Genomic DNA, 57671 nt, shown 5'->3' with positions numbered 1-57671 from the left:
AGTTCCTCAAGGTGCCTGGCGACCATTTCGACCTGATCGACCCCAGGGCGGTTGCGTACAAGAAGTGCCGGGAGTTGGTGCAGCGGCTGCTGGTGTGACGGTTTGCCGGGAAAGTCACCGGCTGTCATCGAGAGACGCACACCACGTCCGCGTGGCAGAGTTGTCCCATGCTGACAGTCATAGGTGAAGCGCTGGTTGATGTCGTCCAGCGTTCCTCGGGAATCGACGCCCACGTGGGCGGAAGTCCGCTCAACGTTGCCGTGGGCCTGGCCAGGCTGGACCATGCAGTCCAGTTCATCGGCCGCTTCGGCAAGGACGCCTATGGCGACTCGATCGCGGCCCATCTGCGCTCCAGTTCCGTCATGGTTCCGCTGCCGCCGGACGAGAGTCCCACGAGCGTAGCCACCGCTTTGATCGACGACGACGGCGCTGCCAGCTACACGTTCGACCTCGCCTGGGAGCTTCCCGGCCTCGCCGCGCGCTTGCCTTTCATGCTTCAGGGGACATCGCTCCTGCACACGGGCTCGATTGCCACCATGTTGGCGCCGGGAGCAGCGGAAGTCCTTGCCGCCGTCGAGCATGCCCATCCGAACGCGACCATCAGCTTCGATCCCAACTGCAGGCCCAGCATCATCAAGGATCGCGACTATGCGCGGGCCCAGGTGGAGCGTTTCGTGGCGCTTGCCGACGTGGTCAAGGCCTCCGACGAGGACCTTGAGTGGCTCTATCCCGGTGTCGATGTCTTGGAATCGGCCCGGCGCTGGTTGAGCCTGGGCGGCAGTGGCGGACCCGCCGTCGTGGTGGTCACGCGAGGCGCGGCTGGACCCTGGGGCGTTACCGCAGCGGGCGAGGCCCACGTGGCTGCCCCGAAGGTGGAGGTGGCGGATACCGTGGGCGCGGGCGATTCCTTCATGGCCGCGCTCCTCTCGGGCATCGTTGACCGCGGGCTGGCCGGGGCCCAAAACCGGGAAGAGCTGCACGCCATGCCAGCCGAAGTGCTCGACGGGATCCTCAACCATGCAGCGCGCGCCGCGGCAATCACGGTCTCCCGGCCGGGCGCGAATCCGCCCACCAGGGCCGAGCTCAACGCCTCGGGCGTCCCGGAGGCCGAACCAAGCATCGAAAGGCAGCCATGAGTTACGCCGACCTTCCCCGCGTCCCATCCTTCAACCTCACCAGCGGCTCGCTGAGGGACGGCGACTCACTCGGCAGCGCCCAGACCAGCAAGCGATTCGGCGTGGCGGGCGGCAAGGACGAATCCCCGCAACTGAGCTGGAACGGAGCCCCTCAGGGAACCAAGGGTTACGTCGTCACCGTCTTCGATCCCGATGCGCCGAGGGCCGGCGGTTACTGGCACTGGGCCGTCGTCGACGTCCCCGTCAGTACCGGCTCCTTGCCTGCAGGCGCCGGCGGTGAGGACGGTTCGCACTTGCCGGGCGGTGCGCTGCAGCTGAAGAACGACGCCGGGTTCCCCGGATACCTGGGTGCCGCGCCTCCGCCCGTGCACGGACCGCACCGGTACATCGTGGCCGTGCACGCGGTGGACGTCGATGAACTGGGGCTCGACGCCGGTGCCTCCACGGAAGCGCTCGTCCGCGCGCTGGCCGCACACACCTTGGGACGGGCCGTCATTACGGGCCACTTCGAGCGGCACTAGCTTTGGGTCGAGATCGACGGCGGCGGCCCCCACGTAGACTGACATAATGCGGCTCGTAGCAAGTGACATTGACGGCACCATCCTGGGACATGACGGCAAGATCAGCAGCCGCACCATCCGCGCGTTCCATGCCTGCCGTGACGCGGGCATCGAGGTGGTGTTCGTGACCGGGCGTCCGCCCCGCTGGCTCTACCCCCTCCGCGAACAGATCGGCCACAGCGGCATCGTTATTTGCTCCAACGGCGCCGTGGTGTGGGACCTTGAAGCGGAAAAGCTGATTTCGGCCAATGCCTTGGGCATCGAGTCCGTGCTCGAAGCCCGCCGGATCATCAAGCAGCTCCGGCCCGACGCCCTGTTCGCGGCCGAAACACTCACGGGATTCCACCTCGAGCCCGGGTTCATCGAGAACGAGACCAGCGAGCTCCTGGCCGAGTTCACCCCCGCTTGGCTCGACGAAACGCTGACCGCGGACGACGCCGTCGTGAAGTTCCTTGCCGTGACGCGCAGCGGCACTCCGGATGATTTCCTCGCAAAGGTTCAGCCCGCCGTCGCGCATCTCGTGGAGACCACCCACTCGGCGCCGCGGACTGCTCTCCTGGAAATGTCGGCACCCGGCATCAACAAAGCCGTCACGCTCGCTGCATATGCGGCGTCCAGGGGCATCGACGCCGCGGATGTGGTGGCTTTCGGCGACATGCCCAACGACGTCGAGATGCTGCGCTGGGCGGGAAACGGTTACGCGATGGCCAGCGGCCACCCTGAGGCGATCAGCGCCGCGGGCCAGCAAGCCCCGCATTTCGACGACGACGGCGTGGCCCAGATCCTTGAGACGAAGCTCGCTTCCCTGCGGGTCTAGCTAACTTCCATTACACAGATTCAGTCCAACTGCCGTTCAACTACCCCCCATAGGCTTTTGCCGTATTCGATGCCGATCACAGGGGACATGATGGCCAAGAGAAAGACGACGGGGTGGCCGGAAGCCCCGGTTCGCCGCGCAGTGCCGGCTGAACATTGGAAGCAGTTGCGCCGTGGGGATCGCGTGAGCGTCAAGCTCGCTCCGGGGTTTGAGAACCCGGGCCAAGTGGATGCCGTGTCGAGCGACCACAGCGTGGTCTGGGTGAACCTCGACGGCGGCCGCGGCCGCACGCTGGTGCACTGCGGCGACGGCGTGGAGATCGTCCCGCAGGAATCCTGACGGCGTCGCGGGCGGCAACGCCGGGTTACGCTACCCGTGTGAGCCTGAACCTGCCCTTCTTCAGTCGCCCGGACGGACAATCCGCTCCGCTTGCCTTCGCGCACCGCGGATTTTCCCCTGACGGATTGGAGAACTCGGCCGCCGCGTTCAGGGCGGCGCTCGAGCTCGGCTTCACGCATCTCGAAACCGATGCCCGCACCACTACCGACGGCGTGGTGCTCCTTTTCCACGACGACACCTTGGACCGCGTCACGGATGCCCATGGCCCCATCTCGAGCCTCAGCGCTGCCGAGATTGCCAAGGCCCGGGTCGGCGGCCGCGAAGCAATTCCCCTCTTGGCAGAGGTCCTGACGGAATTCCCCGAGGCGCGGCTGAACGTCGACGTGAAGGATTGGCATACCGTCAAGGCCCTCGCTGGAGTCATTGACCAACTCGACGCCCACGACCGCGTGCTGATCGCGAGTTTCTCCGACCGACGTCGTAGGGCGGTCCTGCGCCTGCTCCGGCGCCGCACCGCGTCTTCGGCTGGAATTGTTTGCAATGCCGTCTTTACTCTCTTGGGACCGCTTCTTCCCGAGCGCTGGCTCCGGAAGATCCTGCACGACGTCGATGCCCTCCAGGTGCCGGTCCGCTACGGACCCCTGACCGTAGTGACGCCCGGTTTCCTGCGGCGCGCGCACCGGCTTGGGCTCCAGGTCCACGTCTGGACGGTCAACGATTCCGCCGAGATGGCCAGGCTGCTGGAGATGGGCGTGGACGGCCTGGTCACCGACCGTGCGGATCGTCTGAAGTCGGTGCTGCAGAGCCGGGGCCAGTGGTGGTGAGGGTCCGGACCCGCCCTTCGAGGAAGTCCCGCTCGGCGTCGTTATCGGTGCGCTCCTGGGCGGCGCGGTAGGCGGCGACAGCGTCGTCGTCGCGACCCAAGCGCCGGAGCAGATCCGCCCGCACGGCATGGAACAGGTAGTAGTTGCCCAGTTCCAGAACGTCGACGGCGGCAAGCCCCTCGGCAGGTCCTTCCACCTCCGCGAGGGCAACGGCCCTGTTCAAAGCGACCACCGGCGTCGGTTCCATGGCCAGGAGTTGCCCGTACAGGGCCAGGATTTGGCGCCAATCGGTGTCCGTGGGTTGTGCGGCATCACTGTGGACCGCGTTGATGGCCGCTTGCAATTGGTACGGTCCGGGCTGGTTCCTCTTCAAGCATTGCCGCACCAGCAGTTGCCCCTCCGCAGTTTGGTCCGTGTCCCAGAGGCTGCGGTCCTGGTCCGCGAGGAGCACCATGCCGCCGTCGGAAGCTGTCCGGGCGGCGCGGCGGGCGTCGAGGAGGAGCATGAGTGCCAGGAGCCCTTTGGCTTCGGGTTCATCAGGCATGAGGTCCACGATGAGCCTGCCCAGGCGCAAGGCCTCTCGGCAGAGGTCTTCGCGCACCAGCCCCGTGCCCGAGCTTGCCGCGTAGCCTTCGTTGAAGACCAGGTAGACCACGGCCAGCACGGATTTCAAGCGCTCAGGCAACTCGGCCCCGCTCGGTACCCGGTAGGGGATATGGGCGTCGCGGATCTTGCCTTTCGCCCGCACGATGCGCTGGGCCATCGTTGGCTCTGGGACGAGGAAAGCGTGGGCGATCTCGGCGGTGCCGAGCCCGCCCAGGAGCTTGAGGGTAAGGGCCACTTGCGCAGCGCGGCTGAGGGCGGGATGGCAGCAGGTAAATATCAGCCGGAGCTGGTCGTCTTCCACGGTGTCCACCTCTTCGGGTTCATCGCCGCGTTCATCCCCGTGCAGGAGGGCTGCCTGGGCGAGTTTTTCCCTGCCCGATGCCTCGCGGCGGAGCCGGTCGATGGCGCGGTTGCGGGCGGTGGTGATGATCCAGCCCGCTGGGCTTGGCGGCAGCCCGGCATCAGGCCAGCGCGCTACGGCTTCGGTGAAGGCATCCTGGACCGCGTCTTCGGCGGCATCGATGCTGCCCAGAACGCGAACCAGGACCGCGACGGATCGTCCATACTCTTCACGGAATATCTGTCCGATCTCCGAAATATGGACCATGGGGAAACTATTCCCGGTAGCCTGCGAACGGCCGGACCTCGATAGGCAGCGTGGTGGCTTGCGCGGCTTTGCGTCCCCAGCCAAGGGCCACGTCCATGTCCGGGGCTTCGACCACCCACAGGCCGCCCACGTGTTCCTTGGCCTCTGCGAAGGGACCATCCGTGGTGAGTATTTCGCCGTCGTTCACGCGCACCACCGTGGAGGTGCTGGCGGGATGCAGGCCACCCGTGAAAACCCACGCACCGGCGTCGCGCATTTCCTCGTTCAGGACGTCAAGATCGGCCATGATTTTGTTGAGGACTTCGGGTTCCGGGACGGGGCCGTCGGGCTGGTAGATGCTGAGCAGATAGCGTGACATGACTGTTCCTCCTTGGGATGTGGCGCCGGCACCTTGCCCGCGTCTCACCCTCTATACGAACGACGCAGGCTGTTTTCGACATCTCCGCGCACGGATCTGCGAAAAGCTTAGCCCCGCTGGCAGGATGGGGGCATGCGCATCCTGATTGCCCCGGACAAGTTCAAAGGTTCCCTCACTGCCGCCGAAGCAGCCTCCGCGATGGCCGAAGGGGCATTGCGTGTCTATCCCGATGCCGTGGTGACACAGTTTCCCATCGCCGACGGGGGCGAAGGAACACTGGAAGCAGCCGTGGCGGCAGGCTACGAAGAGCGGATCAACGCCGTCGTCGGCCCCATTCTCAAGCCGGTAGGCGCCGCGTGGGCCATCCGGAAGAATGCCTTCGGCGGAGCCACGGCGGTGATCGAAACTGCCCAAGCGTCCGGGCTGGCACACATGGAGCCGACGCCGGACAACGCCCTGCGCGCCCACAGCTACGGTTGCGGCCAGCTTATCGCCGCGGCCCTCGACGCCGGAGCCACCGAGATTGTGCTCGGCGTGGGCGGTTCCGCGATGTCCGACGGCGGCAGCGGCGCCCTGCGCGCGCTCGGACTGAAGCCGCTGGATGCGGCCGGAAATGTGGTTCCCCTCGGTGGCGGCTCGCTCGCCGACGTCGTCTCCCTCGACGTCTCCGGGCTGGATCCGCGCCTGACCGCGGTGAGGTTCCGGATCGCCGTCGACGTCCAGAACCCGCTCTTCGGCAGCGACGGCGCTGCGCATGTTTTCGGCCCGCAGAAGGGCGCGGACGAAGACGCGGTGGAACTGCTCGACGCCGGCCTGCGCAATTGGGCATCGCTGCTACGGGAAGCGGCCGGACAGGACGTCAACGTTCCCGGCGCCGGAGCGGCTGGCGGATTCCCGGCGTCGTTCCTGGCCTTCACCCAAGCGACACTGGAAGGCGGGTTCGCCCTCGTGGCCGGACTCACCGGTCTTCCCGAACAGCTCGGCGGCGCGGACTTGGTGATCACCGGCGAAGGATCGATGGACTCGCAATCCCTGACCGGCAAGGCACCCATCGCATTGGCAGATTCCGCTCACGGGCAGGGCATTCCGGTTATTGTGGTAGCCGGCAGGATCCTGGTGACCCCGGAAGAGCTGGCGGGCCACGGAGTGGTTGCCGCGGCGCAGCTGCTCGACGTCGCGCAGCGTCGCGATGGCGTGCCGGACGTCGCCGACGCCGTGGCCAACGCAGCCAAGTACCTCGCGTGGGTCACGAGCCAGGTGCTGGAAGGCGCCTAGCTCCCTGCCCACCACGGGACATGCCCCCTGTTGGCCACGAGGAATGGACATAGTGCGAATATGCCCATTACTCGATGCCAAGAGGGGGCATGCTCAGCGGGGCTGCTCGGCGTCGTCGGGCAGGCACCGATCCACCTGGATGACGCCCAGATCACCACAATGCTGCAGAAGGAGGCTTCCCAGTATCACGAAGTCGCCCGGCTTTACGAGGAGGCCGGAGAGTCCGAGCGTGCTGCCACGGAGATCGCGGATGCGGAGGTCATTGAGGCCTATCTGCCGGCACCCCTGACCGCCGCCGACGTCGAGTCAGAACCCTCCCGGGAGCATGCTCCCTGTTCATCACGAGCAATGGACATAGTGCCAATATGTCCATTGCTTGCCGCTGGAAGGGGGCATGCTCAGGGCTTCTTCTTCCCACCCTTGGCCGCCGGCGGAAGTCCCGCCGTCTCCATCTCCGGCTCGGCAACCGTCCCGCGCCAGCGGGCCAGGCCCTTCATGCCGTGGTAGACCGCCAACGCAGCGGCCGAGCCCAGGGCGATGCCCGTGAACTTCAGTTCGCCGATGGTCCACGTGTAATCCGCGATCCCGATAATCAGTGCGACGGCGGCCGTGGTCAGGTTGATCGGGTTGGAGAAGTTGACCTTGTTCTGCACCCAGATCTTCACGCCCAGGACGCCGATCATCCCGTAGAGCATGGTCGCGGCACCGCCCAGCACGCCGGCGGGAACGGTGGCAATGAGTTCGCCGAACTTGGGCGAGAAACTCAGGAGGATGGCGAAGGCGCCGGCAACCCAATAGGCCGCGGTCGAGTAGACCTTCGTGGCTGCCATGACGCCGATGTTCTCGGCATAGGTTGTGGTGCCCGAGCCGCCGCCGAATCCGGCGAGGACCGTCGCGACGCCGTCGGCCATCAACGCGCGGCCTGAGACGTCGTCGAGGTTGCGTCCAGTCATCGCAGCCACGGACTTCACGTGCCCCACGTTCTCGGCCACCAGCACCAAGACAACCGGCACGAACAAGCCCACGACGCCGAGGTGGAACTCCGGAGTCTGGAAGTGCGGCAGGCCGATCCACGACGCCGCGTCCATCTTGGAGTAGTCCACTTCGCCGCGCGTCATGGCGGTGAGGTAGCCCACCACCACGCCCACCAGGATGCTCAGGCGGCCCAGAATGCCGCGGAACAGGACGCTCACCAGGATGATCGTCACCAGTGTCACGAGGGCAGTGACGGGGGCCTTGTCGAAGTTGGCTTTTGCTGCCGGCGCCAAGTTGAGGCCGATCAGGGCGACGATTGCGCCCGTGACGATAGGCGGCATGGTCCGGTTGATCCACTCAGCGCCGAACTTCTGCACCACCGCGCCGACAAGAGCCAGTACGACGCCGGCAAGCACCACTCCGCCGAGCGCGCCGGGAACGCCGAACTGCTGCTGCGACGCCAGGATGGGGGCGATGAAGGCAAAGCTCGAGCCGAGGTAGCTCGGCACGCGGCCCTTCGTGATGACCAGGAACAACAGGGTGCCGATGCCGGAAAAAAGCAGAGTGGTGGCCGGCGGCATGCCCGTGATGATGGGCACCAGGAAGGTGGCTCCGAACATCGCGACGACGTGCTGCATGCCGACGCCGATCGTCAACGGCCACGCCAGCCGTTCCTCGGGTGCTACCACGTGGCCCGGCCGGATCGTCTTGCCGTCGCCGTGCAGCTTCCATTTGGTTCCGAGCATGCTCATCTACGGGAGCCTTCCCTGAAAGTTGTGATTGTCCGGGTGCAACCTTACCGCCCGGACGGCCTGCCGATTCCGCTGTGTGGAACGTCACGTGGCTTCTTGGGAAGAGGCGGGGGGTAGTTGAAGTTGCAACGATGGAAAGCATAAGCGCCCGGCCGTCGATGGCTGCGGGCACAGCGAAAGGTACGCGAATGACGATCGCCCACGAAGAAGCAGTGATTGACGCCGCAGCAGTCGACGCCATCTTTGCCGAAGCCCGCACTGCCAACTCCTTTGCAGGCGAGGTTTCCGAGGAGCAAGCACAGGCCATCTACGAACTGACCAAGTTCGGCCCGACGGCTTTCAACTCCCAGCCGCTGCGCGTCACCTACGTCCGTTCGGACGAGGCCCGTACCAAGCTCGTCGAGACCCTCTCTCCGGGCAACAAGGCCAAGACCGCCTCTGCTCCGCTCGTCGCAGTGCTCTCCTACGACACCGCCTGGCACGAGCAGTGGGACAAGTTCCTGCCCGTCTACTCCGCCCCGAAGGCCATGTACGACGCCAACCCCGAGTTCACCGCCACCACGGGCAACAACAACGCCCACCTGCAGGCCGGCTACTTCATCCTCGCGGTCCGCTCCCTCGGTTTCGCCGCCGGCCCCATGACCGGTGCCGACTTCGCTGCGATCGACGCCGAGTTCTTCCCCGCCGGTGACCAGAAGAGCTTCCTCGTGGTCAACATCGGCCAGCCGGGTCCCGACGCCTTCGGCGAAGCCAAGCCGAAGTTCGCCTACGAGGACGTCGTCCGCACCGTCTAACCCCCGCTCACCTTTAGCGCCTTTTTCGCCAACGCCCGCTCACCACTGTGAGCGGGCGTTCGCGCTTAGGGCGGTATATCTGAGCGGGCGTTGGGGTTTATGGCGGCATATGTGATGGAGGGTTTACGGTTTTGTGCCGATATGTGAGCGAGGGTTTTCCCCGACCGACGCTCGCTCACGTATCGCGTCATTTTCGCGAACGCCCGCTCACCACTGTGAGCGGGCGTCGGTGTTTGGGCGCACATATGTGAGCGGGGGTCCTGTGGGAGGGAGGACGCTGCGGTGGCAAAATTTCCTTATGCGGAACCTGATTCTGGTGGCGTTCGTCGAAGCCGTGGCTGACGACATGGTTTTCCCGCGCAGCGACTGGCCGCTGCACATCACCCTGTTGAGGTTCGACGTCGAGCCCTCCGAAGATGACGACGTCGCCGGGCGCCTCAGCGAGCTTGTCGCCGCACCCGCGAGGGGCGCCCTAGGGGCGGAGCTCACCGTGGGACCCGACGCCGGATTCGGTCACCAGGGGTCCATTCCGGTCAGCCTCCTGGAGCACCATCCCCTTTTGCAGGGCCTCCACGAGGAATTGTTCGACGCCGTGGCAAGCGTCGGAGGGCGCGTGGCGACCCCGCGTTACGTCATGGAGCACTACCGCCCGCACATCTCGCATCACGATGGCAAGCGCCCCATGCCGGGTGACGCCGTCGTGCTCGACCGGATCGCGCTGGTGGACATGGCGCCGGAAGGCAACCACACCATTCGCCGAATCCTCAAGCTGTGGCGCCTGCCGGCGGAGCCAAACTAGCGCGTGCTAGGAAATCACGCCGTCCACGAGCGCCTTGGCCTCTTCCTGGACCTGCTTGAGGTGGTCGGCACCCTTGAAGGACTCGGCGTAGATCTTGTAGACATCCTCGGTGCCCGACGGGCGGGCCGCGAACCAGGCGTTCTCGGTGACCACCTTGAGGCCGCCGATTGATGCGCCGTTGCCGGGAGCCTCGGTCAGCTTGGCGGTGATTTCCTCGCCGGCCAGCGTGGTGGCGGTGACGTCCGACGACGAGAGCTTGCCGAGTGCGGCCTTCTGCTCCCGCGTGGCGGCAGCGTCGATCCGCGCGTAGACGGGCGCGCCGAACTGGTCCGTGAGGCCCTTGTACAGCTGGGACGGGGACTTGCCGGTGACTGCCGTGATCTCCGATGCCAGGAGCGCCAACAGGATGCCGTCCTTGTCGGTGGTCCAGACGCTTCCATCGCGCTTGTTGAAGGAGGCGCCCGCGGATTCTTCGCCACCGAAGGCACCCTCGCCGGAGAGCAGGCCGGGGACGAACCATTTGAAGCCCACGGGCACTTCCACGAGCTTGCGGCCCAGTCCAGCAGCCACGCGGTCAATGATGGAGGAGGAGACGAGGGTCTTGCCGACCACGGACTCCGGATTCCAGCCTGTGCGGTTGCGGTAGAGGTAGTCGATCGCGACGGCGAGATAGTGGTTCGGGTTCATCAAGCCGCCGTCCGGCGTCACGATTCCGTGGCGGTCGGCGTCGGCGTCGTTTCCGGTGGCGACGTCGAAGGTGCCCGTGCCGGCCGAGGCGCTGTCCGACATCCGCTTGATGAGCGAGGCCATGGCCGACGGCGAGGAGCAGTCCATGCGGATCTTCTCGTCCCAGTCGAGGGTCATGAAGGCCCACTGCGGGTCGACGGTGGGGTTGACCACGGTCAGGTCGAGCTGGTGACGCTCCCCGATTTCACCCCAGTAGTCCACCGAGGCGCCGCCCATGGGGTCCGCGCCGATGCGCACGCCGGCGGTGCGGATGGCATCAAGGTCCAGGACGGACGGGAGGTCGTCCACGTAGCTGCTCAGGAAATCGAACTTGCCCGTGCCATCCGCTTTGAGCGCGTCGTTCAACGGAATCCGCTTGACGCCGGGCAACCCGTTTTCCAGGAGCTCGTTGGCGCGGTTGGCGATCCAGCCTGTGGCATCCGTATCGGCGGGGCCGCCGTGCGGGGGGTTGTACTTGAATCCGCCGTCAGCCGGAGGGTTGTGGCTCGGAGTGACCACGATGCCGTCGGCCTGGGGCTGCCCGGGCCCTGCCTCGTTGTTGTACTTCAGGATCGCGTGGCTCAGGGCCGGCGTGGGCGTGTAGCCGTGGCGGGCGTCGATCAGGACGTTGACGCCGTTGGCGGCGAGAACCTCAAGGGCGGAATTCTGCGCTGGTTCGCTGAGCCCGTGGGTGTCCTTGGCCAGGAAGAGTGGGCCGGTGATGCCCTGCCCGGCGCGGTATTCCACAATCGCCTGGGTGATGGCGAGGATATGCCCTTCATTGAAGGAGGCCTTGAGGCTCGACCCTCGATGCCCGGAGGTGCCGAAGGCGACGCGTTGCGCGGGATCACCAAGATCCGGCGTCACGTCGTAGTACGCGTCAAGAAGAGCGGTGATGTCTACAAGGTCCTGGGGAAGGGCAACAGTGCCCGCACGGCTAGCCATTGACCCAGCATGCCAGACCGTCCGGTGAGCTTGAAGAGAAAACCCACTATTGCGGTGCCTGTGACTTCGTATTTCCGCTTGGCCGACGAAGATTCACCGCCCGTTCACCGGAGTGCGGCATGGGCCTGGGCAGCCCGGACTCCCTCAGCTTATGCGCGCGTTCGCTCGGCGGTAGGCTGGGCACAAATACTCGCAAGGGGGATATTCCATGACCGACCAGCCAGCTAAACCCGAGAACGCTCCCGAGGGCGATGAACCGCCCAAGGGATACGAACCGCCGTCGTACATTCCGCCTGCGCCCCAACCGGGCGAGAATCCGTATGGTGAAAACCAGCGAGGCGCGCAGCCGTTCGCTTCGCCGGCGGCTTCCGGCCCCTACGGCCAGCCGCAGCCGCAGCCGCAGGAACCGTACGGCCAGCCGCAGCAACCGTACGGCCAGCCGCAGGGCGGCCCGGCCCAATACGGCCAGCCCGCCTACGGACAGCAGCCTGCCAGCCCCTACGGACAGCCTGCCTCGCCCTATGCACAGGCTCCGCAGGGCCAGCCACCGTACGGGCAGCCAGCCAGCCCCTACGGCCAGCCCGCTTACTATGGCATGCCCGCCGAGCCCAAGGGCCTGAGTATTGCGAGCATGTGCTGCGGGATCGCGGTCTTCGTGGGCTTTGGCTTCTTTGTCCTGCCGCAGATTGCCGCCGTGATTCTCGGCCACATGGCCCTCAAGAAGGAACCAGCCGGCAAGGGCATGGCTATTGCGGGCCTTGTGATGGGGTATCTGGGCATTGTCCTAGTGACCATATTCTGGGTCTTCATCGGGATTTTTGCCGCCACGGCTTCGCGCTACAACTACAACTACTAGCAACGACGACGGCGGCCGGTGCGCTTGGCGGGAAACCCACCGAACGCACCGGCCGCCGTCGCGGTCTAGCTCGATTACATGACTAGTACGTGACTAGCGGACGCCGCCCATCAATTTCTTGATGGCAGGCGCGCCGGCAGCCAAGGCCACAGCGATGACCACGGCCGTGCCGCCGACGCCCAAGAAGTACGGCAGTTCGTTGTCAGGGTTGTACAGCCCGGCGAGGATGCCGGCCAGCGCGGTGCCGAGGGACACCGAGAGGAAGAACAAGGCCACCATCTGGGTGTGGAAGGCCTTGGGAGCCAGCTTGGTGCTCACGGACAGGCCGATCGGGGACAGGAACAACTCTGCCAAGGTGAAAAGGAACAGGATTCCCACGAGCGCAAGCAGGGGGGTCTTCCCGGCGCCGGACAACGGGATGAATGCCAGGAATGCCAGGCCCATGACGAAGAGTCCGGCAGCGAACTTGATAGGGGATCCCGGCTGCTTCGGACCGAGTTTTGTCCAGAGGGCAGCCATGACGCCTGCAAAGACGATGATGAATACAGGGTTGATGGACTGTACCCAGGCTGCCGGCATTTCCCAGCCGAAGAGGTTGCGGTCCAGTTTCTCCTCCGAGTACACAGCAATGAACGTGAACTGCTGCTGGAAGAGGGCCCAGAACGCTGCCGACGCGATGTAGAGCGGAATGAACGCGACAACACGCTTGCGCTCGAACGGCGTGACCTTCTTGCTTCGGAAGATCAGCGTGAAATAGATCACCGAGGCGACGATGGCCGCGTAGGCCATGCTCTTGGCCAGGTTGCCGGGGTTCACCACGCCGGTCATCAGCAGCACGGCGATCACGATGGCGATGCCGAAGAAGATGAGCCCGTAACGGCTCCGCTGTGCGGAGGGGAGGGGGTTCGGGACGCGGTGGGCGCCTTCCGGGAGCTTGTTTCGGCCGAGCGCGTAAATGACCAGGCCGATCGCCATGCCGACTGCGGCTGCGCCGAAGCCCCAGTGGAAGCCGCTGCTTTCCTGCAGCCAGCCGGTAACGAGCGGTCCAATGAGGGCGCCCGCGTTGATGCCCATGTAGAAGATGGAGAAGCCGGCGTCACGGCGTTCGTCCTTCTCGCCGTAAAGGGTGCCCACCAGCGCTGTTGCGTTGGCTTTGAGGCCACCGGATCCGATGCCAACCAGCACCAGGCCTGCCACCAGGCCCGGGATACCGGGGAGGAGGGCAAGTGCGATGTGGCCGGCCATGATCATGATGGCGGAACCGAAAAGTACCCGTTCCGAGCCGAAAAGCCGGTCCGCCAACCATGCGCCCAGGATCGTGGAGAGGTATACGCCTCCGCCGTACGCGCCAACCAGTCCGGCGGCGAGCGATTTGTCGATCGAGAGTCCGCCGTGGTCCGCGGTGAAGTACATGTAGTAAAGCAGGATTCCCTGCATGCCGTAGAAGGAGAAACGCTCCCACATTTCTACGGAGAAGAGGCTGGCCAGCATCTTTGGGTGGCCGAAAAATGACGTATCGCCCGCGTTTTTGGCGGGCGTCCGCGTGTCAAGAGTTGTGCTCATCTGATCCATGGTGACATTGACTGAGCGCATTGTCACATTTTTTAGATGCCTCAGGCAACTATCCGCCGGCGATAGGTGCCGGTTTTTGCTGCAGTTCAAGCTGTCTTGCGAGCCGCAGGAGCAGTAGCTCGGAGCCCGGTTTCCCGATGAGCTGGATCCCCATCGGAAGCCCCGTTCCAGGGGTTGGGCCGGTCCAATGAACGGGCACCGTGACCGCCGGCAGGCCGCACACGTTCACCATGGAGGACCACGGCGCAAACTCGCATTGCTTGCGGTAGTCGTCGTCTGCGTCGCCCGGCCAGTCGGGAGCCGGCCATTGCTCGCCTCCGGGCATGGAGCCGGTGAACCAGCCCACGGGGCGTGGAGTCTGTGCCAGTGACGGTGTCAGAACGATGTCCCATTGTGCATACTGGACCACCGTGTCGTGGGTGAACTGCCGCAGGAAACCGAGGGCTTCGTTGACCTTGGCGGCGCTCCGTTGTTGTGCCCGACGCCGGAAGGTCCGGGTCAGCGGGGTCAGCAGGGCTTCGCGCTGCGGCAGGATCCGGGCGCTCCCGACGCCGGCAGTCCAGGCGGTGGTGAATGCTTCCGGATAGCGGTTGTCGTACCGGATCCCGGCGTCGAGTACCGAGTGGCCCGCTCCAGTGAGTAGTTCGACGCCCTTGGCGAGGGCATCCAGGGCCTCCTGCTCCGGGGCAAAGGGAAATGCGGTGGACCAGGGGCTGTCCAGGCTCGCGCCGATGCGCAAGGGGGCCGGCGTTTCCTCGAGCCCGGCAAGGTAGCCCCCTTCCGGCCGGATTCCGTGCGGTACCAAGGCATCCATCATGAGCGCGGCATCGGGGGCGGAGCGCGCCAACGGTCCAGCCACCACCAAGCGTGCCGCGTCCCCCACGCTTTCGCCGGCTGGCACCAGGCCCCGGCCCGGCTTGAACCCCAACAGTCCGCATGCCGCAGCGGGAATACGTATGGACCCGCCGCCGTCGCTCCCGGGCGCAAAGGGAACCAAACCCGCCGCAACTGCGGCGGCGCTGCCCCCCGATGAGCCGCCGGAGCTGCGGCTCAATGCGTATGGGTTGCGCGACGGCGGTGCGATGCGGTTCTCGCTGTAGGCCGTGAGTCCGAATTCCGGAACCTGGGTCTTGCCCAGTGAGATGGCACCGGCGCCTCTGAGTGCCGCGGCAAGGGCGCCGTCTTCGGGGGCAGGCTTGCGGTCAAGAGCTCCGCTGCCGTGGGTGGTCACGATTCCCGCAACATCGGCGAGGTCTTTGAAGGCCAGCGGCACGCCGTGAAGAAGGGGGAGACCGGGGCCTCCGCTGTGCCTGCGAACGTACGCTTCGTCGGCGGCCCGGGCGTCCAACATGGCCCGGTCCGCGGTCACAGTGACGAAGGCGCCCAGCGTATGGTTCTGTTGTTCGATCCGCGCAAGGAAGTGTTCCGCAACCTGAGCGGCCGAGAGTTGACCGGTGTCCAGGGCTTGGCGCAACTGGACCGCGCCGAGTTCGTGGATGTCAGCCAAGGAAGCGGGACTCCAGGCGCTCCTCGACGGCAACGGCCCCGCCGTCGGGCGCTTCGCCGGGTGCCGCCGTGACACGATAGGCGGCCTTGCCCTTGACCTCGGCAACCACGTCCACGAGTTCCGTGCCCCTGTAAACCAGCCCGACGCCGTCGTCGGTGCAGTGTGTTTCCCCCAGCACGCCCTCTGCCACAAGCTGGTGGATCAGCGGGCGGCGGCCAGGTTCGGAGTCATAGTGGACACCGTTGGCGTAGGGGAGGAAGCCCAGTCCGTTGGTCACGGCACGCAATTCAGGGCCGTAGGAGTCGGTTGTGCCGCCCTGGAACCAACAAATCGAGCCCGCGGACACTCCGGCCAGCACCACACCCTGTTCCCAGACGCGCCGCAAAATGCCGTCCAGCCCGTGGGCGCGCCAGACGGCCAGAAGATTGACCACGGAACCACCATTGACCCACACGACGTCCTGTTCCAAGAGGTACGCCTCCGGATCGCCGTAATTGGGCATTGTGAAGAGGTTCAGGTGGCTGAAATCGAAGCCCGAAACCCGGGCGGCCTGGTCCAGTTCAGCGGCGAACCAACGCTGGTCTCCGGACGCCGTGCCAAGGTGCGCCACCCGCGGCGCGCGTCCGCTCACCCCGGAAAGTTCGACGGCGTGGTGAACCAGGAGGTCGAACTCCATCCTGGTGCGATGACCGGACTTATACCCGCCGGAGGTTGCCAGGATGGTGGGCTCGCCAGCCGCCATGTGGCCTCCTTCTTGCCTCGAGCGTTCCCGGTCGCCGCAACGGCGAACATTTAGCGACAACACTAGTGCCGCGATGACGCAGTGAGGAAGTACCGTAACCTGCCGCGCCGCACAGGTCCCGGCGATGATAGCGACGGGCTCCGGTATTAGGGTTGATTTGGAGATCTGAATCAACTGGAAGGAACTCACGTGAGCGATTTCGAGACGGTGCCTGTCGGCGATGTTCCGGCCGACGCGAAAATCTTGGATGTCCGGGAGGACTACGAATGGGTGGCGGGCCACGCCGAGGGCGCGCTGCACATCCCGCTTGACCAGATCCCGGCCCGCCTTGACGAACTTGACCCTGACGATGACCTCTATGTCATCTGCCGTACGGGCGGACGGTCCTTCCGGGCGGTTCAGTGGCTGGTGGGGCAGGGCTACACCGCCACCAACATCGCCGGAGGCATGGACATGTGGTTTGAGACCGGCCGCCCGATGGTTTCGGAGAACGGCCTCAAGCCGGTCGTCCTGTAGTCACAACGCATAACATCTAAGGAATATATACATGTCGGCATCCGCGCTCACCTATACCTTCCTCGGCCCGGAAGGCACCTTCACCGAGGCTGCGCTCCTGCAAGTCCCCGGCGCGGCCGATGCCAACAGGGTGCCTTGCACCAATGTGAACACGGCATTGGAGAGGGTTCGCCAGGGTGAAGCGGACGCAGCCATGGTGCCGATCGAGAACTCGGTGGAAGGCGGCGTGACCGCCACCTTGGATGCCATTGCCACCGGAACCGAGCTGAGGATCATCCGTGAAGCCCTCGTTCCCATCACGTTCGTGTTGGTTGCCCGCCCCGGCGTGAAGATCTCGGATATCCGCCGGATCTCCACGCACGGCCATGCCTGGGCCCAGTGCCGGCTGTGGGTCGACGAAAATATCCCGAACGCGGAATATGTGCCGGGATCCTCCACCGCGGCAGCCGCCGTCGGGCTCCTCGAAGGCGATGCGCACTATGACGCCGCCATCTGCGCCCCCCTCGTCGCGGCCGAACGCCCGGGCCTGAACATCCTTGCGGAGAACATCGGTGACAACCCCGGCGCAGTGACCCGCTTCGTCCTGGTCAGCCGTCCTGGTGCATTGACTGAGCGCACCGGCGCGGACAAGACCACCGTCGTCGTGCCCCTGCCCGAGGACCGCCCCGGCGCCCTGATGGAAATCCTTGACCAGTTTGCCACCCGCGGAGTCAACCTCAGCCGCATCGAGTCCAGGCCCACCGGCCAGTACCTGGGCCATTACTTCTTCAGCATCGACGCCGACGGCCACGCCTCGGACGCGCGGGTGGCCGATGCCCTGGCGGGCCTCCACCGGATCAGCCCGGCCACGCGCTTCCTGGGGTCCTATGCGCGGGCGGACGAGCAGAAGGCCTTGGTCGCTCCGCATACCTCCGACGCTGCGTTCGCCTCCGCACATGACTGGGTTCGCCGTATTCTGAGTGGCGAACCGGGCGCTTGACCGGCCTGAATCCGCTCCCGCAAAGCGTTGGATAATTGACTCTTCAACCCCTATCGCGTGGATAAAACTGTGCGTATGCTTGCTTGATCCACAATTGATGGACGCATGCCCCTAACGGAGGGAGCGGGCCATGTCAGGAAATAGCAATGACACCAGCGGCCAGGGAATGATCGTCAACCCCAAGCCCAAGGCGGACAACCAGGACTGGGACGGCGACGACGCCGACCGGGCCGATCGGCTGCGCTTTGAGGAAGAACAGGCCATGATTCGCGAGCAATCGGAAGCGCGCGCGGCTGCCAAGGCCTTGGCAGAACACAAATTGGCAGAACACAAGCTGGCCGAAGACACAGCAAAGGAAGCAGCGAAGAACGCCAAATAGCGCGACGCGCTATTGCGCGGGCATGAATTACTGCACGCGCACGAGGAGGGAACGCGGCTCCACCTTGACGGTGACTTTCGTGGCCTCGCCCGAGGGATCGCCGTCAAGTTGTGTGGCCATCGGCTCGTTGCTGCTGATGACCACTTTGCCTGAACGGTAGTAATTCATGACCGGCAGGTTCCGGTTGTGCTTGAACAAGATCTTGGCGTACACCGCAATCCAGCCGATGGCGCTGCGGGGGCTCATGACAACAACGTCCAGGACCCCGTCGTCGATCATGGCACCGGGGATGAAGTCGATGCCCCCCGGGATCAGGCCGCAGTTGGCAAACAAGACGCTTCGGATTTTCCGGGACTGCTCGGGCTCGTCGTCCATGGCAATGGAGACCCTTTTGCGCCGGCCGGGAAGGTGGCGGACGCCCGCCTCGGTGTAGGCCAGCCAGCCGACTGCCTTTTTGAGACCGTCGTTGGTATCGCCCACAACCTCGGCATCCAGCCCCATGCCGGCGATCACCAGGAACGCATGCTCGGAAGAGGCGCCTGTCCGCTCGTTGTGGATAGCCATTCGGGCGGTGTCGATGTAGCGCTGGTGTCCGAAGAGTGCCGTGTGGACGTTGCCGCGCAGGTCGTTGACATCCAGATTCACGTTGCGTGCCAAGAGATTTCCGGTTCCCAGGGGGATCAAGCCCATCGCCACGTTGGTGTGCGCGAGGGCCTCAGCCACGACGCGCACGGTACCGTCGCCGCCGCCGACAAGTACGACGTCGGGCCTGTACGCCAGAGCCGCCTTGGCTTGCGAATGGCCAGGATCGTCCGCGGTGGTGTCGAAGAAACGGGGCTCGTCCCAGCCCGCAAGATGGCAGGCATCCCGGATGATCCGCCGCGCATCCTCGGCTTTCGTCTTCACCGGGTTGAGGATCACGGCAACCCTTTGCAAACCGGCGTCGGGCTTGTGCACGGCTTCGTGCACGGCGCTGCGGGTATGCCTGGCCCTGAGCCGGCGCACGCCCCACCAACTGGAGACGGCAAAGACCACGCCCCCAGCCAGAATCACGTACAGGATCCAGTTGCTCATGGTGCTTCAACCCTATCCCGCGGAAGGTGCGGCGGCGCACGGCGGCAGGGGGTGCCTGCCGCCGTCGGACGCTGGCCGCGGAGCTCCGTGCTGATTCGATACTCTTGTCTGGTGATCGACGTAAAAGACCTCAGCGAAAACCCGGACAAGTTCCGTGCCAGCCAGCGCGCCCGCGGCGCCGACGAGTCCGTGGTGGACGCGATCATTTCCGCCGATGCAGACCGCCGAGCGGCACTGATCCGCTACGAAAACCTCCGTGCGGAGCAGAACGTCTTCGGCAAGAAGGTGGCACAGGCCAAGGGCGAGGAAAAGCAGGCGCTGCTCGCCGAGGTCAAGGAACTGGCCAACTCGGTCAAGGCTGCTTCTGCCGAAGCCGATGCCGCCCAGGCCAAGCAGGAAGAACTGCTCCGCGTCATCCCCAACCTGATTGTGGATGGCGTGCCCGAGGGTGGCGAGGACGACTTCGTGGTGGTCAAGACGGTCGGCACACCGCGCGAATTCCCTGACTTCGAACCACGGGACCACCTTGAAATCGGCGAACTCATCGGCGCGATCGACATGGAACGCGGCGCCAAGGTGTCCGGCGCGCGCTTCTACTTCCTCCGCGGCGTCGGCGCCCGCCTGGAGATGGCACTGCTGCAGATGGCCATGGACCAAGCAATAGAGGCCGGCTTCGTGCCGATGATCACCCCCACTTTGGTGCGTCCGGAGACCATGCAGGGGACCGGTTTCGATGTAAAGCACGACGCCGAGATCTACCGTCTCGCTGAAGACGACCTCTACCTCGTGGGAACCTCGGAAGTGGCCCTCGCCGGCTACCACGCGGACGAAATCCTCGACTTGTCCGCCGGTCCCATCCGTTACGCCGGGCAGAGTTCCTGCTACCGCCGCGAGGCAGGCTCGCACGGCAAGGACACCCGCGGCATCATCCGCGTCCACCAGTTCAACAAGGTGGAGATGTTCATCTACACCACGGTTGAAGAAGCCGCTGCCGAGCACGAGCGCCTCCTGGCATGGGAAGAGGAAATGCTTGCGAAGGTGGAACTCCCGTACCGCGTGATCGACACCGCCGCAGGCGATCTCGGCATGTCCGCGGCCCGGAAGTTCGACTGCGAAGCCTGGGTCCCCACCCAGAACGCGTATCGCGAGCTCACCTCGACGTCCAACTGCACCACCTTCCAGGCCCGTCGCCTCAACATCCGTGAGCGTGCGATCAATGAGGACGGCGTTGCGAAGGGCACCCGCGCCGTCGCCACGCTGAACGGCACGCTGGCCACCACCCGCTGGATCGTGGCCATCCTGGAGCACCACCAGAACCCGGATGGCTCCGTGAACGTCCCCAAGGCACTCCAGAAGTACATCGGAGGGCTCGAGGTGCTGCCGGTCCTGTAGCCCGCGGAATGCCGTAGCCCCCGGTCGGCAGGGGCGGGCCGGTCGGCGGGAGCGGGCCTCCCTTGGCGATTCCCGGGCTTGTTTCCCAGCGGGGTGCTTGTAGCGCCGCCACGGGAAACAAGCTCCGGAATGCCGGGGCGGACCGGTCCTCCACAGCCTGGCTTGTCCACATAGGGGTAGAGGACGGCTGACGCCGCGCGACGATCCATGGATAGTTATTCCATGGACATCCCTCCGCAGCTCATTGTCTCGGCCGAGCGGCTTGCTCTCACCGGCTCCACAGCCGTGATTCACCGTCCGTTCAGGGCAGGCCGCCTCGTCCGGCTGAGGCGCGGGTATTACGTGAAAACCTCCAGCTGGGTGGAAGCGACGCCTGCCCAGAGGTTCGAGTGGTCTGCAGCGGCGGTGGGCCTGGCGTTCGAGGAGCCCGTCTTTTGCGGTGAGTCCGCAGCTGTCGTGCTCGGCGTCCCTACACTGCGCCCGCCGGAGTTCGTCGATCTGGCCAGTTCCTCCGAGCGCATCACCGGACGGCGGCCAGCGACTTTCGTAGTTCACGGAAACAGCGTGCTTGCCGAAAAGGCCCGGAATGCAGGCAACCATCCCATGCGCTATGTCCTTCGACGCAATGTGCAGGCCGTGGTTTCCGGCCATTTCTCGTGCACAAGTCCGGTGCAGACGGTCATGGACGTCATGTGCACCTCGTCCTTCAGCAGCGCGCTGGTTGTGGCTGACGGCATCGCACGAATGCTGTGGCAGCAGGGTTTGCTCGAGCAGGATGCCCGCTTGATCGAACACCCTGGGATCGCCTCGGCACTGGACGGGATCGTGGCTGATGCCACCAAGCACCGGGCACTCCGCATCGCGAGCTTGGCCCACCCGAAGGCCGAATCCGCAGGGGAGTCGTTCAGCAGGGCTGTCATCGAGCTGCTGGGCTTTGAGCAACCGCTCCAACAGCACACGATTGTTGACTCTGGCCGGTTCGTCGCCAGAACCGATTTCTGGTGGCCGGAGCACTCGATCGCGGGCGAATTCGATGGCAAGCAAAAGTACGCTGACGAAGACATGCGGGGGGATTGGACCGCGGAGGAGATCGTCTATCGGGAGAAGCTGCGTGAGGACAGTATCCGTGCACTCGGGTTCACCGTCGTCAGGTGGAGTTGGGCGGATTTGGAGCAGCCAGGCCGTCTTCGGCAGAAGCTCCTGCGCGCCGGACTGCGGCCTCAGGCTCGACCCCGCCTCTAGTTTCGGATACCGTGCCCACAAGCGCCGGAATGCGAAACAAGCCGCGGGATGAGGCTGCGGTACGAGTATTCACCGCGTGTTAATCCCCTGCTGTGGCGTTCGTCCTAGCTGGTGTCGGTGGTGTCTGCTTCACTGGAGGCATGACTATTTTGACTGATACCTCAGTCGCTGGCATCGATGACCAGCGGAATTCGAATCACAAACTCATGGTCGCGTTGGACGTCGACGGAACCCTCGTCGACCACGATGGCCACATGACACCGGGTGTCCGCGACGCCGCAAGGGCTGTCGTCGCCCACGGACATGATGTCCTGATCGCCACCGGCCGCTCGTTGAATGCCACCCTCCCCATCATTGAGCAGATCGGACTGGAACGCGGCTATGCCGTGTGCTGCAATGGCGGAGTCACGTTGCGCCTCGATCCCCAGTTGGACGCAGGATACGAGATCATTCACAAGGCAACTTTCGATCCCGCTCCGGCGTTGATGGCACTTCGCGAGCAGCTTCCGTCCGCAAAGTACGCGCTCGAGGACGAGGACGGAAACTTCCTCTCCACCGAGCGGTTCCAGGACGCCAGCTTCGGCGTTGAGGCAATCGGCGTCGATTTCCAGACCATGCTGGACGCCACTGCGGTGCGTGTCGTGGTCTTCAGCAGCGAGAACACGGCCGAAGAATTTTCCACGGCCATTCGCAAGATCGGGCTCTCCGGAGTCACGTACTCAGTGGGTTGGACGGCATGGTTGGATATCGCGGCCGCAGGGGTTACCAAGGCCAGTGCCTTGGAGCAATTGCGCCAGCGGCTCGGCACGCACCCCCGCCACACCGTGGCGGTGGGGGACGGTCGCAATGACATCGAGATGCTCAGCTGGGCGGGGCGCGGTGTCGCCATGGGCCAGGCACCCGAGGAAGTCATCGCCGTCGCGGATGAGGTCACCGCGTCGGTCTACGACGACGGCGCGGCCCTCATCCTGCGTCGCCTGCTGTAGCCAGAGTCCCGGCGCAGCCCAAGCGCAGCGGGGCTGAGCGGCGGACGCTCACCGCAACTCACATGGCGTCGGAGACCACCGTGATGATTCGCCGCAGGCTCATCGCGACCGAGGCTGTGGCGTTCACGGACGCCTGGTCGGCCGCGGCTTCTGTAAGGGAATCACTCAGCGCGGACACACTGTCCCGGGCCTCTTCGAGGGAGCTCTTGAAGTCTTCGGCATCTCCATGCCTCCATTGCCGAATCGCCGCCGCAACATCCACCAGGGCCTCGGCCAAATTCGGCGGGACACCCTCCGGAATGACCGTTCCCGCGTCCTCTTCCCAGATGACGCTTGCCAGGACATCCGTGATGTCCTGGACGTGAAAGGTCAGCCGTTCCATCGCGCGCAATCCGGCCAGGTCGCCGGGCAGGCGCCCGGCCCGACGTCGGGACCTCGGGTTCGCTTTGGCGCTCAGCTTCGCCGCCTGGACGGCTGTCCGCACGGCGGTCGCGGTGTGGGCGAGTTCCCCGCTGCGGCTCGCCCATTCCTCATGGTCCGGTGGCCAGGATTCCGTCATGGCGCTGGCCATGTCCCTGAGTTGCTTGGACAGCGCCTGTTGATGTCCGTCGATGGCAGGATCTATGCCTTCAAGGTGCAGGGGAGGGAAGACCAGCCAGTTCACTGCGAAACCGACTGCCACTCCCATACCCATTTGCAGGACATAGGCGAAAGAAAAGCCCTGCGTATTCGAATATCCCAGCACCAGCACGAACAGCGCCGCCATGGGGACCCATTCGGAGGCGCTGCCGAGCCTTGGCAGGCCGCCGATGACCACGCCGAGACCGACGACGACGGCAACCGCCAGTGCGTTCGGGGTGGTGATCGTGGTCACCGCGAAGGCCATCGCTATGCCCAACCCGAGTCCGAGCAGGCTTTGCAGCCCATGCTTGGCGGACGCCGCAACGGTGGGGTGCATGCTGACCAAGACACCCAGGGGCGCGTAATACGGGTACGCGGCGGCAGACCCGGGCATCAGCGGCGCGAGGTACCAAGCCAGTCCGGCCGCGACAGCCGTTTTGGCAGCAAACAGGAGACGGTGCCCAGTGACAGCCTGCCTGAGCGCTGGAAGTAGCCGCCCAAGCTTTGGCTCGGTGATCATGGACCCAAGGTAGGCGGCGATTGCTCGATGTGTCGAGGGCTGGTTCGGCTGAAGGCAGCCGAAGCAATCAGTAAACCTCGAGGATCAACTGCAGCAAGCGGGCTGCGGCCGGCCTGGCGGCGTGCTCTTCCATCCATTGGGCCCGGGCAAGCGCCTTGCTCACGGCTTGGGTGCTGATGCCCAATTCCTGGGCCACGGCCTTCTGTTGTCCACGCACGCCGGGCGTCAGCAGGTCCAGGACGCGCCACTCGGCAACGCTCCGATGCTGCACGATGTGCCCCAGGAGCCGCAGCACAGCTTCCGATTCGGCAGCGAGTGCGGCGATGGGCCCCTCGACGGCCACGGGGACCCGCTCCTTGCCATTCCGCAAGCGGTCCACGGCGCGGCGTGCGTAGACCAGTCCGTGCCCGGAGGCGTCTTTGATTTGGTTGGGCAGGGGTTCGTTGACCGGTCCGACGCCGATACCCACGTACCACTGTCCGCTCCGCAACGCGATGAGTGCTGAATCCACGGCCTGGTGCGGGAACTCCACGATGCCTTGGACTTCGTCCTCCACCGAACGGTCAAAGTCCAAGCACGCGGGGACGTGGCGCAGGTCTTTGAGCAGCTGCGGTACGAGGTCTCCGTTGCCGCGGCTGTCGCGTTGGTTGATGGTCAGCGTGAACATGGTGGATCAAACACTACCGGCAGGTAGTTGACTTTCAAGCGGTTAATTCGGAGCCAACTGTTCGTTACGGCCGGGGGTGCCCGGCGATCGCGGGCCGATTCTTTCCGCGTCGGAGACCCACCCATTAAAGTACGACGGCGGCGGGTGCGGTTCACAAGGAACCGCACCCGCCGCCGTCGTACACCATCGCAGGGCCCACGCCGCCCGGGTTCCCTGGCCGAGCGGAGCGAGGTTAGGGAGGTAGCGGGTGGGCCCACACTACCGAGGGGCCCCATACGAGCTTGCGAGTTTGGGGAGGTAGTGGGGATTAGTGCGCGCTCGGAACGAAACGCTTGATGGAAGCTTCCAGCTCGGCTTCGGCGGCTGCGCGGTCGGCCCAGCCTTCAGCCTTGACCCACTTGCCCGGCTCAAGGTCCTTGTAACGGGTGAAGAAGTGCTCGATTTCCTTGATCAGGAATTCGCTGACATCCGTGATCTCCTGGATGTGGTCGAAGCGCGGGTCGGCCGGGACGCACAGGACCTTGGCGTCTCCGCCGCCGTCGTCGGTCATGTTGAACACGCCGATGGGGCGGGACTCGACGATGACACCGGGGTACAGGTCGAAGTCCTGCAGGAGCACCAGTGCGTCCAGCGGGTCGCCGTCCTCGCCCAGGGTGTTCTCGAAGAACCCGTAGTGGGTGGGGTACTGCATGGAGGTGAACAGGACGCGGTCCAGGCGGACGCGACCGGTCTCGTGGTCAACTTCGTACTTGACGCGCGACCCCTTGGGGATCTCGATCGTGACGTCGTGCTTCATGGAATGCTCCTTGGCGGTATTGGCATGGGCGCGGCAACAGAGCAGCCGACGCCGCCGACTACTATTGAGGATATAGCGAGAGGCCCAAGTTTCTTGAAACGGTGGGGACATTCAAGACTTTGAGGACTAAGGCTGCATGACGGGCGTTGACGAGGCGGGGGCTGAAAAGCAGGCTCCGGAACAGCAGGAGACTCCGATCCTTAGGCCCAGGGGGCCAAGGGCCAGGAAGTCCGCGTCGAAGGGCATCGTCCACTTTTTGCCACTGGTCTTGTTGACCTTGGTTATCGCGGCCTTGGCCGTGCCGATGGGACTCGGGATCGCAGCCGGATTCGTTGGTCCCGGCTTTCCGGGGGCGGCCGGTGCGCCCGGCCCCAAGGTGCCGGACTGGCAACAGGTCCCCAAGCAGCTGAGCCGCACCCAGGTTGTTGCGCCCTTGGACGCTTCCGCCCCGGTCCCGTTGCCGGCCGATGTCACGAACCAGCTCAACGCCCTCCTGACCCCCGACGGCGGGGGAGACTTCACCGGCGTCGTCGAGGATGCGTTGACCGGGCTCCCGCTTTACGATCGCGACGGCGCCAAGAACCGCGTGCCGGCGTCCAACATGAAGCTGCTCACCGCAGTCGCAGCGCTGCGGGCGATCGGCCCGGAGACCCGCTTCAGCACGCGGGTCCTGGCGGGACCTTCGCCGTCGACCATCATCCTGAGCGCTGGAGGCGACGTCCTGCTCGGTGACGGCCCGTCCCAAGCCAATGCGGTACTCGGCCATGCCGGCTTGGAGACCCTCGCATCGGATGCGGCAAAAGCTTTGCAGGACCGCGGCGTGAAGGGCCCGGTCACGGTGCAGTTGGACGATGGACTGTTCACCGGGCCTGCCTTGAACCCGGCATGGAGCCTCGACGACGTCGCTGCCGGGGAAACGGCGCCGGTCTTTCCGCTCGCCCTGAACTCGGCCCGGACAAGCCCGGGGGCAACCAGCGGCCCGCGTCCGCAGGACGCCGCGCTCACCGCCGCCCAGGCTTTCGCGGGGAAACTGCAAGCCGCGGGTGCCGCTGCTGGCTTCACGGTGGTCCCCGGTGTGGAACGCGCCGCAGCTCCCACCGGAAAGCAGGACGTCCTCGCCAGCGTCGTGTCTGCCACCGTCCGCGAGCAAGTCGACTTGATGCTGGAAACGTCGGACAACTACCTCGCTGAGGTTTTCGGTCGGATGGCCGCGCTGTCCGAGGGAAAGCCGGGATCCAACGACGGCGCGACGGCGGCCGTGGGCGCCCAGCTCGCGGAACTGGGCGTCGCCTCGGACTCCATGCACTTGGCAGACGTGTCGGGCCTTGCCCTCGGCAACCAGGTGTCGGCGCGGCAATTCGCAGACGTGGTACGGGCCATTACCTCGGGACCGGACACCCGTCTCCGTGCCGCCCTCGCAGGGTTCCCGGTAGCAGGACTGACCGGGACGCTCGGCGACCGCTACACGGATGCGACCACCTCCCAAGGGGCGGGGCTGGTGCGGGCCAAGACCGGCACCTTGAATTCGGTGATCGCTTTGAGCGGCTACGTCGTGGACGCGAACGGCCGTCTCCTGGTCTTCTCCTTTATCGGCAACGGGCTGACGCCGGGCGCAGATGGGAACAAGGTCGCGCTGGACAGGTCCGCCACGGCACTCGCGTCATGTGGTTGCCGGGCTGGCTGACGTTTGTCGGTGCCTGACGTTCGCCGTTGAGCGAACTTAAGGGCGCAGATTCAGCCTGTTGTGGTCTTATGGTTCATATGGAGTCTCAGCAGCAAGCCCAGTCCCTCATCAACTGGGAGCTGGCCGCCTCCACGGCTGCCCGGCTCGCTCCCCCCGGTCCACCGCTGAGTCCGGCCCAAATCGGCAAAGCCGTGGATAGCTTGCGTTTCAGCGCGGACATTTCGGTACCGCATGTGCATGACATCACCGGTTTGGAAGCCGCGCGCGACCTCCGCGATTCCCATGTCCTGGTAGTTGACCGGGCGTCCTGGGCGAAGGCCAATACCCAGAGTTTTGCCGTGATGCTCCAGCCGGCACTCCAGCAAATGCTGGATTCCCGCCGCGGCCCGGCGATGACACCGGCTGCGGCGGCCGCGAGCGGCGCCATTACCGGCGCGCAGCTCGGGGCAGTGCTCGCCTTCTTGTCGAGCAAGGTCTTGGGCCAATACGATCCCTTCGCGGCCCTCGCCCCGGACTCGAAAGCGCCGCCTGCCGGCCGGCTTTTGCTCGTGGCTCCGAACATCATCTCTGTGGAGCGCGAGCTCAACGTTGATCCGGACGATTTCCGGCTCTGGGTTTGCCTTCACGAGCAGACCCACCGGGTGCAGTTCGCTGCCGCGCCTTGGCTCCGGACCCACATGCTCGAGGAAATCGAGCGCCTCAGCGCCAACCTGATCGGCAATGTGGACTCCATCATGGACCGTGCCACGGCCGCCGCGCGGTCCCTGCGCGACCGCTCCGCCGGCGCCACTCCAGGCCGCGGGGCCATCCTGGACCTGCTCCAGAACCCCGAGGAAAAGGCATCGCTCTCGCATCTCACGGCAGTCATGAGCTTGCTGGAAGGCCACGCCAATGTGGTGATGGACGCCGTCGATTCCACCCTTGTCCCTTCGGTGAAGACCATTAGGCAGCGCTTCAGTTCGCGGGGCAAGGACCGCGGAATGATCGAGAAATTCATCCGCAACATCCTCGGCCTGGATGCCAAGATGCGCCAGTACAGCGACGGAGCCAAGTTCGTCCGTGAAGTGGTTGCGGTAGCCGGCATGGAGGGCCTGAACCGGGTCTGGGAATCTGCCGAAAAACTGCCTACCGAAGCCGAAATCCACGACTCCAAGCTGTGGCTTGAGCGGATGGGGCTGTGACCGCAGGCACCACATCGGGCACCGGGGCAAGCGGTAGAAGCGAACCAAGCAGCGGACGACGGCGTCCCGGGCGTTTGGCGCCTGTCGTCGGCAAGGCGCGGAACATGGTGCAGGACGCGCTGGCATCCGCAGGCTATCCCGAGCGGATCCTCGTCGCATGCAGCGGCGGTCCGGATTCCTTGGCCCTTGCTTCGGTGGCGGCCTACTTTGCCCGTCGGGGCCACGTGCACGGCCACCCCGTGAGCGTTGCCGCCGTCGTGGTTGACCATCAGCTGCAAGAAGGCTCGGGCGAGGTCGCGGCACGAACCGTGGCGATCCTGGAGGGGCTGGGCCTCTCGCCTGTCCAGCTGCGGACCGTGGAAGTGGCCGCTACCGGGTTCGGGCCCGAGGCGGCGGCCCGCGATGCCCGGCATGAGGCCCTCGAAGCGGCGGCCGCCGAACTCGATTGTGGAGCAATCCTGCTCGGGCACACTCTGGACGACCAAGCCGAACAGGTCCTGCTGGGCCTGGCGCGAGGCTCGGGAACCCGCTCCCTCGCCGGGATGCGTCCGGCACGTGGCAAGCTCATTCGTCCTTTCCTTGGCCTGCGCCGAGCAGAAACGCTCGAAATCTGCGAGGTCGAGGAACTCGAAACCTGGCACGATCCCAGCAACGCGGACCCTGCCTTCGCCCGCTCGCGCACCCGGGTGGAGGTGATGCCCGTGCTTGAGGACAAGCTGGGGCCCGGCGTTGCCGAATCGCTCGCCCGCACAGCCGCGATCCTCCAACAGGATGCTGATTTCCTGGAGCAGCTTGCCGCGGAGAGTTATGCGGGACTGGTGAACCGGAGCGACGACGGCGTCTGGCTCCCCGAAGGCGCCTTGAGGGAGTTGTCCCCCGCGCTGAGGTTCCGGGTGATCGCCAAGGCAGCCGCCGACGTCGGGGGCCAACAGCCCGGCTACGGGCGGCTCCAGGCAGCCGAAGCGTTGCTGCGCCGGCAAGGATCGGCGGGACCCGTGCAGCTTCCCGGGAGCGTCAGCGTCTACCGTGTATCCCTCAGCGAATTGGGGCGGGAGGCACCAGCGCAGGGAACTGCCGTTCCCCGCGAAGGCGGCGGCTGTGGGAAGCTAGTATTCCGGCATCAAAGATCGCCCCAACAGTAGCCGCACCCACGCATCAACACAGGAGCCATTGGTGGATTCAAACGACGTCCAGGCAGACCTCAAACACGTTCTCTACACCAAGGAGCAGATCCAGCAACGGATCGCCGAACTTGCTGCACAGATTGACAAGGACTACGAGGGCCGTGAGCTGCTGATCGTCGGCGTGCTCAAGGGCGCCGTCATGGTCATGGCAGACCTCGCGCGTGCGCTGCACAGCCACGTCAGCATGGACTGGATGGCGGTGTCTTCCTACGGCTCCGGGACCCAGTCCTCCGGCGTCGTGCGCATCCTCAAGGACCTTGATACCGACCTCATGGGCAAGGATGTCCTGATTGTCGAAGACATCATCGATTCAGGCCTGACCCTCTCCTGGCTCAAGACCAACCTCGAATCGCGGGGCACCGCTTCCGTGGAAATCTGCACCGCGTTCCGCAAGCCCACGGCCGCCAAGGTGCAGATCGACGTCAAATACGTCGGCTATGACATCCCCAACGAATTCGTCGTCGGCTATGGACTGGATTACGCCGAGAAGTACCGCAATCTGGACTTTGTGGGAACCCTCGCACCGCACGTATACGAGTAACTCTTCCCGCAGCGAACCACCGCGTATTGTTCGCGGAACGAAAGCGGCCTCCTGTTCGGGAGGCCGCTTCGCTGTGTGTGCAGTCGCGTCGGGGGATCCTGAAAGAACCATGGATTTCTCCCGCGAGCTTCCGGAATTCCTTGTTGATGTACGCCTAGAGGGAACTTTTGCCTCTTACTGTGCGTGAATCACTCCGAACGGTGTAAAGCTAGAAACTGACGCAGCACCACACGCGCGCAGAAGCTGTGCCGTGCAGCACTACCAGGAGGGACGGGGCGGAGCCCCCGAACAGATGAAAGCTAAGAGTTTCTTCAAGGGCCCGGGCATCTGGATTGTTGTCGTAGTCGGCTTGCTCCTGGTGGCATTTGCAACCCTTGCCCCCGGCGGATCCACCCGAATCGACACCGATAAGGGCCTCGCGATCCTCGCCCAGAGCGGCAAGGTGGACCAGGCCAAGATCTACGATGCCGAGAACCGCGTTGACCTGACGCTGAAAGACAACCTCGTCATCGATGGCCAGGACAAGGGCAAGAACGTCCAGTTCTTCTATGTCACGGCGCGGGCCGGGGACGTCGTCAAGGCCGTCACCAATGCCCAGCCATCCGGCGGCTTCACGGACCAGCCCGTCGAGAACAACTGGTTCTCCGGACTGTTCTCGCTCCTCGTCCCCGTGCTCCTGCTGGGTGTGCTTTTCTGGTTCCTGCTCTCGCGCATGCAAGGCGGCGGCTCCAAGGTGATGCAGTTCGGCAAGTCGAAGGCCAAGTTGGTCAACAAGGACATGCCGCAAGTCACCTTCTCGGATGTGGCCGGTGCGGACGAAGCCGTCGAGGAACTTCAGGAGATCAAGGAATTCCTCGCAGAGCCGGCAAAGTTCCAGGCCGTTGGCGCCAAGATCCCGAAGGGCGTGCTGCTCTACGGCCCTCCGGGCACCGGCAAGACCCTCCTGGCCCGCGCCGTCGCAGGCGAGGCTGGCGTCCCGTTCTTCTCCATCTCCGGCTCGGACTTCGTTGAAATGTTCGTAGGCGTCGGTGCTTCCCGTGTCCGCGACCTCTTCGAGCAAGCCAAAGCCAACGCGCCCGCCATCATTTTCGTTGACGAGATCGACGCCGTCGGGCGTCACCGCGGCGCTGGCATCGGCGGCGGCAATGACGAGCGCGAACAGACCCTCAACCAGCTCCTGGTCGAAATGGACGGCTTCGACGTCAAGACCAACGTCATCCTGATCGCGGCAACCAACCGTCCGGACGTCCTGGACCCTGCCCTGCTCCGTCCGGGCCGTTTCGACCGCCAGATCACCGTCGAAGCACCGGACTTGATTGGTCGCGAGCAGATCCTGAACGTCCACGCCAAGGGCAAGCCGATGGCCCACGGCGTCGACCTCAAGGGCGTCGCGAAGAAGACCCCGGGCTACACGGGTGCCGACCTTGCCAACGTGCTGAACGAGGCCGCCCTCCTGACTGCCAGGTCCAATGCCAACCTGATTGACGACCGCGCGCTGGACGAGGCAATCGACCGCGTCATGGCCGGCCCGCAGAAGCGTAGCCGCGTCATGAAGGAAATGGAACGGAAGATCACCGCCTACCACGAGGGCGGCCACGCCCTGGTGGCGGCGGCCCTTCGCAATTCCGCCCCTGTCACGAAGATCACCATCCTGCCCCGAGGCCGCGCCCTCGGCTACACGATGGTTGTCCCGGAGGACGACAAGTACTCGATCACGCGCAATGAACTCCTGGACCAGATGGCGTATGCCATGGGTGGGCGCGTTGCGGAGGAAATCGTCTTCCACGACCCCTCGACGGGCGCTTCGAACGATATCGAGAAGGCCACTGGAACGGCCCGCAAGATGGTCACCCAGTTTGGCATGAGCGAGCGCATCGGCGCCGTGAAGCTTGGCGCCGGTGGCGGCGAGCCTTTCCTTGGCCGGGACATGGCGCAGGAACGCAACTACTCCGACTCGGTCGCGTACATCGTCGACGAGGAAGTTCGCCGCCTGATCGACCAGGCCCACGACGAGGCCTACGCCATCCTCACCGAGAACCGCGATGTCCTGGACCAGTTGGCCCTCGAATTGCTTGAGCGCGAGACGCTGAACCAGGCGGAGATCGCCTACATCTTCCGCGACATCCGCAAGCGTGACTTCCGCGAGGTGTGGCTCTCCAAGGAGTCCCGTCCCGTCCAGACCATCCCGCCGGTGGAATCCCGTGCGGAGAAGGCGGAGCGCGAAGCACAGGAGGAGGCCAAGGCCGCTCGTCTCGAAGAGCCTTTGGACGCTCAGTCCCCGCACCCGCAGGGAGTCGGCAGCCAAGAGTCATTTACCGGCCAGGGACCGGACGCGGGCACCGACGTTTCGCATCAAGGCTAAGCTTTCTGCTGTGACTCACATCGACGACGACGACTTCAGCGGTGCCGCCAGTGATGACTTTGGCGGCACCTCCGAGGGGAAATCAGGTGGCCACGGCCACGGCCACCACCCATACAAGGTCGACCGCCCGCGCATCGAGGCGGCCGTCCGGGAGATCCTCATCGCAGTGGGCGAGGACCCGGACCGTGGCGGATTGCTGGATACGCCGAAGCGCGTTGCCAAGGCTTACGCCGAGGTCTTCGCGGGCCTGCACCAGGATCCCGAAGACGTCCTGTCCACGACATTCGACCTCGACCACGAGGAACTCGTGCTGGTCAAGGACATCCCGTTCTATTCCACGTGCGAGCACCATTTGGTGCCGTTCCACGGCGTCGCGCACGTTGGATACATCCCTTCCCACGACGGCAAAGTGACGGGGCTGAGCAAGCTGGCCCGTCTCGTCGACATTTATGCCCGACGCCCCCAAGTGCAGGAACGCCTGACCACCCAGATCGTCGAAGCGCTCGTGACCCACCTCAAGCCCCGGGGCGCGATCGTCGTCGTCGAATGCGAACACATGTGCATGTCCATGCGTGGCATCCGCAAGCCCGGCGCCAAGACCGTCACCAGCGCAGTGCGCGGGCAACTTCATGACCCGGCCACCCGTGCCGAAGCCATGAGCCTCATACTCGGAAGGTAACAAAGACCATGGATTCCCTCGCAGCAGCACCAGGAACGGGCCCGGCGACCAGCCCCCTGCCCATTCTCCGCAAACCCCGTCCAGCCGCCCGTTTCGCGGACCTGCCGGCCGACCGCACGCTTGTCATGGGAATTCTGAACGTCACGCCGGATTCATTCAGCGACGGCGGCAAGCACCCCACGGCGGACACCGCCATCGCCCACGCTTTGCGCATGTTGTACGCCGGAGCGGACATCATCGACGTCGGCGGCGAATCGACCCGTCCCGGCGCCGAGCCCGTTTCGCCGGAAGAAGAGCAGCGCCGGGTCTTGCCGGTGATTCAGGCACTCGTGAAGGCCGGAGCGCTCGTCAGCATCGACACGACGCACGCGTCGACGGCCGCCGCGGCTGTGGAGGCCGGAGCCGCGATCATCAACGACGTCTCCGGGTTGAGCATCGAACCTGAGATGGCCGAACTCGTCGCACGCACCAAGGTGCCCTATGTCTTGACGCATCGCCGGGGCGACGCCGAAACCATGAACAGCCTTGCCGACTACGGCAATGTCGTGGAGGAAGTCATCGAGGAACTCAAGGGCGTCCGCGACAAGCTCTACGCGGCAGGCGTCACAGCGGAACAAATCATTGTGGATCCCGGCCTGGGCTTCTCCAAGGACGAGGACCAGAACTGGCAACTCCTCAAGTACATCGGCAAGCTGGACGAACTGGGCCACAAGGTCCTGATCGGAGCTTCACGCAAACGCTTCCTTGGGACGCTCCTGACCGTTGCCGGCAAGGCGGCGGCGCCGGAGGAACGGGACCATGCCACCGCTGCCATCACCGCAATCAGTGCCGCGAACGGCGCTTGGGCCGTGCGCGTCCACGACGTCGGCCCCAGCCTTGACGCCGTCAAGGTCGCCGCACGCATCAGACACTAAAATTGGTGAACAGAGGGGGAGGAACCGGTTTGGACAAGATCACACTGACCGGCGTGACCGCCGTCGGGCATCACGGCGTCTTCGACTTCGAGCGCCGGGACGGCCAGCCGTTCGTCGTCGACGCGGTGCTGTATACCGATTTCAGCAAGGCCGCGGAAACAGATGACCTGCAGTTCACGGCGCACTACGGCGAAGTCGCCGAGTACATAACGTCGATCATTTCGGGCGAGCCACTCAACCTGATCGAGGCCCTCGCGGTGCGGATCGCCGAGGGGATCCTGGCGGGCTTCAACGTTGCCGCCGTCGATGTCACGGTCCACAAACCCAAGGCACCCATCGAAGTGCCCTTCGGTGACGTCACCGTGAGTGTCCACAGGGAGCGTGCATGACCTCCCGATTCACGAAAGCCATCCTGGCCCTCGGCAGCAACCTGGGCGAGCGGAACGACACCCTGTCCACCGCCGTTGCCGACCTCGTTGACCGCCCGGAAATCCGCCTGCTCGGGGTCTCTCCCGTCGTGCAGACCAAAGCCGTCGGCGGACCCGTGGGGCAACCGGATTTCCTCAACATGGTGATCGCCATTGAGACGACCCTTGCGCCGCTGGAACTGTTGCAACACTGCCACGACGTCGAACAAGCGCACCACCGGGTCCGCGAGGTCCGCTGGGGCCCCCGCACTTTGGACGTGGACATCATCGTCTACGGCGAACTCACCAGCGACGACGAAACCTTGACCCTGCCGCACCCGCGGGCCGCCGAGCGCGCCTTCGTGCTCCATCCGTGGGCGCTCCTGGACCCTGCGGCGCGGCTCAACGGTGAGAGCGTCGCCGAGCTGGCCGCCAAAGCCGAGGACTTTCCAGGCCTCCGGCCGTTCGACGGTTTCGACGGATCCGGCAGCGTCGCTGCCGCAGGAGCGGTGGAATAGTCCATGAAGGCCATGCGTCCGCTCTTGTTGGCGATCATCGCCGTCGTTCTCGCCGCAATTGGCTGGCTGGCTACCGTGCTCACCACGCGTTACAGCATGGCGACGCCGGTGCTTCCACCTTCCGCGTTGGTGACCATGGGTGTCATTGCCGTGCTGACGTTGATCATGGGCATCCGTGTCCTGCGCTGGCGCAACGGCAAGAAGAAGACCATGCTCAACCCCATCCTGGCCGCGCGAACCCTGATCCTGGCCCAGGCCTGCGCCTATGCGGGCACCGTACTGCTCGGCTGGCACGTGGGAATCATGATTGAGCAGCTCCGGCTGTGGAGCCTCCGCAGTGACCAGGGAATCTTCTGGCTCGCGCTCATCATGGGCGGCGGAGGCCTCATCATGACCATCGTCGGGCTCGTGGTGGAGCGGTTCTGCCGGATCCCGCCCGAGGACCTGGAAGGCGGCCCCGGCATCCGGGATTCACGGCGTCGCGAGGCCAAGGGCGAAGGCGAATATGCGTACCGTGGCGATTGATCCTCCCGGGGTCCAGTGGTTGCGGGTTTCGCCTAAATACGTCACGGTGCGGCTTGTCGAGTGGGCCATCGGCAACGTAATCACCATCGGCCTGTTCAGCCTGCCCTTGCTTTTCGTGGAACTGGGATGGTGGAAGTGGCCGCCGCTGTGGCTTGCCATCGCCGTTCCCGCGGCCCTTTTGTTGCTCGCCCTGTGGCGGCTCGTGTTGATCCCGAGGCAAGTGAAGGCCATCGGCTATGCGGAACGCGACGACGACCTGTTGATCCGCCGCGGCATCTTCTTCCAGCGGACTATGGTGGTTCCCTACGGCCGGATGCAGTACGTCGATGTCGCGGTTGGGCCTGTCGAGCGGCTCTTGGGGCTGTGCACCCTCAAACTCCACACCGCTTCCGCCGGAACCAACGCCCACCTTCCCGGGCTTCCCGCTGCTGAAGGCGCACGGCTGCGCGAGCAGCTCTCGGCCCGCGGCGAAGCGAGGCTGGCCGGGCTGTGACCCAGGAACAGACCGTCGTCGACGGCGATTGGCACCGCGTGCACCCGGCGTCGCCCTTCGTGCGGGGATGGGTGGCGCTGGCGGCGATCGTCTATTTCTTCGGCCGCGATACCTTCGAGCGGGCCCTCCAAGGCCGCGGGACCATTGGCGACAACTTCAACGAACGCACGCTCTGGCTCCTGGCCGGAGGCGGCGTCGTGCTGTTGCTGGCCTTGGGCTCATTCCTTCTCAGCTGGTATTTTACCCGGTATCAGCTCGCCGAGGGTTACGTCCGGGTCAACACCGGTTTCCTCTTCAAGCAGCAGCGCCAGGCGCGGCTTGACCGCGTTCAGGCCATCGACATCGTGCAGCCGCTGCTCGCCCGCATTTTCGGGCTCGCGGAGCTGAAGTTCGAGGTGGCCGACGCCGGCCATTCGGCAGTGCGGCTTTCTTACCTCAGGCTCGCGCAGGCCAAACAGCTCCGCGCCACTATCCTTGGCCGAGCTGCCGGCATTGCTGACGGGAGCGAAACAGTCGAGGTGCCCGAGGCACCCGAACAGGTGGTGCTCTACCTTCCGCCTGGAAGGCTTGTCGGCTCGCTGATCCTGAGCGAGCAGAGTTTCTTCATTGTGCTCAGCGCCATCGCGTCGGTGCTGTTGTCAGTGCTGACCGAGTCCCGGGCCTTCATCCTTTACTTGATTCCAGCAATCCTCGGCTTGGGTACCGCCTACTGGCGCTCGTTCAACACGGGCTACAACTTCACCGCGGCAATATCCCCGGACGGCATCCGCCTGCGCTACGGGCTCCTGGACACCCGGGCCCAGACCGTGCCCCCCGGCCGCATCCAGGCCCTCAAGGTCACGCAGCCGCCGTTGTGGCGCATTCTCGGCTGGTACCGGATCCACGTGAACGTCGCGGGCTACGGCGAACATCGCCGTAGCGAAGGGGAGCACCGCACTATGTTGCTTCCAGTCGGGCGGAAGCCCGAGGTGATGATGATGCTCTCGCTCGTCCTGCCCGATCCCGGTACCGCAGACCCCGAGCGCGTGTTCACGGCCGGGCTGACCGGCCTGGACTCCGACGCCGGATTTGTCACTACCCCCAGGCGCGCCTGGATTCTTTCCCCGTTGGGCTGGCGACGCAACGGCTTCCTGTCAACGGAGACCGCCCTGTTGCTGCGCTCCGGCCGTTTGTGGCGGAAGTTGGTGGTGGTCCCGCATCAACGGACCCAGTCCATCGCCCTCCACCAAGGTCCGTTGGCCCGGCTCTTCGGCGTGGCCGACCTCGTGTTGCATACGACTCCAGGGCCTGTGGCGCCGCGGCTCATCCAGGCAGCCACAGAGGAGGCGGTCGGCGTATTCGACCAGCAGGCCGCCCGGGCCGGGAAAGCCCGCAAACTGCAGAGCAGCGAACAATGGCTCGCACAGCTGCCGCCTGCGGCGCTGCCAGCCCCGCCAAGCACGCACGCCATCCAGCATGCATCGACCCAGGAGGAACCAGACCATGGCTAGGCCAGGACGACTCGGCGTAGGAATCATCGGCGCCGGCAAGGTGGGTGCCGTCTTGGGTGCGGCCCTGCGCGGGGCCGAGCACGCCGTCGTCGGGGTTTCCGCCGTGTCGGAGGCGAGCCGGGAGCGGGCGGAGACGTTGCTGCCGGGGGTCCCGATCCTTGAAATCCAGGAAATCGTGGAGCGGTCCGAGTTGGTGCTCCTTGCCGTCCCGGACGACGCCCTCGCCGAACTCGTTGCCGGACTGGCCAAGCTTGGAGCATGGCAGCCCGGGCAACTCGTGGCGCACACGTCCGGCCGCTTCGGCGTCGGAATACTGAAGCCGGTCCGCGCGGCAGGTGCCATACCGCTCGCCCTCCACCCGGCCATGACATTCACGGGCATGAGCCTGGACCTCACGCGGCTCATGGACTGCACCTTCGGGGTCACCGCCGACGCCGCGATGTTGCCCATCGCCCAAGCCCTCGTGGTGGAGATGGGCGCCGAACCGGTGGCCATTGCCGAGGCCGACCGCACGCTCTACCACGCAGCCCTCGCGCACAGCTCGAACCACCTGGTCACCCTCGTGGCCCAGTCCTCCCAACTGCTTCGGGACATCGGCGTCGACGCGCCGGAACGCATGCTCGGCCCGTTGCTCCGCGCCACCTTGGAGAACGCGCTGGCCTCAGGCGAGTCCGCACTGACCGGGCCCGTGGCCCGCGGGGATGTGGGGACCGTCGCCGCCCACGCCGAGGCCCTCGAGGAGTACGACGGCGGTGCCGGCGGCGACGTGCTTGCTGCGTACCGGGCCATGGCGCGGGCCACGGCCCGCCGGGCGGTCAATCGCGGACTGCTCAAAGAGGGCCAGCTTGGCGACATCAACAACGCTTTGGACGGCCCAGGTGCGCCGGACAACGGTGAAGACCGTCCAGGCAACGACGCTGCCGGGACGCAGGAAGGAAACTGAGAATGGCCATCAAACTCGTCACCACCGCAGCGGAACTGCGGGCCGAAAGTGCGCGGTTGCTCGCGGAAAAGCGCGGCAGCTCGCAAGGACTCGTCCCCACAATGGGTGCGCTGCACACCGGTCACGCAGCCCTGGCCCGCACCGCCGTCGAGCAGAACGACGTGGTGGTGGCCTCCATCTTCGTCAACCCCCTGCAGTTCGGCGATGCCGTGGACCTTGAACGCTACCCGCGCACGCTCGATGCCGATATGGCGCTCCTCGACGCCGAAGGCGTGAACCTCGTCTTCGCCCCTTCCGTGGAAGAGGTCTACCCCGGCGGGGAGCCGCTGGTCCGGGTCACTTCTGGACCGCTGGGCGAGAAATGGGAGGGCGCCTCGCGCCCCGGCCACTTCGACGGCGCCCTTACGGTGGTCGCCAAACTGCTGCACTACGGACTGCCGGGCGGTCCAGCCGCCGACGGCGATGCTGCCGCGTACCGCGCGTACTTCGGCCAGAAGGATGCCCAGCAGTTGGCCCTCGTGAAAAGGATGGTGGCCGATCTCAGCTTCCCGGTGGACATCGTTGCCGTCCCTACTGTGCGTAACGCAGAAGGACTGGCCCTTTCCAGCCGGAACCGTTTCCTTTCCGAGGAAGAGCGGGAAGCCGCCTTGGTGTTGTCCCGTGCCCTCCGCCTTCTCGAGTCCCGCGCCCTGGCGAACGAGCCGCTCGAGCTGGACACCGCCGTCGCGCTCGTTGAATCGCAGCCCCTCGTGAAGCTGGACTATTTCGACGTCGTCGATCCCCGCACGCTGGAACCGCTCGCGGAAAACTGCAAGGAAACTCCGTTCCGGGGTGAAGGGCTTGCGATCATTGCGGCGAAGGTCGGGCCCGTGCGGTTGATCGACAACGTGCCGCTGAGTTCCTGACACTTAACATCCGGGTGACTCCGCGCAAACGTTTGGATTAAGCTGCTGACGGGAATGCGGTTGAGGCTTAGACTGTTGCAATCTTCACCGGTGCCGAGCACCGGACAGCACCGCACCCACAGCTGAGGAATCCTCATGTCTACCGACGTCACATCAGACGCGTCCGGCAGCCCCGTGCCGGAAACGGGGACACAGCACGCCAGCGACAGGATGTCGCGCGAGTCTGTCACCGTCATTGTCACGCTCCTTGTGGCCACGTTCGTAGTGATCCTCAACGAGACCATCATGAACGTCGCCCTGCAGCGGCTCATGACGGACCTCAATGTCGACGCGCCCACGGTCCAGTGGCTCTCCACCGGATTCATGCTCACCATGGCCGTGGTCATACCCGCCACCGGCTTCATCCTCCAGAGGCTCACCACTCGGGCTGCGTTCCTCTTGGCCATCGGACTGTTCAGCAGCGGCACCCTGCTCGCGGCTCTGGCCCCCGGGTTTGGGGTGCTCTTGTTGGCGCGCATCGTTCAAGCCAGCGGCACGGCAATCATGCTCCCGCTCTTGATGACAACCATCTTGACCTTGGTGCCCTTGTCCCGCCGCGGCGCGGTGATGGGCAACGTGACCATTGCGATTTCGGTTGCGCCGGCCTTGGGCCCCACGGTTTCCGGGATCATCCTTGACCATTTCTCCTGGCGCTTCATGTTCGTCTTCGTGCTGCCGGTGGCCCTGTTGGCCATGGGCATCGGTGCCAAGTTCCTGACGAACGTGGGCGAGCGTGGCAGTGTGAAGCTTGACTTCGTCTCGGTGGTCCTGACCGTTCCTGCCTTCGGCGGGCTGGTCTACGGACTGAGCCAGATCGGCGGCCACGCCGGAGCGACTGCGTTGCCGATCGCTGCGCTCGTGATCGGTGTCCTGTGCATGGTGGCGTTCGTTTTCCGCCAACTCAAGTTGCAGAAGTCCGACGCGCCCTTGCTGGACCTCAGGGCATTCAACTTCCGCATGTTCACGGTCTCGGTGCTGCTCATGGTGGTTGCCATGATGGCCCTGTTCGGCGGAGTGATCCTGCTGCCGCTCTACCTGCAGAACGTCCTCCACCTGCAGCCGATGGAGACCGGCCTGGCACTCCTTCCCGGCGGCTTGGCGATGGGCCTGCTCGGTCCGGTGGTCGGCAGGTTGTTCGACAAGATCGGACCGCTCCCACTGACCGTGACGGGTTCCGTCCTGTTGGTACTCACGCTGTGGCAGTTCTCGATGCTCACCGCAAGCAGCCCCCTGTGGTGGGTCGTGGTCCTTTACGCAGTACTTAGCCTCGGCTTGGCTTTGCTGTTCACCCCGGCGTTCACAACTGGCCTCAACCCGCTCCCGCCCCACCTCTATTCGCACGGCTCGGCCATCATGAGCACGCTGCAGCAGGTGGCGGGAGCCGCAGGGACCGCGCTCCTGGTTTCGATCTTCGCCGTGGTTTCGGCTGCGTCCGGCTTTGTTGCCGGGATGCAGGCCGCGTTCCTTACAGCCACGTTGATTGCGGTGGTTGCCGTCGTGCTGTCCACCATGATGCGCAAGACCGAGGGAGCAGCCGGGCACTAGTCCGCTTGCTCGCTTGCCTTGCCTGTTTGCTTGCTTGCTTGCTGGTGCGGCGGGTTGATTGTGACGCACGGCATGTTTATGGATTGCGCCCCGGGCGGCGTTCATACCGGTGGTGTTTGGGGCCGAATTCCGCGTGTTGTAGCGGGTTTTGACGTGCGGGATGGTGATGCGGGGGTGATTTGCCTCGGGGTTTGGGGGTGTGTAGAGTAGATCGAGTCGCCGCCGCTGATGCGGAAAAGTTGCGACGGACTCCCTTTCCAATTGGAAGCCAATTTCTTGGTTCGCTTTGTTGCGTTCCGGTGTGGTTTCCGGGGGTCGTGGATGGTGTTTGTCTGGTGTGGTTCCTGGTTTCGGGAGTTGTGGCGGGGGAGCGTGTCTGGTAAGTTTGGGAAGTTGCTCCGGAGCGATTCTGGGCCCTTTGGTGGGTGTGGTTGGTGCCGGGTGTGTCTGTTGTTTGAGAACTCAATAGTGTGCCAAGTTTGTTGATACCGATTTATTTTTTATGAATTGGTTGTTTTGGCTGGTTCTGTGTCACCTCCGTGGCGCGGGGCTGGTTTTTTACAGCTGGTTTCAAATTTTGTGCAGCCCGGCCGTCCGTTATTTCCGGTGGTTGTGGTTGTGTCTGTTTTTGTTTTACTTCAACGGAGAGTTTGATCCTGGCTCAGGATGAACGCTGGCGGCGTGCTTAACACATGCAAGTCGAACGATGATCTCCAGCTTGCTGGGGGGATTAGTGGCGAACGGGTGAGTAACACGTGAGTAACCTGCCCTTGACTCTGGGATAAGCCTGGGAAACTGGGTCTAATACCGGATACGACCATCTGACGCATGTCATGGTGGTGGAAAGCTTTTGCGGTTTTGGATGGACTCGCGGCCTATCAGCTTGTTGGTGGGGTAATGGCCTACCAAGGCGACGACGGGTAGCCGGCCTGAGAGGGTGACCGGCCACACTGGGACTGAGACACGGCCCAGACTCCTACGGGAGGCAGCAGTGGGGAATATTGCACAATGGGCGAAAGCCTGATGCAGCGACGCCGCGTGAGGGATGACGGCCTTCGGGTTGTAAACCTCTTTCAGTAGGGAAGAAGCGAAAGTGACGGTACCTGCAGAAGAAGCGCCGGCTAACTACGTGCCAGCAGCCGCGGTAATACGTAGGGCGCAAGCGTTATCCGGAATTATTGGGCGTAAAGAGCTCGTAGGCGGTTTGTCGCGTCTGCTGTGAAAGACCGGGGCTCAACTCCGGTTCTGCAGTGGGTACGGGCAGACTAGAGTGATGTAGGGGAGACTGGAATTCCTGGTGTAGCGGTGAAATGCGCAGATATCAGGAGGAACACCGATGGCGAAGGCAGGTCTCTGGGCATTAACTGACGCTGAGGAGCGAAAGCATGGGGAGCGAACAGGATTAGATACCCTGGTAGTCCATGCCGTAAACGTTGGGCACTAGGTGTGGGGGACATTCCACGTTTTCCGCGCCGTAGCTAACGCATTAAGTGCCCCGCCTGGGGAGTACGGCCGCAAGGCTAAAACTCAAAGGAATTGACGGGGGCCCGCACAAGCGGCGGAGCATGCGGATTAATTCGATGCAACGCGAAGAACCTTACCAAGGCTTGACATGAACCGGTAACGCCTGGAAACAGGTGCCCCGCTTGCGGTCGGTTTACAGGTGGTGCATGGTTGTCGTCAGCTCGTGTCGTGAGATGTTGGGTTAAGTCCCGCAACGAGCGCAACCCTCGTTCTATGTTGCCAGCGGTTCGGCCGGGGACTCATAGGAGACTGCCGGGGTCAACTCGGAGGAAGGTGGGGACGACGTCAAATCATCATGCCCCTTATGTCTTGGGCTTCACGCATGCTACAATGGCCGGTACAAAGGGTTGCGATACTGTGAGGTGGAGCTAATCCCAAAAAGCCGGTCTCAGTTCGGATTGGGGTCTGCAACTCGACCCCATGAAGTCGGAGTCGCTAGTAATCGCAGATCAGCAACGCTGCGGTGAATACGTTCCCGGGCCTTGTACACACCGCCCGTCAAGTCACGAAAGTTGGTAACACCCGAAGCCGGTGGCCTAACCCTTGTGGGGGGAGCCGTCGAAGGTGGGACCGGCGATTGGGACTAAGTCGTAACAAGGTAGCCGTACCGGAAGGTGCGGCTGGATCACCTCCTTTCTAAGGAGCACCATTATCGCCCTTCTCCTTCCGCATGGTGGGTGGGGGGTGTGTGGAAGCAAAGCCCATTGCGCAGGCGTCTGTTCTGCGGTGGGTGCTCATGGGTGGAATATCAGCAGATAGCGGCCGGTTGTTTCTTGTTTGTTCTTCAGTACGGATGCCCCTTTTTCCTCGTGTTTTCACGGGTGGGGGTGTTGTGGAAAGGGTGCGGGCAGGGGGTGGCTGGTTTTCGTGTTTGGCACACTGTTGGGTCCTGAGGCAACAGGGCCGGTTCTTGGGGGGGTGCGTGGCCTGTGAGGGTTGCGTGGTTTTCCTTGGTGCCGGGTTTGTGTGTTTCTGGTTTCCTGGCTGCATGTCCTGTGCGTGTCCGGCTGTCCTTCTTTTTTGGGGGGTGGTTGGTGTGTGGGGGTGTGGTACGGGGTTGTTGTTTGAGAACTACATAGTGGACGCGAGCATCTAGGCACGCGCATGGTCATTGCTTCTCCTTTTTGGTGGGGTGGTGGGGTGTGTGTGTCTTACAGCAATTTCTTTTTATGAACCTGGCCCTTGTGGTCATGGTTCTCTCGAGAAGTTTTTTGATCTTGTGTGGTCAAGTTTTTAAGGGCACACGGTGGATGCCTTGGCATTAGGAGCCGAAGAAGGACGTAGGAATCTGCGATAAGCCTGGGGGAGTTGATAACCGAACGGTGATCCCAGGATGTCCGAATGGGGAAACCCCGCCAGACGCTGCAAGGTGATCTGGTGACCCGCATCTGAACACATAGGGTGCGTGGGGGGAACGCGGGGAAGTGAAACATCTCAGTACCCGCAGGAAGAGAAAACAAGAGTGATTCCGTTAGTAGTGGCGAGCGAACGCGGATGAGGCTAAACCGTTCCATGTGTGATAGCCGGCGGGCGTTGCATGGGCGGGGTTGTGGGACTTTCCGTACTGGTTCTGCCGGACCGGTGGGGTGAGAGCATGGACATAGGTGAACGGTCTTGAAAGGCCGGCCGGAGAGGGTGTTAGCCCCGTAACCGTAATGTTGTGTGCCGCCTGGAGAGGATCCCAAGTAGCACGGGGCCCGAGAAATCCCGTGTGAATCTGTCAGGACCACCTGATAAGCCTAAATACTTCCTAATGACCGATAGCGGACCAGTACCGTGAGGGAAAGGTGAAAAGTACCCCGGGAGGGGAGTGAAACAGTACCTGAAACCGTGTGCTTACAATCCGTCGGAGCAACCTTGTAGTTGTGACGGCGTGCCTTTTGAAGAATGAGCCTGCGAGTTAGTGTTACGTCGCGAGGTTAACCCGTGTGGGGTAGCCGTAGCGAAAGCGAGTCTGAATAGGGCGAGTGTAGTGGCGTGATCTAGACCCGAAGCGGAGTGATCTACCCATGGCCAGGTTGAAGCGACGGTAAGACGTCGTGGAGGACCGAACCCACTTCAGTTGAAAATGGAGGGGATGAGCTGTGGGTAGGGGTGAAAGGCCAATCAAACTCCGTGATAGCTGGTTCTCCCCGAAATGCATTTAGGTGCAGCGTTGCGTGTTTCTTGCCGGAGGTAGAGCTACTGGATGGCCGATGGGCCCTACAAGGTTACTGACGTCAGCCAAACTCCGAATGCCGGTAAGTGAGAGCGCAGCAGTGAGACTGTGGGGGATAAGCTTCATAGTCGAGAGGGAAACAGCCCAGACCACCAACTAAGGCCCCTAAGCGTGTGCTAAGTGGGAAAGGATGTGGAGTTGCGAAGACAACCAGGAGGTTGGCTTAGAAGCAGCCATCCTTGAAAGAGTGCGTAATAGCTCACTGGTCAAGTGATTCCGCGCCGACAATGTAGCGGGGCTCAAGTACACCGCCGAAGTTGTGGATTTCAGATAGTAGACAAGCCTTCGTGGTTCAGTCGTCTGGAGTGGTAGGGGAGCGTCGTGTGGGCGGTGAAGTCGCGGTGTAAACCAGCGGTGGAGCCTACACGAGTGAGAATGCAGGCATGAGTAGCGAAAGACGGGTGAGAAACCCGTCCGCCGAATGATCAAGGGTTCCAGGGTCAAGCTAATCTGCCCTGGGTAAGTCGGGACCTAAGGCGAGGCCGACAGGCGTAGTCGATGGACAACGGGTTGATATTCCCGTACCGGCGAAGGACCGCCCATGCCAAGCGGGGGATACTAACCGCCCGGAGCCTGCCCAATCACCCTTGTGGTGTGCGGGTTTTGGCCGAGCGCGGGACCTGATCCCGGGAGGTAAGCGTATTAACAGGTGTGACGCAGGAAGGTAGCCGGGCCGGGCGATGGTTGCCCCGGTCTAAGGATGTAGGGTCAGCGATAGGCAAATCCGTCGCTGTGTCTTTGATGACGTTCCTGAGATCTGATGGGACCCCCGTCATGGGGGGATCCGGTGATCCTATGCTGCCTAGAAAAGCATCGGCGCGAGGTTCCAGCCGCCCGTACCCCAAACCGACACAGGTGATCAGGTAGAGAATACCAAGGCGATCGAGAGAATTATGGTTAAGGAACTCGGCAAAATGCCCCCGTAACTTCGGGAGAAGGGGGGCCCCAACCTTGAACACCACTTGCTGGTGGGAGGGGATCGGGGCCGCAGAGACCAGGGGGAAGCGACTGTTTACTAAAAACACAGGTCCGTGCGAAGTCGCAAGACGATGTATACGGACTGACTCCTGCCCGGTGCTGGAAGGTTAAGAGGACCGGTTAGCCGCAAGGCGAAGCTGAGAATTTAAGCCCCAGTAAACGGCGGTGGTAACTATAACCATCCTAAGGTAGCGAAATTCCTTGTCGGGTAAGTTCCGACCTGCACGAATGGAGTAACGACTTCCCCGCTGTCTCAACCATAAACTCGGCGAAATTGCAGTACGAGTAAAGATGCTCGTTACGCGCAGCAGGACGGAAAGACCCCGAGACCTTTACTATAGTTTGGTATTGGTGTTCGGAGTGGCTTGTGTAGGATAGGTGGGAGACGTTGAAGCCCGGACGCCAGTTCGGGTGGAGTCATCGTTGAAATACCACTCTGGTCACTTTGGACATCTAACTTCGGCCCGTGATCCGGGTCAGGGACAGTGCCTGATGGGTAGTTTAACTGGGGCGGTTGCCTCCTAAAAAGTAACGGAGGCGCCCAAAGGTTCCCTCAGCCTGGTTGGCAATCAGGTGTCGAGTGTAAGTGCACAAGGGAGCTTGACTGTGAGAGAGACATCTCAAGCAGGGACGAAAGTCGGGACTAGTGATCCGGCGGTACATTGTGGAATGGCCGTCGCTCAACGGATAAAAGGTACCTCGGGGATAACAGGCTGATCTTGCCCAAGAGTCCATATCGACGGCATGGTTTGGCACCTCGATGTCGGCTCGTCGCATCCTGGGGCTGGAGTAGGTCCCAAGGGTTGGGCTGTTCGCCCATTAAAGCGGTACGCGAGCTGGGTTTAGAACGTCGTGAGACAGTTCGGTCCCTATCCGCTGCGCGCGCAGGAAATTTGAGAAGGGCTGTCCTTAGTACGAGAGGACCGGGACGGACGAACCTCTGGTGTGTCAGTTGTACTGCCAAGTGCACCGCTGATTAGCTACGTTCGGATGGGATAACCGCTGAAAGCATCTAAGCGGGAAGCTCGCTTCAAGATGAGATTTCCATACACCTCGTGTGTGAGAGGCCCCCAGCCAGACCACTGGGTTGATAGGCCGGATGTGGAAGACAGGACTAAAGACTGTTGAAGCTGACCGGTACTAATAGGCCGACAACTTACACCACACAAACACGATCACTGCTTGCGTCCACTATGTGGTTCCCGAACAACAACCCGTTGCTCACAGGAACCAACAACTAAATAACAACACCACACATGTTGTAACCACAGACTTCCCACCCCGCACCCAGTGCGGGGGTCGGGTAACAGGGTTACGGCGGTCATAGCGTGGGGGAAACGCCCGGTCCCATTCCGAACCCGGAAGCTAAGACCCACAGCGCCGATGGTACTGCACCCGGGAGGGTGTGGGAGAGTAGGACACCGCCGGACAATCATTCACCGGTCAGGCCCCGACACACCGTGTCGGGGCCTGACCCACTTAAACACCCCAAACAGCACGCGTAAGGCCAGGACCCCGCCCACCAAAACGCGGGAAACACCAAACCCCCGCTCACCTATGGCGCGGGAACCCCCAAACCCCGGCTCACATATGCGCGGGAACGTCCGAACGCGGGCTCACCTATGCGCGGGAACGCCCGAACGCGGGCTCACCTATGCGCGGGAGATCCCGAACGCGGGCTCACGTATGCGCGGGAGATCCCGAACGCGGGCTCACGTATGCGCGGGAGATCCCGAACGCGGGCTCACGTATGCGCGGGAGATCCCGAACGCGGGCTCACGTATGCGCGGGAGATCCCGAACGCGGGCTCACGTATGCGCGGGAAACCCCAAACGCCGGCCCACCAATGAACCCTCCGAAACTCAGGTTCACGCCGAGCCGTACAATGTCAGGATGAGTAGCATGCAACAGGTTACTCCCGGGGTGTCGCTCACAGCCCAGGCCACGGATTTGCTCCGGGCGGCGATCACGTCCGGCGAGATGACGCCCGGGGAGCATTATTCGGCGATCGGACTAGCCGAGAGACTCGGCGTGTCCAGGACGCCGGTTCGAGAGGCCTTGCAGTTGCTTGAAAAGGAGGGCATTGTCCGGATCGAGAAGAACCGCGGTGTCCGGGTGCTGCAGATTTCACTTGATGAAATTGTGCAGATCTTCCAGATCCGAATTCTTCTTGAGCCCCCTGCAGCGGCCCGGGCAGCTGAGATTGTCACAAAGCATGAACTTGCGCATTTCCGTGAGCTGCACGGACGCATCCTGGATGCAGCAGCCGCCGATGATGGTCCCGGCACCCTGCAGGCGGACAAGGAATTCCACTTGTTCCTCATGGGCCTGGCGGGTAATCCGCGGCTAACGGCATTGGATGGCGAGCTCCGCAACCTCGTCCTCGCACAAGGGTTGGTAACCATCCCTTCAATCCGAAGCAGCCAGGACTTGGCGGACGACCGTCGAGGCATTCTCGACGCATTGGAGCGACAGGATCCGCTGGCTGCATCCGCCGCCGTTCGCGAACATGTCACCCGTACGGCGAGGCTTCTCATTACAGGCGTTTGCGCGAAGACGCCTGGACTGTCCTCCGAGGCGTATCTGGCCAAGCTGGATCAGCTGACGAAACTCCGCAGTTGACTCCAACTCAACTAAGAATTGTTTACATGCTGAGCGCAGTCCCTTACAGTTGCATGCAACATACAACCATCAAAGGAGATGCGTCGTGGCATCCACACAGGGTAGTCCAAGCGGTTTGCCGCAGCCCTTGGCTGGTATACGGATCGCCGACTTCTCGCGGGTTCTAGCCGGCCCGCTGTGCTCCATGATGTTGGCTGACTACGGTGCCGAAGTCATCAAGATCGAGGGCCCTGGTGGCGACGACACTCGAGCGTGGACCCCGCCGGTTGACACCGACGGGATTGGTACATATTTTGCCAGCGTCAACCGGAACAAGAAATCGGTCGTCGCCGATCTCAAGTCCGATGATGGGTTGAACTATGCCCGTGCGCTCGTGGCCGGCTGCGACGTCGTGATCGAAAATTTCCGGCCTGGCGTCATGGCGAGGTTCGGGCTGGATTACCTGACGGTCTCCGAGAGCCGGCCGGATATTGTCTATTGTTCAATCTCGGGTTTCGGGGTTGGCGCCGGCGCGGATCTGCCCGGCTATGACCTGCTCGTGCAGGCGCTTGGCGGTCTGATGAGTATCACCGGCCACCCGGAAGGAGAACCCAGCAAGGTCGGGGTTGCCCTGGTTGACGTCCTCACGGGACAGAATGCCGTAGCAGGAATCCTGATGGCGCTGCGGGTGCGCGATGCTACCGGAGTCGGTCAGGAGGTGCAGGTCAGCCTCCTCTCATCGCTCCTGGCAGCGTTGGCGAACCAAGGCACAGCCACCTTGGCCACTGGCGATTCGCCTACCAGGCTTGGTAATGCGCACCCCAGCATCGCCCCATATGAGACCTTCCGCACAGGAGGCGGAACGCTCGCGGTCGCGGTCGGAAACGATCGGCAATTTGCGGCGCTTGCGTCGGTTCTGGGACTCAATGGTCTGCCCGAGGAAGCGAGGTTCCTCACGAATGAACGCCGAGTGGCATCGCGCGAGGAGCTTCGGATTGTGATTGAGGTAGCGCTCGGTACTGACACTCCTGAGAGTTGGCAACGGAAATTGCTCGCCGCAGGTGTTCCTGCGGGCAGGGTCAACAGCGTCGGCGAGGCTTTCGAACTGGCTGAGAGCCTGGGGTTGGAGCCGTCAGTCGTTGTCACCGATCCCGCCACTGGCCGGGAGTCCCGGCAGTTGACCAACCCGATCCGGTTGTCCGCGGCGGCACCGAGCTACCGGCAAGTTCCCCCGGCCCTTGGAGAGCACCAAGGGTTCACCTTCGATGTCCGGTCCTCGGACACTGCCGAGAAAGGCGCATAAATGTCCGATATCAGCGATCTGATTGACTTTGGTTCCCTCCTCAGCGCCGATGAACGTGCATTGCGCGATTCGGTGCGCGCCTTTGTCGATAGCGAAATCAAGCCACACATCGCAACCTGGTTCGAAAAGGCTGTCTTCCCGCTGGAACTTGTCCCCGAACTGGGCAAAATGGGGCTGCTCGGCATGCACCTGAAAGGCTACGGCTGCGCCGGCCGATCCGCCGTCGAGTACGGCCTGGCCGGAGCGGAACTCGAGGCCGGCGATTCCGGGTTGCGTACTTTCGTCTCGGTGCAAGGTTCGTTGGCGATGAGCGCCATCCACAAGCATGGCTCGGATGAGCAGAAAGCCGAATGGCTGCCGGCGATGGCCGCGGGGGAAGCGATCGGCTGTTTCGGGCTGACGGAACCCACAGCGGGGTCGGATCCGGGTGGCATGACTACCTTTGCGCACCGCGACAGCGGCGACTGGATCCTCAACGGATCAAAACGCTGGATAGGCCTTGCATCGGTGGCCAAGGTCGCCATCATCTGGGCCCAGACCGACGGCGGTGTCCGCGGCTTTGTTGTCCCAACCAATACCGCTGGATTCACGGCGACACCGATCGAACCCAAGCTCTCCATGCGAGCCTCAATCCAATGCGACATCGAATTGTCCAATGTGCGATTACCCGGGAGTGCAGTCCTGCCGAACGTCGTCGGACTCAAGGGTCCCTTCTCTTGCCTGAACGAGGCCCGCTACGGAATCATCTGGGGTGCCATGGGCGCTGCGCGCGACGCGTTCGAAGCCGCCCTCGATTACTCCAAGGAACGTCTGCAGTTCGGGAAACCACTGGCTGGTTACCAGCTGACCCAGCAGAAGTTGGTTGATATGGCCCTGGAGATCAACAAGGGATTCCTCCTCGCCCTGCACCTCGGGCGCATGAAGGACGCTGGAACCTTGCAACCGGACCAGATTTCGGTGGGCAAACTGAACAGTTGCCGCGAGGCGATCAAAATCGCGCGGGAAGCTAGGACCATCCTTGGCGGTAACGGAATCACGCTGGATCACTCACCCTTGCGGCATGCCAACAACTTGGAATCCGTCCGCACCTATGAGGGCACCGACGAAGTCCATACTCTGATCTTGGGTAGCAGGCTGACTGGTATCGCCGCCTTCCGTTAGGCCGGCCCGACGGCGGAACGTGCGTTCCGCCGTCGACGTCGCCGGGCGGCCCCATCAGGTCCGGCCGGACAGCTTGAGTTGCCCGCCTCAACGCTGGATTTGCGCGGGGTGCGGAAGCCGTGTAATGTCTTCTAAGTCGCCGCGAGGGAGACAGCCTAGAGCTGGGAACCACGGGTGGCCAACCCCTTCGAATTGAGTCTAAAACGACTGGTGCTTTGCGCGCCGCAATTCGAGGGAAATTCGAATTATCATCTTGAATCTGGTTGAAATACCGATTTGATAAGTAGTGACAGTTCGGGTAAGTTTGAAAAGTTGCTCCGGAGCGATTCTGGACCCTGTGGGGTGTGGTTGGTGCCGGGTGTGTCTGTTGTTTGAGAACTCAATAGTGTGCCAAGTTTGTTGATACCGATTTATTTTTTATGAATTGGTTGTTTTGGCTGGTTCTGTGTCACCTCCGTGGCGTGGGGCTGGTTTTTTACAGCTGGTTTCAAATTTTGTGCAGCCCGGCCGTCCGTTATTTCCGGTGGTTGTGGTTGTGTCTGTTTTTGTTTTACTTCAACGGAGAGTTTGATCCTGGCTCAGGATGAACGCTGGCGGCGTGCTTAACACATGCAAGTCGAACGATGATCTCCAGCTTGCTGGGGGGATTAGTGGCGAACGGGTGAGTAACACGTGAGTAACCTGCCCTTGACTCTGGGATAAGCCTGGGAAACTGGGTCTAATACCGGATACGACCATCTGACGCATGTCATGGTGGTGGAAAGCTTTTGCGGTTTTGGATGGACTCGCGGCCTATCAGCTTGTTGGTGGGGTAATGGCCTACCAAGGCGACGACGGGTAGCCGGCCTGAGAGGGTGACCGGCCACACTGGGACTGAGACACGGCCCAGACTCCTACGGGAGGCAGCAGTGGGGAATATTGCACAATGGGCGAAAGCCTGATGCAGCGACGCCGCGTGAGGGATGACGGCCTTCGGGTTGTAAACCTCTTTCAGTAGGGAAGAAGCGAAAGTGACGGTACCTGCAGAAGAAGCGCCGGCTAACTACGTGCCAGCAGCCGCGGTAATACGTAGGGCGCAAGCGTTATCCGGAATTATTGGGCGTAAAGAGCTCGTAGGCGGTTTGTCGCGTCTGCTGTGAAAGACCGGGGCTCAACTCCGGTTCTGCAGTGGGTACGGGCAGACTAGAGTGATGTAGGGGAGACTGGAATTCCTGGTGTAGCGGTGAAATGCGCAGATATCAGGAGGAACACCGATGGCGAAGGCAGGTCTCTGGGCATTAACTGACGCTGAGGAGCGAAAGCATGGGGAGCGAACAGGATTAGATACCCTGGTAGTCCATGCCGTAAACGTTGGGCACTAGGTGTGGGGGACATTCCACGTTTTCCGCGCCGTAGCTAACGCATTAAGTGCCCCGCCTGGGGAGTACGGCCGCAAGGCTAAAACTCAAAGGAATTGACGGGGGCCCGCACAAGCGGCGGAGCATGCGGATTAATTCGATGCAACGCGAAGAACCTTACCAAGGCTTGACATGAACCGGTAACGCCTGGAAACAGGTGCCCCGCTTGCGGTCGGTTTACAGGTGGTGCATGGTTGTCGTCAGCTCGTGTCGTGAGATGTTGGGTTAAGTCCCGCAACGAGCGCAACCCTCGTTCTATGTTGCCAGCGGTTCGGCCGGGGACTCATAGGAGACTGCCGGGGTCAACTCGGAGGAAGGTGGGGACGACGTCAAATCATCATGCCCCTTATGTCTTGGGCTTCACGCATGCTACAATGGCCGGTACAAAGGGTTGCGATACTGTGAGGTGGAGCTAATCCCAAAAAGCCGGTCTCAGTTCGGATTGGGGTCTGCAACTCGACCCCATGAAGTCGGAGTCGCTAGTAATCGCAGATCAGCAACGCTGCGGTGAATACGTTCCCGGGCCTTGTACACACCGCCCGTCAAGTCACGAAAGTTGGTAACACCCGAAGCCGGTGGCCTAACCCTTGTGGGGGGAGCCGTCGAAGGTGGGACCGGCGATTGGGACTAAGTCGTAACAAGGTAGCCGTACCGGAAGGTGCGGCTGGATCACCTCCTTTCTAAGGAGCACCATTATCGCCCTTCTCCTTCCGCATGGTGGGTGGGGGGTGTGTGGAAGCAAAGCCCATTGCGCAGGCGTCTGTTCTGCGGTGGGTGCTCATGGGTGGAATATCAGCAGATAGCGGCCGGTTGTTTCTTGTTTGTTCTTCAGTACGGATGCCCCTTTTTCCTCGTGTTTTCACGGGTGGGGGTGTTGTGGAAAGGGTGCGGGCAGGGGGTGGCTGGTTTTCGTGTTTGGCACACTGTTGGGTCCTGAGGCAACAGGGCCGGTTCTTGGGGGGGTGCGTGGCCTGTGAGGGTTGCGTGGTTTTCCTTGGTGCCGGGTTTGTGTGTTTCTGGTTTCCTGGCTGCATGTCCTGTGCGTGTCCGGCTGTCCTTCTTTTTTGGGGGGTGGTTGGTGTGTGGGGGTGTGGTACGGGGTTGTTGTTTGAGAACTACATAGTGGACGCGAGCATCTAGGCACGCGCATGGTCATTGCTTCTCCTTTTTGGTGGGGTGGTGGGGTGTGTGTGTCTTACAGCAATTTCTTTTTATGAACCTGGCCCTTGTGGTCATGGTTCTCTCGAGAAGTTTTTTGATCTTGTGTGGTCAAGTTTTTAAGGGCACACGGTGGATGCCTTGGCATTAGGAGCCGAAGAAGGACGTAGGAATCTGCGATAAGCCTGGGGGAGTTGATAACCGAACGGTGATCCCAGGATGTCCGAATGGGGAAACCCCGCCAGACGCTGCAAGGTGATCTGGTGACCCGCATCTGAACACATAGGGTGCGTGGGGGGAACGCGGGGAAGTGAAACATCTCAGTACCCGCAGGAAGAGAAAACAAGAGTGATTCCGTTAGTAGTGGCGAGCGAACGCGGATGAGGCTAAACCGTTCCATGTGTGATAGCCGGCGGGCGTTGCATGGGCGGGGTTGTGGGACTTTCCGTACTGGTTCTGCCGGACCGGTGGGGTGAGAGCATGGACATAGGTGAACGGTCTTGAAAGGCCGGCCGGAGAGGGTGTTAGCCCCGTAACCGTAATGTTGTGTGCCGCCTGGAGAGGATCCCAAGTAGCACGGGGCCCGAGAAATCCCGTGTGAATCTGTCAGGACCACCTGATAAGCCTAAATACTTCCTAATGACCGATAGCGGACCAGTACCGTGAGGGAAAGGTGAAAAGTACCCCGGGAGGGGAGTGAAACAGTACCTGAAACCGTGTGCTTACAATCCGTCGGAGCAACCTTGTAGTTGTGACGGCGTGCCTTTTGAAGAATGAGCCTGCGAGTTAGTGTTACGTCGCGAGGTTAACCCGTGTGGGGTAGCCGTAGCGAAAGCGAGTCTGAATAGGGCGAGTGTAGTGGCGTGATCTAGACCCGAAGCGGAGTGATCTACCCATGGCCAGGTTGAAGCGACGGTAAGACGTCGTGGAGGACCGAACCCACTTCAGTTGAAAATGGAGGGGATGAGCTGTGGGTAGGGGTGAAAGGCCAATCAAACTCCGTGATAGCTGGTTCTCCCCGAAATGCATTTAGGTGCAGCGTTGCGTGTTTCTTGCCGGAGGTAGAGCTACTGGATGGCCGATGGGCCCTACAAGGTTACTGACGTCAGCCAAACTCCGAATGCCGGTAAGTGAGAGCGCAGCAGTGAGACTGTGGGGGATAAGCTTCATAGTCGAGAGGGAAACAGCCCAGACCACCAACTAAGGCCCCTAAGCGTGTGCTAAGTGGGAAAGGATGTGGAGTTGCGAAGACAACCAGGAGGTTGGCTTAGAAGCAGCCATCCTTGAAAGAGTGCGTAATAGCTCACTGGTCAAGTGATTCCGCGCCGACAATGTAGCGGGGCTCAAGTACACCGCCGAAGTTGTGGATTTCAGATAGTAGACAAGCCTTCGTGGTTCAGTCGTCTGGAGTGGTAGGGGAGCGTCGTGTGGGCGGTGAAGTCGCGGTGTAAACCAGCGGTGGAGCCTACACGAGTGAGAATGCAGGCATGAGTAGCGAAAGACGGGTGAGAAACCCGTCCGCCGAATGATCAAGGGTTCCAGGGTCAAGCTAATCTGCCCTGGGTAAGTCGGGACCTAAGGCGAGGCCGACAGGCGTAGTCGATGGACAACGGGTTGATATTCCCGTACCGGCGAAGGACCGCCCATGCCAAGCGGGGGATACTAACCGCCCGGAGCCTGCCCAATCACCCTTGTGGTGTGCGGGTTTTGGCCGAGCGCGGGACCTGATCCCGGGAGGTAAGCGTATTAACAGGTGTGACGCAGGAAGGTAGCCGGGCCGGGCGATGGTTGCCCCGGTCTAAGGATGTAGGGTCAGCGATAGGCAAATCCGTCGCTGTGTCTTTGATGACGTTCCTGAGATCTGATGGGACCCCCGTCATGGGGGGATCCGGTGATCCTATGCTGCCTAGAAAAGCATCGGCGCGAGGTTCCAGCCGCCCGTACCCCAAACCGACACAGGTGATCAGGTAGAGAATACCAAGGCGATCGAGAGAATTATGGTTAAGGAACTCGGCAAAATGCCCCCGTAACTTCGGGAGAAGGGGGGCCCCAACCTTGAACACCACTTGCTGGTGGGAGGGGATCGGGGCCGCAGAGACCAGGGGGAAGCGACTGTTTACTAAAAACACAGGTCCGTGCGAAGTCGCAAGACGATGTATACGGACTGACTCCTGCCCGGTGCTGGAAGGTTAAGAGGACCGGTTAGCCGCAAGGCGAAGCTGAGAATTTAAGCCCCAGTAAACGGCGGTGGTAACTATAACCATCCTAAGGTAGCGAAATTCCTTGTCGGGTAAGTTCCGACCTGCACGAATGGAGTAACGACTTCCCCGCTGTCTCAACCATAAACTCGGCGAAATTGCAGTACGAGTAAAGATGCTCGTTACGCGCAGCAGGACGGAAAGACCCCGAGACCTTTACTATAGTTTGGTATTGGTGTTCGGAGTGGCTTGTGTAGGATAGGTGGGAGACGTTGAAGCCCGGACGCCAGTTCGGGTGGAGTCATCGTTGAAATACCACTCTGGTCACTTTGGACATCTAACTTCGGCCCGTGATCCGGGTCAGGGACAGTGCCTGATGGGTAGTTTAACTGGGGCGGTTGCCTCCTAAAAAGTAACGGAGGCGCCCAAAGGTTCCCTCAGCCTGGTTGGCAATCAGGTGTCGAGTGTAAGTGCACAAGGGAGCTTGACTGTGAGAGAGACATCTCAAGCAGGGACGAAAGTCGGGACTAGTGATCCGGCGGTACATTGTGGAATGGCCGTCGCTCAACGGATAAAAGGTACCTCGGGGATAACAGGCTGATCTTGCCCAAGAGTCCATATCGACGGCATGGTTTGGCACCTCGATGTCGGCTCGTCGCATCCTGGGGCTGGAGTAGGTCCCAAGGGTTGGGCTGTTCGCCCATTAAAGCGGTACGCGAGCTGGGTTTAGAACGTCGTGAGACAGTTCGGTCCCTATCCGCTGCGCGCGCAGGAAATTTGAGAAGGGCTGTCCTTAGTACGAGAGGACCGGGACGGACGAACCTCTGGTGTGTCAGTTGTACTGCCAAGTGCACCGCTGATTAGCTACGTTCGGATGGGATAACCGCTGAAAGCATCTAAGCGGGAAGCTCGCTTCAAGATGAGATTTCCATACACCTCGTGTGTGAGAGGCCCCCAGCCAGACCACTGGGTTGATAGGCCGGATGTGGAAGACAGGACTAAAGACTGTTGAAGCTGACCGGTACTAATAGGCCGACAACTTACACCACACAAACACGATCACTGCTTGCGTCCACTATGTGGTTCCCGAACAACAACCCGTTGCTCACAGGAACCAACAACTAAATAACAACACCACACATGTTGTAACCACAGACTTCCCACCCCGCACCCAGTGCGGGGATCGGGTAACAGGGTTACGGCGGTCATAGCGTGGGGGAAACGCCCGGTCCCATTCCGAACCCGGAAGCTAAGACCCACAGCGCCGATGGTACTGCACCCGGGAGGGTGTGGGAGAGTAGGACACCGCCGGACAACCATTCACCGGCCAGGCCCCGACACACCGTGTCGGGGCCTGACCCACTTAAACACCCCCAAACCCCGGCACCCAAACGCGGGCTCACATAAACGCCCGTTCCCCCAAACCCCCGCTCACCTATGGGGCGGGGAACGCCCGAACGCCGGCTCACGTATACGTGCTCCCGGGCTGACGCCAGCTCACATATACGCCCGTTTCCCCAATCCCCGGCTCACATAAACGCCCGTTTCCCTAAACCCCCGCCCACAGATCAACGGTCGCGCTCACCCAGGCGTCCGGTTGACAGCCGGTATATGTGAGCGGGCGTTGGGTCAGGACCCGGTATAGGTGAGCGCGCGTCTTAGCCGGCGAAGAAGTCGGAGAGCTCGGAGATGAGCTTGTCGGGCGCGCGGATCACTCCGTCGTGGCCGTGGCCGGGCAGGATGGTGTAGCTCGATCCGGAGAGGACGTCGTGGATTTGGCCACACGCCACCCCGAAGTAGGCGGGACTCTTTTCGCCGACCACTATCAGCGTCTCGAGCGGTAGCTCGAGGAACGGCTCTGCTGGCATGTCCGCGGCGATGACTGCCTTGATCTCGCGCACGCCGGCCTGCATGAGCTCGCGCATCTGCTTGCCCATGGGAGTGCCCGAGGCCAGCTTGGTGACGAGGGTCAGCATGGACAGCGGCATCCGCGCGAACGCGCCCTCCGTTTCGACACCCTTCACGAGCACGGCGAGCCCGCGGTCAAAGTCTCCAGCCGCCGTCGCGCGCTCGTATTCGCTCGTCCACTCGGCCTTCACGCTGTGGTTGACGGAGACGGCGGGGTCGTAGACGGCCAGGCGTTCCACTGGCAGCGTGCGTGCCGCGTGCAGGGCCACCGCGCCTCCGAAGCTGTGTCCGAAGACGTCGGTGCTGGCCGTGTGCTTCATGACCTCGGACAGATCACGGATGTCGACGTCGAGGGTGTAATCCTCGGGCTGCGGCGATGACTCACCGCGTCCGCGGCGGTTGAAGGTGTGGACCGGACGGCCAAGGGCTGCACTGAGTTTCTGGGCAAACTTG

Annotated in this window: 47 protein-coding genes and 6 rRNA genes (2 of these 53 running past the window's edge); 41 read left to right on the top strand and 12 right to left on the bottom strand. The window is 63.0% G+C overall.

The genetic code is table 11. From position 1 onward, the window contains the following. From ACSBOX_RS21070 to ACSBOX_RS21045, 6 genes are all read left to right on the top strand, one after another. Positions 1 to 98 carry the final stretch of an alpha/beta hydrolase gene (locus ACSBOX_RS21070; RefSeq protein ID WP_442544203.1) on the top strand. It extends 715 nt beyond the left edge of the window, so 98 of the gene's 813 nt are visible here — the last part of the coding sequence; its start codon lies off the left edge, out of view; its stop codon occupies positions 96 to 98. 69 nt (positions 99 to 167) lie between these two features. Continuing rightward, the gene (locus tag ACSBOX_RS21065; RefSeq protein WP_442544202.1) at positions 168 to 1136 is read left to right on the top strand and encodes a carbohydrate kinase family protein; all 969 of its coding nucleotides are present in this window, start codon (positions 168 to 170) and stop codon (positions 1134 to 1136) included. After that, the gene (locus ACSBOX_RS21060; protein ID WP_442544201.1) at positions 1133 to 1657 is read left to right on the top strand and encodes a YbhB/YbcL family Raf kinase inhibitor-like protein; all 525 of its coding nucleotides are present in this window, start codon (positions 1133 to 1135) and stop codon (positions 1655 to 1657) included. Before ACSBOX_RS21065 ends, ACSBOX_RS21060 begins: the two co-directional genes overlap by 4 nt. A gap of 46 nt (positions 1658 to 1703) precedes the next feature. Next, positions 1704 to 2513 (top strand): HAD family hydrolase, encoded by an 810-nt coding sequence (locus tag ACSBOX_RS21055; protein WP_442544200.1) that lies wholly within the window; start codon positions 1704 to 1706, stop codon positions 2511 to 2513. Between the two features lie 183 nt (positions 2514 to 2696). Then, entirely contained in the window at positions 2697 to 2852 is a 156-nt protein-coding gene (locus ACSBOX_RS21050; protein ID WP_345448310.1) for a hypothetical protein, read from the top strand. Positions 2853 to 2896: 44 nt separating this feature from the next. Next, a complete protein-coding gene (locus ACSBOX_RS21045) occupies positions 2897 to 3676 on the top strand; it encodes a glycerophosphodiester phosphodiesterase family protein (RefSeq protein WP_442546082.1) in 780 nt (259 codons plus the stop codon). On the opposite strand, the gene ACSBOX_RS21040 is transcribed toward ACSBOX_RS21045, so the two are convergent. Together ACSBOX_RS21040 and ACSBOX_RS21035 are read right to left on the bottom strand one after the other, a co-directional pair. Next, entirely contained in the window at positions 3618 to 4889 is a 1272-nt protein-coding gene (locus tag ACSBOX_RS21040) for an RNA polymerase sigma factor (RefSeq protein WP_442544199.1), read from the bottom strand. The genes ACSBOX_RS21045 and ACSBOX_RS21040 overlap by 59 nt on opposite strands. A 7-nt stretch (positions 4890 to 4896) precedes the next feature. Beyond that, positions 4897 to 5247: a YciI family protein gene (locus ACSBOX_RS21035; protein ID WP_442544198.1), complete on the bottom strand. Its 351-nt coding sequence runs from the start codon at positions 5245 to 5247 to the stop codon at positions 4897 to 4899. 132 nt (positions 5248 to 5379) lie between these two features. Between ACSBOX_RS21035 and ACSBOX_RS21030 the strand changes: the two genes are divergently transcribed. Both ACSBOX_RS21030 and ACSBOX_RS21025 read left to right on the top strand, forming a co-directional pair. Then, complete coding sequence (locus ACSBOX_RS21030; protein ID WP_442544197.1) at positions 5380 to 6522, top strand: glycerate kinase; 1143 nt, start codon at positions 5380 to 5382, stop codon at positions 6520 to 6522. Between the two features lie 60 nt (positions 6523 to 6582). Next, complete coding sequence (locus ACSBOX_RS21025; RefSeq protein WP_442544196.1) at positions 6583 to 7029, top strand: GatB/YqeY domain-containing protein; 447 nt, start codon at positions 6583 to 6585, stop codon at positions 7027 to 7029. On the opposite strand, the gene ACSBOX_RS21020 is transcribed toward ACSBOX_RS21025, so the two are convergent. Continuing rightward, the gene (locus tag ACSBOX_RS21020; protein WP_442544195.1) at positions 6921 to 8249 is read right to left on the bottom strand and encodes a uracil-xanthine permease family protein; all 1329 of its coding nucleotides are present in this window, start codon (positions 8247 to 8249) and stop codon (positions 6921 to 6923) included. The two genes, ACSBOX_RS21025 and ACSBOX_RS21020, sit on opposite strands and share 109 nt — an antisense overlap. A 188-nt stretch (positions 8250 to 8437) precedes the next feature. Here ACSBOX_RS21020 and ACSBOX_RS21015 point away from each other — a divergent pair, with 188 nt between their 5' ends. Both ACSBOX_RS21015 and ACSBOX_RS21010 read left to right on the top strand, forming a co-directional pair. Beyond that, positions 8438 to 9043 carry a malonic semialdehyde reductase gene (locus ACSBOX_RS21015; protein ID WP_442544194.1) on the top strand — a complete coding sequence of 202 codons (606 nt, stop codon included), beginning with the start codon at positions 8438 to 8440 and terminating at the stop codon, positions 9041 to 9043. A gap of 298 nt (positions 9044 to 9341) precedes the next feature. Next, entirely contained in the window at positions 9342 to 9842 is a 501-nt protein-coding gene (locus ACSBOX_RS21010; protein WP_442544193.1) for a 2'-5' RNA ligase family protein, read from the top strand. Between the two features lie 6 nt (positions 9843 to 9848). On the opposite strand, the gene pgm is transcribed toward ACSBOX_RS21010, so the two are convergent. After that, the gene (gene pgm / locus ACSBOX_RS21005) at positions 9849 to 11513 is read right to left on the bottom strand and encodes a phosphoglucomutase (alpha-D-glucose-1,6-bisphosphate-dependent) (RefSeq protein WP_442544192.1); all 1665 of its coding nucleotides are present in this window, start codon (positions 11511 to 11513) and stop codon (positions 9849 to 9851) included. 208 nt (positions 11514 to 11721) lie between these two features. Here pgm and ACSBOX_RS21000 point away from each other — a divergent pair, with 208 nt between their 5' ends. Continuing rightward, positions 11722 to 12369: a DUF4190 domain-containing protein gene (locus ACSBOX_RS21000; RefSeq protein ID WP_442544191.1), complete on the top strand. Its 648-nt coding sequence runs from the start codon at positions 11722 to 11724 to the stop codon at positions 12367 to 12369. Positions 12370 to 12462: 93 nt separating this feature from the next. Here the strand turns inward: ACSBOX_RS21000 and ACSBOX_RS20995 are convergent, their stop codons facing one another. From ACSBOX_RS20995 to ACSBOX_RS20985, 3 genes are read right to left on the bottom strand one after another with little or no spacing between them, the layout of a single operon-like run. Next, a complete protein-coding gene (locus ACSBOX_RS20995) occupies positions 12463 to 13941 on the bottom strand; it encodes a peptide MFS transporter (RefSeq protein ID WP_442546081.1) in 1479 nt (492 codons plus the stop codon). Positions 13942 to 13990: 49 nt separating this feature from the next. Beyond that, entirely contained in the window at positions 13991 to 15448 is a 1458-nt protein-coding gene (locus ACSBOX_RS20990) for an amidase (protein ID WP_442544190.1), read from the bottom strand. Then, on the bottom strand, positions 15441 to 16190 hold the full coding sequence (locus tag ACSBOX_RS20985) for a Type 1 glutamine amidotransferase-like domain-containing protein (RefSeq protein ID WP_442544189.1): 750 nt from the start codon (positions 16188 to 16190) through the stop codon (positions 15441 to 15443). The genes ACSBOX_RS20990 and ACSBOX_RS20985 overlap by 8 nt, the downstream gene beginning before the upstream one ends. Before the next feature lie 189 nt (positions 16191 to 16379). On the opposite strand from ACSBOX_RS20985, the gene ACSBOX_RS20980 reads away from it, so the two are divergent. The 3 genes from ACSBOX_RS20980 to ACSBOX_RS20970 all read left to right on the top strand — a co-directional run bounded on the left by ACSBOX_RS20980 (position 16380) and on the right by ACSBOX_RS20970 (position 18064). Beyond that, a complete protein-coding gene (locus ACSBOX_RS20980) occupies positions 16380 to 16706 on the top strand; it encodes a rhodanese-like domain-containing protein (protein WP_442544188.1) in 327 nt (108 codons plus the stop codon). Positions 16707 to 16737: 31 nt separating this feature from the next. Then, on the top strand, positions 16738 to 17685 hold the full coding sequence (gene pheA, locus ACSBOX_RS20975; RefSeq protein WP_442544187.1) for a prephenate dehydratase: 948 nt from the start codon (positions 16738 to 16740) through the stop codon (positions 17683 to 17685). A 130-nt stretch (positions 17686 to 17815) separates the two neighbouring features. Continuing rightward, the gene (locus ACSBOX_RS20970; protein ID WP_442544186.1) at positions 17816 to 18064 is read left to right on the top strand and encodes a hypothetical protein; all 249 of its coding nucleotides are present in this window, start codon (positions 17816 to 17818) and stop codon (positions 18062 to 18064) included. A 27-nt stretch (positions 18065 to 18091) separates the two neighbouring features. Here ACSBOX_RS20970 and ACSBOX_RS20965 read toward each other — a convergent pair whose 3' ends face one another. Further along, positions 18092 to 19138: a diacylglycerol/lipid kinase family protein gene (locus ACSBOX_RS20965; protein ID WP_442544185.1), complete on the bottom strand. Its 1047-nt coding sequence runs from the start codon at positions 19136 to 19138 to the stop codon at positions 18092 to 18094. 111 nt (positions 19139 to 19249) lie between these two features. Between ACSBOX_RS20965 and serS the strand changes: the two genes are divergently transcribed. The 3 genes from serS (at position 19250) to ACSBOX_RS20950 (ending at position 22758) form a co-directional block, all read left to right on the top strand. Next, positions 19250 to 20530 (top strand): serine--tRNA ligase, encoded by a 1281-nt coding sequence (gene serS, locus ACSBOX_RS20960; protein ID WP_442544184.1) that lies wholly within the window; start codon positions 19250 to 19252, stop codon positions 20528 to 20530. Between the two features lie 222 nt (positions 20531 to 20752). After that, on the top strand, positions 20753 to 21772 hold the full coding sequence (locus ACSBOX_RS20955; RefSeq protein ID WP_442544183.1) for a hypothetical protein: 1020 nt from the start codon (positions 20753 to 20755) through the stop codon (positions 21770 to 21772). A gap of 140 nt (positions 21773 to 21912) precedes the next feature. Next, complete coding sequence (locus ACSBOX_RS20950) at positions 21913 to 22758, top strand: HAD family hydrolase (protein WP_442544182.1); 846 nt, start codon at positions 21913 to 21915, stop codon at positions 22756 to 22758. Between the two features lie 58 nt (positions 22759 to 22816). Here the strand turns inward: ACSBOX_RS20950 and ACSBOX_RS20945 are convergent, their stop codons facing one another. The 3 genes from ACSBOX_RS20945 to ACSBOX_RS20935 form a co-directional block, all read right to left on the bottom strand. Then, positions 22817 to 23899, bottom strand: a complete 1083-nt coding sequence (locus tag ACSBOX_RS20945) for an FUSC family protein (RefSeq protein ID WP_442544181.1) — start codon at positions 23897 to 23899, stop codon at positions 22817 to 22819. Positions 23900 to 23966: 67 nt separating this feature from the next. Beyond that, complete coding sequence (locus ACSBOX_RS20940; RefSeq protein WP_442544180.1) at positions 23967 to 24566, bottom strand: hypothetical protein; 600 nt, start codon at positions 24564 to 24566, stop codon at positions 23967 to 23969. A gap of 307 nt (positions 24567 to 24873) precedes the next feature. Next, on the bottom strand, positions 24874 to 25362 hold the full coding sequence (locus ACSBOX_RS20935) for an inorganic diphosphatase (RefSeq protein ID WP_078106994.1): 489 nt from the start codon (positions 25360 to 25362) through the stop codon (positions 24874 to 24876). A gap of 136 nt (positions 25363 to 25498) precedes the next feature. On the opposite strand from ACSBOX_RS20935, the gene dacB reads away from it, so the two are divergent. From dacB to rrf (ACSBOX_RS20815), 24 genes are all read left to right on the top strand, one after another. Further along, on the top strand, positions 25499 to 27046 hold the full coding sequence (dacB, locus tag ACSBOX_RS20930; protein ID WP_442544179.1) for a D-alanyl-D-alanine carboxypeptidase/D-alanyl-D-alanine endopeptidase: 1548 nt from the start codon (positions 25499 to 25501) through the stop codon (positions 27044 to 27046). A gap of 77 nt (positions 27047 to 27123) precedes the next feature. Next, positions 27124 to 28227 (top strand): zinc-dependent metalloprotease, encoded by a 1104-nt coding sequence (locus tag ACSBOX_RS20925; protein ID WP_442544178.1) that lies wholly within the window; start codon positions 27124 to 27126, stop codon positions 28225 to 28227. A gap of 104 nt (positions 28228 to 28331) precedes the next feature. Further along, positions 28332 to 29369 carry a tRNA lysidine(34) synthetase TilS gene (tilS, locus tag ACSBOX_RS20920; RefSeq protein ID WP_442544177.1) on the top strand — a complete coding sequence of 346 codons (1038 nt, stop codon included), beginning with the start codon at positions 28332 to 28334 and terminating at the stop codon, positions 29367 to 29369. Positions 29370 to 29400: 31 nt separating this feature from the next. Continuing rightward, positions 29401 to 29952 carry a hypoxanthine phosphoribosyltransferase gene (hpt, locus tag ACSBOX_RS20915; RefSeq protein ID WP_442544176.1) on the top strand — a complete coding sequence of 184 codons (552 nt, stop codon included), beginning with the start codon at positions 29401 to 29403 and terminating at the stop codon, positions 29950 to 29952. 292 nt (positions 29953 to 30244) lie between these two features. Next, a complete protein-coding gene (ftsH, locus tag ACSBOX_RS20910; RefSeq protein ID WP_442544175.1) occupies positions 30245 to 32314 on the top strand; it encodes an ATP-dependent zinc metalloprotease FtsH in 2070 nt (689 codons plus the stop codon). 10 nt (positions 32315 to 32324) lie between these two features. Beyond that, complete coding sequence (gene folE / locus ACSBOX_RS20905; protein ID WP_442544174.1) at positions 32325 to 32993, top strand: GTP cyclohydrolase I FolE; 669 nt, start codon at positions 32325 to 32327, stop codon at positions 32991 to 32993. An 8-nt stretch (positions 32994 to 33001) separates the two neighbouring features. After that, positions 33002 to 33907 carry a dihydropteroate synthase gene (folP, locus tag ACSBOX_RS20900; RefSeq protein WP_442544173.1) on the top strand — a complete coding sequence of 302 codons (906 nt, stop codon included), beginning with the start codon at positions 33002 to 33004 and terminating at the stop codon, positions 33905 to 33907. A 29-nt stretch (positions 33908 to 33936) separates the two neighbouring features. Beyond that, on the top strand, positions 33937 to 34296 hold the full coding sequence (folB, locus tag ACSBOX_RS20895; protein ID WP_442544172.1) for a dihydroneopterin aldolase: 360 nt from the start codon (positions 33937 to 33939) through the stop codon (positions 34294 to 34296). Next, positions 34293 to 34832, top strand: coding sequence for a 2-amino-4-hydroxy-6-hydroxymethyldihydropteridine diphosphokinase (folK, locus tag ACSBOX_RS20890; RefSeq protein WP_442544171.1), 540 nt, complete (start codon positions 34293 to 34295; stop codon positions 34830 to 34832). The genes folB and folK overlap by 4 nt, the downstream gene beginning before the upstream one ends. A gap of 3 nt (positions 34833 to 34835) precedes the next feature. Further along, positions 34836 to 35357, top strand: coding sequence for a DUF3180 domain-containing protein (locus ACSBOX_RS20885; protein WP_442544170.1), 522 nt, complete (start codon positions 34836 to 34838; stop codon positions 35355 to 35357). Further along, positions 35338 to 35850, top strand: a complete 513-nt coding sequence (locus ACSBOX_RS20880) for a PH domain-containing protein (protein ID WP_442544169.1) — start codon at positions 35338 to 35340, stop codon at positions 35848 to 35850. Before ACSBOX_RS20885 ends, ACSBOX_RS20880 begins: the two co-directional genes overlap by 20 nt. Beyond that, the gene (locus tag ACSBOX_RS20875) at positions 35847 to 37340 is read left to right on the top strand and encodes a PH domain-containing protein (protein ID WP_442544168.1); all 1494 of its coding nucleotides are present in this window, start codon (positions 35847 to 35849) and stop codon (positions 37338 to 37340) included. Before ACSBOX_RS20880 ends, ACSBOX_RS20875 begins: the two co-directional genes overlap by 4 nt. Continuing rightward, entirely contained in the window at positions 37333 to 38283 is a 951-nt protein-coding gene (locus ACSBOX_RS20870; protein WP_442544167.1) for a Rossmann-like and DUF2520 domain-containing protein, read from the top strand. Before ACSBOX_RS20875 ends, ACSBOX_RS20870 begins: the two co-directional genes overlap by 8 nt. 2 nt (positions 38284 to 38285) lie before the next feature. Beyond that, positions 38286 to 39188 (top strand): pantoate--beta-alanine ligase, encoded by a 903-nt coding sequence (gene panC, locus ACSBOX_RS20865; RefSeq protein WP_442544166.1) that lies wholly within the window; start codon positions 38286 to 38288, stop codon positions 39186 to 39188. Positions 39189 to 39323: 135 nt separating this feature from the next. Beyond that, entirely contained in the window at positions 39324 to 40772 is a 1449-nt protein-coding gene (locus ACSBOX_RS20860; protein WP_442544165.1) for a DHA2 family efflux MFS transporter permease subunit, read from the top strand. Positions 40773 to 41410: 638 nt separating this feature from the next. Further along, positions 41411 to 42932: ribosomal RNA gene (locus ACSBOX_RS20855) — 16S ribosomal RNA — on the top strand. Positions 42933 to 43519: 587 nt separating this feature from the next. Next, positions 43520 to 46657: ribosomal RNA gene (locus tag ACSBOX_RS20850) — 23S ribosomal RNA — on the top strand. 148 nt (positions 46658 to 46805) lie between these two features. Then, positions 46806 to 46922, top strand: a 5S ribosomal RNA gene (gene rrf, locus ACSBOX_RS20845). Together the 16S, 23S and 5S rRNA genes form the textbook arrangement of a ribosomal RNA operon. A 463-nt stretch (positions 46923 to 47385) precedes the next feature. After that, positions 47386 to 48114 carry a GntR family transcriptional regulator gene (locus ACSBOX_RS20840; protein ID WP_442544164.1) on the top strand — a complete coding sequence of 243 codons (729 nt, stop codon included), beginning with the start codon at positions 47386 to 47388 and terminating at the stop codon, positions 48112 to 48114. A gap of 85 nt (positions 48115 to 48199) precedes the next feature. Beyond that, positions 48200 to 49396: a CaiB/BaiF CoA transferase family protein gene (locus tag ACSBOX_RS20835; RefSeq protein ID WP_442544163.1), complete on the top strand. Its 1197-nt coding sequence runs from the start codon at positions 48200 to 48202 to the stop codon at positions 49394 to 49396. After that, entirely contained in the window at positions 49397 to 50557 is a 1161-nt protein-coding gene (locus ACSBOX_RS20830) for an acyl-CoA dehydrogenase family protein (RefSeq protein ID WP_442544162.1), read from the top strand. It abuts the gene before it with no gap. Between the two features lie 555 nt (positions 50558 to 51112). Continuing rightward, a 16S ribosomal RNA gene (locus ACSBOX_RS20825) occupies positions 51113 to 52634 on the top strand. A 587-nt stretch (positions 52635 to 53221) separates the two neighbouring features. Beyond that, positions 53222 to 56359: ribosomal RNA gene (locus ACSBOX_RS20820) — 23S ribosomal RNA — on the top strand. Between the two features lie 148 nt (positions 56360 to 56507). After that, positions 56508 to 56624 (top strand): 5S ribosomal RNA (rrf, locus tag ACSBOX_RS20815). 344 nt (positions 56625 to 56968) lie between these two features. Here rrf (ACSBOX_RS20815) and ACSBOX_RS20810 read toward each other — a convergent pair. Continuing rightward, positions 56969 to 57671, bottom strand: partial view of an alpha/beta fold hydrolase gene (locus ACSBOX_RS20810; RefSeq protein ID WP_442544161.1) — the 3' portion only. It continues 131 nt past the right edge of the window; 703 of the gene's 834 nt are visible here — the last part of the coding sequence; its start codon lies beyond the right edge, outside the window; it ends in the stop codon at positions 56969 to 56971.

Source organism: Arthrobacter sp. KN11-1C (assembly GCF_052180225.1).
In the GTDB taxonomy this organism is placed as follows: domain Bacteria; phylum Actinomycetota; class Actinomycetes; order Actinomycetales; family Micrococcaceae; genus Arthrobacter.
The sequence above is the reverse complement of the archived record's forward strand: the minus strand, read 5'-3'. Positions and strand labels throughout refer to the sequence as shown.

Coding starts and splice junctions, on each gene's coding strand:
- ACSBOX_RS20860 (WP_442544165.1), top strand. CDS start 39,324: ATGTCTACCGACGTCACATCAGACGCGTCCGGCAGCCCCGTGCCGGAA.
- dacB (WP_442544179.1), top strand. CDS start 25,499: ATGACGGGCGTTGACGAGGCGGGGGCTGAAAAGCAGGCTCCGGAACAG.
- ACSBOX_RS21000 (WP_442544191.1), top strand. CDS start 11,722: ATGACCGACCAGCCAGCTAAACCCGAGAACGCTCCCGAGGGCGATGAA.
- ACSBOX_RS20955 (WP_442544183.1), top strand. CDS start 20,753: ATGGACATCCCTCCGCAGCTCATTGTCTCGGCCGAGCGGCTTGCTCTC.
- folK (WP_442544171.1), top strand. CDS start 34,293: ATGACCTCCCGATTCACGAAAGCCATCCTGGCCCTCGGCAGCAACCTG.
- ACSBOX_RS20985 (WP_442544189.1), bottom strand. CDS start 16,190: ATGGCGGCTGGCGAGCCCACCATCCTGGCAACCTCCGGCGGGTATAAG.
- ACSBOX_RS21025 (WP_442544196.1), top strand. CDS start 6,583: ATGCCCATTACTCGATGCCAAGAGGGGGCATGCTCAGCGGGGCTGCTC.
- pheA (WP_442544187.1), top strand. CDS start 16,738: ATGTCGGCATCCGCGCTCACCTATACCTTCCTCGGCCCGGAAGGCACC.
- ACSBOX_RS20885 (WP_442544170.1), top strand. CDS start 34,836: ATGAAGGCCATGCGTCCGCTCTTGTTGGCGATCATCGCCGTCGTTCTC.
- ACSBOX_RS20880 (WP_442544169.1), top strand. CDS start 35,338: ATGCGTACCGTGGCGATTGATCCTCCCGGGGTCCAGTGGTTGCGGGTT.
- ACSBOX_RS21035 (WP_442544198.1), bottom strand. CDS start 5,247: ATGTCACGCTATCTGCTCAGCATCTACCAGCCCGACGGCCCCGTCCCG.
- ACSBOX_RS21055 (WP_442544200.1), top strand. CDS start 1,704: ATGCGGCTCGTAGCAAGTGACATTGACGGCACCATCCTGGGACATGAC.
- ACSBOX_RS21060 (WP_442544201.1), top strand. CDS start 1,133: ATGAGTTACGCCGACCTTCCCCGCGTCCCATCCTTCAACCTCACCAGC.
- ACSBOX_RS21010 (WP_442544193.1), top strand. CDS start 9,342: ATGCGGAACCTGATTCTGGTGGCGTTCGTCGAAGCCGTGGCTGACGAC.
- ACSBOX_RS20870 (WP_442544167.1), top strand. CDS start 37,333: ATGGCTAGGCCAGGACGACTCGGCGTAGGAATCATCGGCGCCGGCAAG.
- ACSBOX_RS21030 (WP_442544197.1), top strand. CDS start 5,380: ATGCGCATCCTGATTGCCCCGGACAAGTTCAAAGGTTCCCTCACTGCC.
- ACSBOX_RS21040 (WP_442544199.1), bottom strand. CDS start 4,889: ATGGTCCATATTTCGGAGATCGGACAGATATTCCGTGAAGAGTATGGA.
- panC (WP_442544166.1), top strand. CDS start 38,286: ATGGCCATCAAACTCGTCACCACCGCAGCGGAACTGCGGGCCGAAAGT.
- ACSBOX_RS20965 (WP_442544185.1), bottom strand. CDS start 19,138: ATGAGCAACTGGATCCTGTACGTGATTCTGGCTGGGGGCGTGGTCTTT.
- ACSBOX_RS20970 (WP_442544186.1), top strand. CDS start 17,816: ATGTCAGGAAATAGCAATGACACCAGCGGCCAGGGAATGATCGTCAAC.
- ACSBOX_RS20935 (WP_078106994.1), bottom strand. CDS start 25,362: ATGAAGCACGACGTCACGATCGAGATCCCCAAGGGGTCGCGCGTCAAG.
- ACSBOX_RS20950 (WP_442544182.1), top strand. CDS start 21,913: ATGACTATTTTGACTGATACCTCAGTCGCTGGCATCGATGACCAGCGG.
- ftsH (WP_442544175.1), top strand. CDS start 30,245: ATGAAAGCTAAGAGTTTCTTCAAGGGCCCGGGCATCTGGATTGTTGTC.
- ACSBOX_RS20945 (WP_442544181.1), bottom strand. CDS start 23,899: ATGATCACCGAGCCAAAGCTTGGGCGGCTACTTCCAGCGCTCAGGCAG.
- ACSBOX_RS20940 (WP_442544180.1), bottom strand. CDS start 24,566: ATGTTCACGCTGACCATCAACCAACGCGACAGCCGCGGCAACGGAGAC.
- ACSBOX_RS20830 (WP_442544162.1), top strand. CDS start 49,397: ATGTCCGATATCAGCGATCTGATTGACTTTGGTTCCCTCCTCAGCGCC.
- tilS (WP_442544177.1), top strand. CDS start 28,332: ATGGTGCAGGACGCGCTGGCATCCGCAGGCTATCCCGAGCGGATCCTC.
- ACSBOX_RS20995 (WP_442546081.1), bottom strand. CDS start 13,941: ATGGATCAGATGAGCACAACTCTTGACACGCGGACGCCCGCCAAAAAC.
- ACSBOX_RS21020 (WP_442544195.1), bottom strand. CDS start 8,249: ATGAGCATGCTCGGAACCAAATGGAAGCTGCACGGCGACGGCAAGACG.
- ACSBOX_RS21065 (WP_442544202.1), top strand. CDS start 168: ATGCTGACAGTCATAGGTGAAGCGCTGGTTGATGTCGTCCAGCGTTCC.
- ACSBOX_RS21015 (WP_442544194.1), top strand. CDS start 8,438: ATGACGATCGCCCACGAAGAAGCAGTGATTGACGCCGCAGCAGTCGAC.
- pgm (WP_442544192.1), bottom strand. CDS start 11,513: ATGGCTAGCCGTGCGGGCACTGTTGCCCTTCCCCAGGACCTTGTAGAC.
- ACSBOX_RS20925 (WP_442544178.1), top strand. CDS start 27,124: ATGGAGTCTCAGCAGCAAGCCCAGTCCCTCATCAACTGGGAGCTGGCC.
- ACSBOX_RS20840 (WP_442544164.1), top strand. CDS start 47,386: ATGAGTAGCATGCAACAGGTTACTCCCGGGGTGTCGCTCACAGCCCAG.
- folP (WP_442544173.1), top strand. CDS start 33,002: ATGGATTCCCTCGCAGCAGCACCAGGAACGGGCCCGGCGACCAGCCCC.